Origin of the sequence: Luteococcus sp. H101 (assembly GCF_038433155.1) — a bacterium.
GTDB lineage: Bacteria > Actinomycetota > Actinomycetes > Propionibacteriales > Propionibacteriaceae > Luteococcus.
The window spans coordinates 111,744-168,089 of record NZ_JBCDMW010000013.1 but is presented as its reverse complement, the minus strand read 5'-3'; the positions used below and the strand labels follow the sequence as shown (position 1 = coordinate 168,089).

53 protein-coding genes, 1 tRNA gene and 1 pseudogene (1 of these 55 cut by a window edge) are annotated in these 56,346 nt (G+C 68.1%); 29 read left to right on the top strand and 26 right to left on the bottom strand.

Annotated elements, in window-relative coordinates:
• Positions 1–144 precede the first annotated feature (144 nt).
• Together AAEX60_RS05185 and AAEX60_RS05180 are read left to right on the top strand one after the other, a co-directional pair.
• Positions 145–227, top strand: a tRNA-Leu gene (locus AAEX60_RS05185).
• A gap of 130 nt (positions 228–357) precedes the next feature.
• A complete protein-coding gene (locus AAEX60_RS05180) occupies positions 358–990 on the top strand; it encodes an ANTAR domain-containing response regulator (RefSeq protein ID WP_342101656.1) in 633 nt (210 codons plus the stop codon).
• Positions 991–1,414: 424 nt separating this feature from the next.
• Here the strand turns inward: AAEX60_RS05180 and AAEX60_RS05175 are convergent, their stop codons facing one another.
• Positions 1,415–1,822, bottom strand: a complete 408-nt coding sequence (locus tag AAEX60_RS05175; RefSeq protein ID WP_342101655.1) for a PaaI family thioesterase — start codon at positions 1,820–1,822, stop codon at positions 1,415–1,417.
• A 61-nt stretch (positions 1,823–1,883) separates the two neighbouring features.
• On the opposite strand from AAEX60_RS05175, the gene polA reads away from it, so the two are divergent.
• Complete coding sequence (gene polA, locus AAEX60_RS05170) at positions 1,884–4,595, top strand: DNA polymerase I (protein ID WP_342101654.1); 2,712 nt, start codon at positions 1,884–1,886, stop codon at positions 4,593–4,595.
• Between the two features lies 1 nt (position 4,596).
• Here the strand turns inward: polA and AAEX60_RS05165 are convergent, their stop codons facing one another.
• Positions 4,597–5,409: a class F sortase gene (locus tag AAEX60_RS05165; RefSeq protein ID WP_342101653.1), complete on the bottom strand. Its 813-nt coding sequence runs from the start codon at positions 5,407–5,409 to the stop codon at positions 4,597–4,599.
• 285 nt (positions 5,410–5,694) lie between these two features.
• On the opposite strand from AAEX60_RS05165, the gene rpsA reads away from it, so the two are divergent.
• The 4 genes from rpsA (at position 5,695) to uvrB (ending at position 11,106) form a co-directional block, all read left to right on the top strand.
• Positions 5,695–7,158, top strand: coding sequence for a 30S ribosomal protein S1 (gene rpsA, locus AAEX60_RS05160; RefSeq protein WP_342101652.1), 1,464 nt, complete (start codon positions 5,695–5,697; stop codon positions 7,156–7,158).
• A 217-nt stretch (positions 7,159–7,375) separates the two neighbouring features.
• On the top strand, positions 7,376–8,344 hold the full coding sequence (locus AAEX60_RS05155; RefSeq protein ID WP_342101651.1) for an alpha/beta fold hydrolase: 969 nt from the start codon (positions 7,376–7,378) through the stop codon (positions 8,342–8,344).
• Between the two features lie 10 nt (positions 8,345–8,354).
• On the top strand, positions 8,355–8,978 hold the full coding sequence (coaE, locus tag AAEX60_RS05150) for a dephospho-CoA kinase (protein WP_342101649.1): 624 nt from the start codon (positions 8,355–8,357) through the stop codon (positions 8,976–8,978).
• Between the two features lie 34 nt (positions 8,979–9,012).
• Positions 9,013–11,106: an excinuclease ABC subunit UvrB gene (gene uvrB / locus AAEX60_RS05145; protein ID WP_342101648.1), complete on the top strand. Its 2,094-nt coding sequence runs from the start codon at positions 9,013–9,015 to the stop codon at positions 11,104–11,106.
• A gap of 69 nt (positions 11,107–11,175) precedes the next feature.
• On the opposite strand, the gene AAEX60_RS05140 is transcribed toward uvrB, so the two are convergent.
• The 8 genes from AAEX60_RS05140 to AAEX60_RS05110 form a co-directional block, all read right to left on the bottom strand.
• Complete coding sequence (locus tag AAEX60_RS05140) at positions 11,176–12,153, bottom strand: TerC family protein (protein ID WP_342101646.1); 978 nt, start codon at positions 12,151–12,153, stop codon at positions 11,176–11,178.
• Positions 12,154–12,351: 198 nt separating this feature from the next.
• Positions 12,352–13,602 (bottom strand): ATP-binding protein, encoded by a 1,251-nt coding sequence (locus AAEX60_RS05135; protein ID WP_342101644.1) that lies wholly within the window; start codon positions 13,600–13,602, stop codon positions 12,352–12,354.
• Between the two features lie 51 nt (positions 13,603–13,653).
• Complete coding sequence (locus AAEX60_RS16395; protein ID WP_446721265.1) at positions 13,654–13,773, bottom strand: hypothetical protein; 120 nt, start codon at positions 13,771–13,773, stop codon at positions 13,654–13,656.
• Between the two features lie 120 nt (positions 13,774–13,893).
• Positions 13,894–14,454: a DUF6434 domain-containing protein gene (locus tag AAEX60_RS05130; RefSeq protein WP_342101643.1), complete on the bottom strand. Its 561-nt coding sequence runs from the start codon at positions 14,452–14,454 to the stop codon at positions 13,894–13,896.
• The gene (locus tag AAEX60_RS05125) at positions 14,454–14,891 is read right to left on the bottom strand and encodes a type II toxin-antitoxin system VapC family toxin (protein WP_342101642.1); all 438 of its coding nucleotides are present in this window, start codon (positions 14,889–14,891) and stop codon (positions 14,454–14,456) included. The genes AAEX60_RS05130 and AAEX60_RS05125 overlap by 1 nt, the downstream gene beginning before the upstream one ends.
• Entirely contained in the window at positions 14,888–15,121 is a 234-nt protein-coding gene (locus tag AAEX60_RS05120; RefSeq protein ID WP_342101641.1) for a type II toxin-antitoxin system Phd/YefM family antitoxin, read from the bottom strand. Before AAEX60_RS05120 ends, AAEX60_RS05125 begins: the two co-directional genes overlap by 4 nt.
• Before the next feature lie 36 nt (positions 15,122–15,157).
• Positions 15,158–15,793: an MBL fold metallo-hydrolase gene (locus AAEX60_RS05115; protein WP_342101640.1), complete on the bottom strand. Its 636-nt coding sequence runs from the start codon at positions 15,791–15,793 to the stop codon at positions 15,158–15,160.
• Positions 15,793–16,545: a maleylpyruvate isomerase family mycothiol-dependent enzyme gene (locus AAEX60_RS05110; protein ID WP_342101639.1), complete on the bottom strand. Its 753-nt coding sequence runs from the start codon at positions 16,543–16,545 to the stop codon at positions 15,793–15,795. Before AAEX60_RS05110 ends, AAEX60_RS05115 begins: the two co-directional genes overlap by 1 nt.
• Positions 16,546–16,646: 101 nt before the next feature.
• Here AAEX60_RS05110 and uvrA point away from each other — a divergent pair, with 101 nt between their 5' ends.
• Positions 16,647–19,637 carry an excinuclease ABC subunit UvrA gene (gene uvrA, locus AAEX60_RS05105; protein WP_446721264.1) on the top strand — a complete coding sequence of 997 codons (2,991 nt, stop codon included), beginning with the start codon at positions 16,647–16,649 and terminating at the stop codon, positions 19,635–19,637.
• 82 nt (positions 19,638–19,719) lie between these two features.
• Here uvrA and AAEX60_RS05100 read toward each other — a convergent pair whose 3' ends face one another.
• Together AAEX60_RS05100 and AAEX60_RS05095 are read right to left on the bottom strand one after the other, a co-directional pair.
• Positions 19,720–20,118 (bottom strand): Rieske (2Fe-2S) protein, encoded by a 399-nt coding sequence (locus AAEX60_RS05100; protein WP_342101638.1) that lies wholly within the window; start codon positions 20,116–20,118, stop codon positions 19,720–19,722.
• 34 nt (positions 20,119–20,152) lie between these two features.
• On the bottom strand, positions 20,153–20,554 hold the full coding sequence (locus tag AAEX60_RS05095) for a Rieske (2Fe-2S) protein (protein WP_342101636.1): 402 nt from the start codon (positions 20,552–20,554) through the stop codon (positions 20,153–20,155).
• A gap of 131 nt (positions 20,555–20,685) precedes the next feature.
• Here AAEX60_RS05095 and uvrC point away from each other — a divergent pair, with 131 nt between their 5' ends.
• The 9 genes from uvrC to AAEX60_RS05050 all read left to right on the top strand — a co-directional run bounded on the left by uvrC (position 20,686) and on the right by AAEX60_RS05050 (position 29,752).
• Positions 20,686–22,662, top strand: a complete 1,977-nt coding sequence (uvrC, locus tag AAEX60_RS05090; RefSeq protein ID WP_342101635.1) for an excinuclease ABC subunit UvrC — start codon at positions 20,686–20,688, stop codon at positions 22,660–22,662.
• Positions 22,663–22,670: 8 nt separating this feature from the next.
• The gene (gene rapZ, locus AAEX60_RS05085; RefSeq protein ID WP_342101634.1) at positions 22,671–23,558 is read left to right on the top strand and encodes an RNase adapter RapZ; all 888 of its coding nucleotides are present in this window, start codon (positions 22,671–22,673) and stop codon (positions 23,556–23,558) included.
• Positions 23,555–24,523, top strand: coding sequence for a gluconeogenesis factor YvcK family protein (locus AAEX60_RS05080; RefSeq protein ID WP_342101633.1), 969 nt, complete (start codon positions 23,555–23,557; stop codon positions 24,521–24,523). Before rapZ ends, AAEX60_RS05080 begins: the two co-directional genes overlap by 4 nt.
• Positions 24,524–24,616: 93 nt before the next feature.
• The gene (gene whiA, locus AAEX60_RS05075) at positions 24,617–25,603 is read left to right on the top strand and encodes a DNA-binding protein WhiA (protein ID WP_342101632.1); all 987 of its coding nucleotides are present in this window, start codon (positions 24,617–24,619) and stop codon (positions 25,601–25,603) included.
• A 204-nt stretch (positions 25,604–25,807) separates the two neighbouring features.
• Positions 25,808–26,812, top strand: a complete 1,005-nt coding sequence (gene gap, locus AAEX60_RS05070) for a type I glyceraldehyde-3-phosphate dehydrogenase (protein WP_342101631.1) — start codon at positions 25,808–25,810, stop codon at positions 26,810–26,812.
• A gap of 117 nt (positions 26,813–26,929) precedes the next feature.
• Positions 26,930–28,141, top strand: a complete 1,212-nt coding sequence (locus AAEX60_RS05065) for a phosphoglycerate kinase (RefSeq protein ID WP_342101630.1) — start codon at positions 26,930–26,932, stop codon at positions 28,139–28,141.
• Positions 28,141–28,935: a triose-phosphate isomerase gene (gene tpiA, locus AAEX60_RS05060; protein ID WP_342101629.1), complete on the top strand. Its 795-nt coding sequence runs from the start codon at positions 28,141–28,143 to the stop codon at positions 28,933–28,935. The genes AAEX60_RS05065 and tpiA overlap by 1 nt, the downstream gene beginning before the upstream one ends.
• A 133-nt stretch (positions 28,936–29,068) precedes the next feature.
• Positions 29,069–29,311: a preprotein translocase subunit SecG gene (secG, locus tag AAEX60_RS05055; protein ID WP_342101671.1), complete on the top strand. Its 243-nt coding sequence runs from the start codon at positions 29,069–29,071 to the stop codon at positions 29,309–29,311.
• Positions 29,312–29,395: 84 nt separating this feature from the next.
• Entirely contained in the window at positions 29,396–29,752 is a 357-nt protein-coding gene (locus tag AAEX60_RS05050; RefSeq protein WP_342101628.1) for an RNA polymerase-binding protein RbpA, read from the top strand.
• Positions 29,753–29,782: 30 nt separating this feature from the next.
• Here the strand turns inward: AAEX60_RS05050 and pgl are convergent, their stop codons facing one another.
• Genes pgl through tal form a run of 4 tightly spaced genes read right to left on the bottom strand, consistent with a single transcriptional unit; the run spans position 29,783 to position 34,188 of the window.
• Positions 29,783–30,514 carry a 6-phosphogluconolactonase gene (gene pgl / locus AAEX60_RS05045; RefSeq protein ID WP_342101627.1) on the bottom strand — a complete coding sequence of 244 codons (732 nt, stop codon included), beginning with the start codon at positions 30,512–30,514 and terminating at the stop codon, positions 29,783–29,785.
• Positions 30,511–31,482: a glucose-6-phosphate dehydrogenase assembly protein OpcA gene (locus tag AAEX60_RS05040; RefSeq protein WP_342101626.1), complete on the bottom strand. Its 972-nt coding sequence runs from the start codon at positions 31,480–31,482 to the stop codon at positions 30,511–30,513. The genes pgl and AAEX60_RS05040 overlap by 4 nt, the downstream gene beginning before the upstream one ends.
• Before the next feature lie 12 nt (positions 31,483–31,494).
• The gene (zwf, locus tag AAEX60_RS05035) at positions 31,495–33,027 is read right to left on the bottom strand and encodes a glucose-6-phosphate dehydrogenase (RefSeq protein ID WP_342101625.1); all 1,533 of its coding nucleotides are present in this window, start codon (positions 33,025–33,027) and stop codon (positions 31,495–31,497) included.
• Between the two features lie 48 nt (positions 33,028–33,075).
• Entirely contained in the window at positions 33,076–34,188 is a 1,113-nt protein-coding gene (gene tal, locus AAEX60_RS05030; protein WP_342101624.1) for a transaldolase, read from the bottom strand.
• Positions 34,189–34,489: 301 nt separating this feature from the next.
• Here tal and AAEX60_RS05025 point away from each other — a divergent pair, with 301 nt between their 5' ends.
• Both AAEX60_RS05025 and AAEX60_RS05020 read left to right on the top strand, forming a co-directional pair.
• Positions 34,490–35,392: a heme o synthase gene (locus AAEX60_RS05025; RefSeq protein WP_342101670.1), complete on the top strand. Its 903-nt coding sequence runs from the start codon at positions 34,490–34,492 to the stop codon at positions 35,390–35,392.
• A 278-nt stretch (positions 35,393–35,670) separates the two neighbouring features.
• Positions 35,671–36,417: an SDR family oxidoreductase gene (locus AAEX60_RS05020; RefSeq protein WP_342101623.1), complete on the top strand. Its 747-nt coding sequence runs from the start codon at positions 35,671–35,673 to the stop codon at positions 36,415–36,417.
• On the opposite strand, the gene AAEX60_RS05015 is transcribed toward AAEX60_RS05020, so the two are convergent.
• From AAEX60_RS05015 to thrC, 4 genes are read right to left on the bottom strand one after another with little or no spacing between them, the layout of a single operon-like run.
• A complete protein-coding gene (locus AAEX60_RS05015) occupies positions 36,418–37,347 on the bottom strand; it encodes a COX15/CtaA family protein (protein ID WP_342101622.1) in 930 nt (309 codons plus the stop codon). It abuts the gene before it with no gap.
• Positions 37,335–38,132: an ABC transporter permease gene (locus AAEX60_RS05010; protein ID WP_446721263.1), complete on the bottom strand. Its 798-nt coding sequence runs from the start codon at positions 38,130–38,132 to the stop codon at positions 37,335–37,337. Before AAEX60_RS05010 ends, AAEX60_RS05015 begins: the two co-directional genes overlap by 13 nt.
• On the bottom strand, positions 38,129–38,863 hold the full coding sequence (locus AAEX60_RS05005) for an ABC transporter ATP-binding protein (protein WP_342101621.1): 735 nt from the start codon (positions 38,861–38,863) through the stop codon (positions 38,129–38,131). The genes AAEX60_RS05010 and AAEX60_RS05005 overlap by 4 nt, the downstream gene beginning before the upstream one ends.
• Before the next feature lie 17 nt (positions 38,864–38,880).
• On the bottom strand, positions 38,881–40,320 hold the full coding sequence (gene thrC / locus AAEX60_RS05000; RefSeq protein ID WP_342101620.1) for a threonine synthase: 1,440 nt from the start codon (positions 40,318–40,320) through the stop codon (positions 38,881–38,883).
• 160 nt (positions 40,321–40,480) lie between these two features.
• On the opposite strand from thrC, the gene AAEX60_RS04995 reads away from it, so the two are divergent.
• Entirely contained in the window at positions 40,481–40,807 is a 327-nt protein-coding gene (locus AAEX60_RS04995) for a hypothetical protein (protein ID WP_342101619.1), read from the top strand.
• A 4-nt stretch (positions 40,808–40,811) separates the two neighbouring features.
• Positions 40,812–41,426: a hypothetical protein gene (locus AAEX60_RS04990; RefSeq protein WP_342101618.1), complete on the top strand. Its 615-nt coding sequence runs from the start codon at positions 40,812–40,814 to the stop codon at positions 41,424–41,426.
• Between the two features lie 87 nt (positions 41,427–41,513).
• Here the strand turns inward: AAEX60_RS04990 and AAEX60_RS04985 are convergent, their stop codons facing one another.
• The 4 genes from AAEX60_RS04985 to AAEX60_RS04970 form a co-directional block, all read right to left on the bottom strand.
• A complete protein-coding gene (locus tag AAEX60_RS04985; protein ID WP_342101668.1) occupies positions 41,514–43,970 on the bottom strand; it encodes a sodium-translocating pyrophosphatase in 2,457 nt (818 codons plus the stop codon).
• 324 nt (positions 43,971–44,294) lie between these two features.
• Complete coding sequence (locus AAEX60_RS04980) at positions 44,295–45,152, bottom strand: sugar ABC transporter permease (RefSeq protein WP_342101667.1); 858 nt, start codon at positions 45,150–45,152, stop codon at positions 44,295–44,297.
• Positions 45,153–45,232: 80 nt separating this feature from the next.
• On the bottom strand, positions 45,233–46,843 hold the full coding sequence (locus AAEX60_RS04975; RefSeq protein WP_342101617.1) for an ABC transporter permease subunit: 1,611 nt from the start codon (positions 46,841–46,843) through the stop codon (positions 45,233–45,235).
• A gap of 99 nt (positions 46,844–46,942) precedes the next feature.
• Positions 46,943–48,061 carry a sugar ABC transporter substrate-binding protein gene (locus tag AAEX60_RS04970; protein WP_342101665.1) on the bottom strand — a complete coding sequence of 373 codons (1,119 nt, stop codon included), beginning with the start codon at positions 48,059–48,061 and terminating at the stop codon, positions 46,943–46,945.
• Between the two features lie 416 nt (positions 48,062–48,477).
• Between AAEX60_RS04970 and AAEX60_RS04965 the strand changes: the two genes are divergently transcribed.
• The 8 genes and pseudogenes from AAEX60_RS04965 (at position 48,478) to AAEX60_RS04930 (ending at position 55,429) form a co-directional block, all read left to right on the top strand.
• A complete protein-coding gene (locus tag AAEX60_RS04965; RefSeq protein WP_342101616.1) occupies positions 48,478–49,296 on the top strand; it encodes a helix-turn-helix transcriptional regulator in 819 nt (272 codons plus the stop codon).
• Position 49,297: 1 nt separating this feature from the next.
• On the top strand, positions 49,298–50,746 hold the full coding sequence (gene sufB, locus AAEX60_RS04960) for a Fe-S cluster assembly protein SufB (RefSeq protein ID WP_342101615.1): 1,449 nt from the start codon (positions 49,298–49,300) through the stop codon (positions 50,744–50,746).
• Positions 50,747–50,797: 51 nt separating this feature from the next.
• Positions 50,798–51,973, top strand: a complete 1,176-nt coding sequence (gene sufD, locus AAEX60_RS04955) for a Fe-S cluster assembly protein SufD (protein WP_342101614.1) — start codon at positions 50,798–50,800, stop codon at positions 51,971–51,973.
• Positions 51,970–52,308, top strand: a complete 339-nt coding sequence (locus AAEX60_RS04950; RefSeq protein ID WP_342101613.1) for a non-heme iron oxygenase ferredoxin subunit — start codon at positions 51,970–51,972, stop codon at positions 52,306–52,308. Before sufD ends, AAEX60_RS04950 begins: the two co-directional genes overlap by 4 nt.
• A gap of 1 nt (position 52,309) precedes the next feature.
• A pseudogene (sufC, locus tag AAEX60_RS04945) lies at positions 52,310–53,083 on the top strand (Fe-S cluster assembly ATPase SufC); the annotation flags it as partial.
• A gap of 111 nt (positions 53,084–53,194) precedes the next feature.
• On the top strand, positions 53,195–54,505 hold the full coding sequence (locus AAEX60_RS04940) for a cysteine desulfurase (protein ID WP_342101664.1): 1,311 nt from the start codon (positions 53,195–53,197) through the stop codon (positions 54,503–54,505).
• Positions 54,502–54,975, top strand: a complete 474-nt coding sequence (gene sufU, locus AAEX60_RS04935; RefSeq protein ID WP_342101612.1) for a Fe-S cluster assembly sulfur transfer protein SufU — start codon at positions 54,502–54,504, stop codon at positions 54,973–54,975. The genes AAEX60_RS04940 and sufU overlap by 4 nt, the downstream gene beginning before the upstream one ends.
• Positions 54,976–55,078: 103 nt before the next feature.
• Positions 55,079–55,429 carry a metal-sulfur cluster assembly factor gene (locus AAEX60_RS04930; RefSeq protein ID WP_342101663.1) on the top strand — a complete coding sequence of 117 codons (351 nt, stop codon included), beginning with the start codon at positions 55,079–55,081 and terminating at the stop codon, positions 55,427–55,429.
• Between the two features lie 3 nt (positions 55,430–55,432).
• Here AAEX60_RS04930 and AAEX60_RS04925 read toward each other — a convergent pair whose 3' ends face one another.
• Together AAEX60_RS04925 and AAEX60_RS04920 are read right to left on the bottom strand one after the other, a co-directional pair.
• Positions 55,433–56,182 carry an ATP-binding cassette domain-containing protein gene (locus AAEX60_RS04925; protein ID WP_342101611.1) on the bottom strand — a complete coding sequence of 250 codons (750 nt, stop codon included), beginning with the start codon at positions 56,180–56,182 and terminating at the stop codon, positions 55,433–55,435.
• Positions 56,175–56,346, bottom strand: partial view of an ROK family transcriptional regulator gene (locus AAEX60_RS04920; RefSeq protein WP_342101610.1) — the 3' portion only. It continues 965 nt past the right edge of the window; 172 of the gene's 1,137 nt are visible here — the last part of the coding sequence; its start codon lies beyond the right edge, outside the window — the gene reads right to left on this strand; it ends in the stop codon at positions 56,175–56,177. Before AAEX60_RS04920 ends, AAEX60_RS04925 begins: the two co-directional genes overlap by 8 nt.

Sequence of the window (56,346 nt, the reverse complement as noted above, 5' to 3'; positions counted from 1 at the left end):
CCCCCCCCCCCCCCCCCCCCCCCTACCCCCCCCCCCCCCCCCCCCTCCCCCCTCTCCCCCCCCCCCCCCCCCCCCCCCCCCCCCCCCCCCCCCCAGGCCGGGTGACCGGACGTCACAGAGTGTGGCAGAATTGGTCCGCCCCCAGCCCGGGTGGCGGAATGGCATACGCGGACGGCTCAAACCCGTCTGGTCTCACGACCGTAGGGGTTCGACTCCCCTCCCGGGCACAACTGGTGAATTCCCGTAGTCCTCGCCCACGGTTGAGGCATGTCTGGGAGACTGGGCATTGGGTAGAACCGCGACACGACGTAGTGTGAGCAAGAAACCAACGGTCAGACCATTGGGTTCCCCCGATTTTTGAACAGCACAACGCAAGGACGCACCGTGACCAACGAAGAAGAGAACAACAAGTCCCGTCCCCGCGTCCTGGTCGCCGAGGATGAGGCCCTGATCCGGATGGATCTCGTCGAGCTCCTCGGTGACGAGGGCTATGACGTGGTGGGACAGGCCGGTGATGGCGAGGAGGCCGTCGCGCTGGCCCGGGAACTGCAGCCCGACCTGGTGGTGATGGACGTCAAGATGCCGAAGATGGATGGCATCACCGCCGCCGAGCAGATCGCCGAGGAGCGGATTGCCCCCGTCGTGATGCTGACCGCCTTCAGCCAGCGTGACCTGGTGGAGCGCGCCCGCGAGGCCGGGGCCATGGCCTATGTGGTCAAGCCCTTCGACGCCTCCGACGTGGTGCCCGCCATCGAGATCGCGATCGGCCGTTTCCAGGAGATCCGTGCCGTCGAGGACGAGGTGGCCGATCTGGAGGAGCGGCTGGCCTCCCGCAAGGCCGTCGACCAGGCCAAGGGGATGCTGCAGGAAGGCCTGGGCCTCAGCGAGCCCGAGGCCTTCCGCTGGATCCAGAAGACCGCGATGGACCTGCGGATCAGCATGCGCGAGGTGGCCGAGAAGGTCATCGCCCAGGGCAAGGCCAAGAAGTAAGCACTGGGGGCATGCTGCCCCCAGACCCCCGGCATGGAGTGAGATTCTGCCCGGCAGTTCCACTTGGTGGGCTGCCGGGTTTCTCTTTTCTTGGAGTCGCTTCGCTCCGTCTGGTTTGTTCCGGGCAAGCGCACCGGCTCCTTCGTCGCCTGCTTGCCCGGGCTGCTCACGGCTCGTTCCTCACCGCTCGCAGCACGCTGGGGGCATGGTGCCCCCAGACCCCCGGCATGGAGTGAGATTCTGCCCGGCAGTTCCACTTGGTCGGCTGCCGGGTTTCTCTTTTCTTGGAGTCGCTTCGCTCCGTCTGGTTTGTTCCGGGCAAGCGCACCGGCTCCTTCGTCGCCTGCTTGCCCGGGCTGCTCACGGCTCGTTCCTCACCGCTCGCAGCGGACCCAGCCACGGTGGCCGAGCCTGTCGAGGCCTCTCAGGCCTGGCGCAGCAGACAGGTGATCCGGCCGGTGGCGGTGCGATTGCCCTGGTCATCGCTCAGTTCCACCTGGTAACTGGCCACACTCCGGCCACGGTGGATCGGCGTCGCGACGCCGTGCACCCGGCCCGCTGTGACGCCCCGGTGGTGGGTGATGTTCAGGTCAACCCCCACCGCGACCGCGTCCAGGGTGCGGGCATGCGCGTGCGCGGCCAGGGAGCCAAGGGTCTCCACCAGCGCCGCATTCGCCCCGCCGTGCAGCAGGCCGAAGGGCTGCGTGTTGCCCTCGACCGGCATCCGGGCCGCGACCCGCTCCGGGCCCAGCTCCAACAGCTCCACCCCCAGCTTGTCATCCAGCGGGCTGGTCAGGTCACGGGCCCAATCGGGCAGGTTCTCCCCATGCATGGCCGCCACCCTAGAGCAGCGAGCAGCGATTTTGTCGGTGGCGCCTACTAGAGTCGCTTGCGTGACTGACGACGTGACCGCTCGCCCCAAGCTCCTGCTGATCGATGGCCATTCGGTGGCCTATCGGGCCTTCTTCGCGCTGCCCGTCGAGAACTTCGCCACCAGCACCGGGCAGCACACCAATGCCGTCTACGGCTTCACGTCGATGCTGATCAACCTGCTGCGCGACGAGGCGCCCACCCACGCCGCAGTCGCCTTCGACCTGTCCCGGGTGAGCTTCCGAACCGAGAGCTACCCGGACTACAAGGGCACCCGGTCCGCCTCCCCGGAGGAGTTCAAGGGTCAGGTGGCCCTCATCCAGGAGGTGCTGACCGCCCTCAACATCCCCTTCGTCACCAAGGAGAACTACGAGGCCGACGACGTGATCGCCACGTTGTCCACCCAGGCCACCGCCCAGGGTTTCGAGACCCTCGTGGTCACCGGTGACCGGGACGCCATGCAGCTGGTGGATGAGCAGGTCACCGTGCTGTACCCGAAGAAGGGCGTGAGCGACCTGGCCCGGATGACTCCCTCGGCGGTGGAGGAGAAGTACCTGGTTCCACCGGCCAGTTATCCGGAGCTGGCGGCGCTGGTGGGGGAGACCAGCGACAACCTGCCCGGCGTGCCCGGCGTCGGCCCCAAGACGGCCGCCAAGTGGCTGGGCCAGTACGAAGGGCTGGAGAACCTGATCCGACGCGCGGACCAGGTGCCCGGCAAGGCCGGCCAGAGCTTCCGGGAGCACCTGGCCGACGTCCAGCGCAACCGGGAGCTGAATGCCCTGGTACGTGACCTGGAGCTGCCCGTCGGCCCGGCCGACCTGCAACGTCGGGACTGGAACCGGGAGGCCGTGCACGAGCTGTTCGACCAGCTGGAGTTCCGGGTGCTGCGGGACCGGCTGATCGAGACCTTCCCGGAGGACGAGGCCCCCGCCGAGGGAGGTTTCCAGCTGGCCGGGGAGATCCTGCAGCCCGGTGCGCTGGCCGGCTGGCTGGCCGACCACGGGCACGGCGAGGTCACCGGCATGGACATCGTCGGCCACTGGGGTTCCGGCAGCGGCGACATCACCGCCCTGGCCCTGGCCGCCGCCGACGGAGCCGCCTGCTGGTTCGGCACCGCGGACCTGCTGCCCGCCGACGACGCCGCGCTGGCCGCCTGGTTGGCGGACGGGGCGGTGTGCAAGGCGATCCACGAGGCCAAGGGGCCGATGCTGGCCGCCTGGGCCCGGGGCTGGGAGCTGCGCGGCGTCACTTGCGACACCCTGCTGGCCGCCTACCTGCTCAAGCCCGACCAGCGCACCTACGGCCTGGTCGACCTCACCCTGCGGCACCTCAAGCGGGAGCTGCGGGTCGACGTCGGGCAGGCCGACGAGCCGGCCGACCAGGAGTCCCTGTTCGAGCTGGGCGACGACGACTCCGGCAGCGAGGAGGCGGCGCAGGCCGCCATGGTGCGCGCCCGCGCCGTGATCGACCTGGCGCAGGCTCTCATCGCCGAGCTGGCGGCCCACGGCGGCGCCAGCCTGTTGGCGGAGGTGGAACTGCCACTGCTGGGCACCCTGGCCCGGATGGAGCGGCTGGGGATCGCCGTCGACGTGGACCACCTGGAGCGGCTGCGCAGCGACTTCGACGCCAAAGTGCTGGACGCGGAGCAGGCCGCCTACGAGACCATCGGCAAGAAGATCAACCTGGGTTCCCCCAAGCAGCTGCAGGGCGTGCTCTTCGATGAGCTGGACATGCCCAAGACCCGCAAGACCAAGAGCGGGTGGACCACGGACGCCGAGGCGTTGGAGGGGCTCTACGCCAAGACCGAACACCCCTTCCTGGAGCACCTGCTGGCCCACCGGGATGCCATCCGGCTGCGCCAGACCGTCGACGGCCTGCTGAAGAGCATCGCCGGCGACGGGCGGATCCACACCACCTATGTGCAGACCATCGCCGCCACCGGCCGGCTGAGCTCCACCGAGCCCAACCTGCAGAACATCCCGATCCGCACCGAGGCCGGCCGTCGGATCCGGGAGGTCTTCGTCGTCGGGCCGCAGCACGAGTGCCTGATGACCGCCGACTACTCCCAGATCGAGATGCGGATCATGGCGCACGTGTCCGGCGACGAGCAGCTGATCGAGGCCTTCCGCAGCGGGATGGACTTCCACTCGGTCACCGCCGCCAAGGTCTTCGACGTGCCCGCCGACGCGGTGACCGGGGAACAGCGCGCCAAGATCAAGGCGATGAACTACGGTCTGGCCTATGGGTTGAGCGCCTTCGGGCTGGCCAACCAGCTGGGGATCAGCAACAGCGACGCCAAGGCGTTGATGGAGGACTACTTCGCCAGCTTCGGCGGGGTGCGGGACTACCTGCAGGGCGTGGTGGCGCGGGCCCGCAAGACCGGCTACACCGAGACCCTGCTGGGCCGACGCCGCTACCTGCCCGACCTGAATTCCTCCAACCGGCAGCGACGGGAGATGGCCGAACGCGCCGCCCTGAACGCCCCGATCCAGGGATCGGCCGCCGACATGATCAAGGTGGCCATGCTGGACGTCGAGTCCGCGCTGGCCAGTCAAGGGTTGAAGAGCCGGATCCTGCTCCAGGTGCACGACGAGCTGGTGCTGGAGGTGGCCCAGGGGGAGCGCGAGGCCGTCGAGGCCCTGGTGCGGGACAAGATGGGTCACGCGATGGACCTCGACGTGCCGTTGGATGTCAGCGTCGGCACCGGCCGCAGCTGGCACGACGCCGCTCACTGAGTCAGGCGGCCAGCGGCTCCGCGTAGTAGACCACCCGGGAGTCCCAGAACTTGCGGGCCGCGTCCCAGTCCCAGCAGATCACGATGGCCAGCATCGGCTTGCCGCCGGTGTCGTAGACCGCAGTCGAGTTGGGGTCGTAGTCCTTGACCATCAGCTTGGTGGAGCTGGTGTAGCGGTAGCACAGGGTTTTGCCGGAGGCGTCGGTGAGCCGGATGATGTCGCCCTGCTTGAGCCCGGACTGCAGCGCATTGCCCAGGGCGCCACCCTTGTGGAAGGTGTGCGCGGTGAGCACCACCTTGCCCTTCCCGGAGCCCGGCTTGGGGCCGCCGTTGAACCAGCCAACGCTGAACGGCTGGCTGAAGGGCGGGGTGGCGATGCTGCCGTCGTCGGCCAGCCCCAGGCTGAGCACCGGCGAATCACTGGTGACCTGGCCCATGGTGACCTTGGTGGGCACCATCGGGGACATCTGTGTGGAGCAGCCCGCTGGCGCCGCACCCTTGGTGGCAGCAGAGTCCCCGTTGCTGCTGGCCGACGTCCCTGCCGCCCCGGAGCGGCTGGCGCTGCTCGACGCCGAAGCGCTCGACGTGGCACTGGCCGCGGAGGCGGAAGCGCTGGACGACGGTGAAGCGGGGGCCGGGGCGGTGGATGTGGGGGCGGCGGCGGGCTGACTGGGTTCGGCATCGCCCGGCGTGGCGCTGGTGCTGGCCGGGGCACCGGCATTCTGTCCCGACTCCAGCCCACGCCACCAGAAGACCAGGGCCACCAGCGCGAAGACCAGCGCCAGCACCGCCACCACCGGCCGATTACGTGGCATGGTTGAACCTCCCGTTGAACGCGGCAGGCCCCGAGCCCGGCCGTCCCAGCGAGCCTACCCAGCGTCGATGCACCCGAACGAAGGTCATGCGCAAACCCGGATTGACCCTTCAGCAGCCCGAAAGATAGGCTGTTGGGGCGCTGTGGTCTGCGCATCCTCGGACGGAGCAGGCTGTGCTCGTCGTGTCGTGTTCATTCGTCGGAACCTGGTTCCGGCCCGATCCTGGCCCGACGGAGGGCCACGGAGCATCCACGACACACAATTCCACTTACGGAGTCCTACTACATGACCTCCTCCACTGAGGCCTCTCCTCAGGTTGCCATCGACGATTTCGGTTCTCCCGAGGCCTTCATGGCCGCGATCGATGCCACCATCAAGTACTTCAACGACGGCGACATCGTCACCGGCACCGTCGTCAAGGTCGACCGTGACGAGGTTCTCCTCGACATCGGCTACAAGACCGAAGGCGTCATCCCCTCCAAGGAACTCTCCATCAAGCACGACGTCGACCCCTTCGAGGTGGTCAGCGTCGGTGATGAGATCGAGGCCCTGGTCCAGACCAAGGAGGACAAGGAAGGCCGCCTGATCCTGTCCAAGAAGCGCGCCCAGTACGAGCGCGCCTGGGGCACCATCGAGAAGATCAAGGAAGAGGACGGCGTCGTCACCGGCTCCGTCATCGAGGTCGTCAAGGGCGGCCTGATCGTCGACATCGGCCTGCGTGGCTTCCTGCCCGCCTCCCTGGTGGAGATGCGTCGCGTCCGCGACCTGCAGCCCTACGTCGGCCAGGAGCTCGAGGCCAAGATCATCGAGCTGGACAAGAACCGCAACAACGTGGTCCTGTCCCGCCGCGCCTGGCTGGAGCAGACCCAGAGCGAGGTTCGCCAGAACTTCCTCACCCAGCTGCAGAAGGGCCAGGTCCGCAAGGGCGTCGTGTCCTCCATCGTCAACTTCGGTGCCTTCGTGGACCTGGGTGGCGTCGACGGCCTGGTGCACGTCTCCGAGCTGTCCTGGAAGCACATCGACCACCCGTCCGAGGTCGTCGAGGTCGGCATGCCCGTCACCGTCGAGGTGCTGGACGTCGACATGGACCGCGAGCGCGTCTCCCTGTCGCTGAAGGCCACCCAGGAAGACCCGTGGCAGACCTTCGCCCGGATGCACCAGATCGGCCAGATCGTGCCCGGCAAGGTCACCAAGCTGGTTCCCTTCGGTGCCTTCGTGCGCGTCGAGGAGGGCATCGAGGGCCTGGTGCACGTCTCCGAGCTGGCCGAGCGCCACGTGGAGATCCCGGAGCAGGTCGTCACCGTCAACGACGAGGTCATGGTCAAGATCATCGACATCGACCTCGAGCGTCGCCGGATCAGCCTCTCGCTGAAGCAGGCCAACGAGGGTGTCGACATCGCCGCTGACGACTTCGACCCGTCGCTGTACGGCATGACCGCCAGCTACGACGAGAACGGCAACTACATCTACCCCGAGGGCTTCGATCCGGAGACCAACGAGTGGAAGCCGGGCTTCGAGGAGCAGCAGCGGGCATGGGAGGCGCAGTACGCCGAGGCCCAGGCCCGTTGGATGGCCCTGAAGAAGCAGGCCGAGGAGGCCGAGCAGGCCGACAAGAACGCTGCCGTGGAGTCCAGCTCCGCCGCGTCCTACTCCTCGTCGGCCCAGGCCGACGTCGAGCCGGAGGGTTCGCTGGCCTCCGACGAGGCGCTGCAGGCCCTGCGCGACAAGCTCTCGGGCGGCGCGAACTGACCCGCTGAGCAGCTTCGCTGAGCAACAGCCCAGGGGCTCCGACCACCAGGTCGGGGCCCTTGGCCTTTTCCCGGGCCTGCTGTCCGGCACCACCGCCTCACCCCCGGGGTGATCTTGGCTGGGAGCTGGCTGAAGCCGCCCCGAGCTGAAAGTTGGACGCCCGACCGGGGTTTACGCTCGGACTGTGTATCCCCCGATCTCCCCCCACGATCACGGGATGCTGCAGGTCAGCCATGGGCACCAGGTCTACTGGGAGTCCTCCGGCAATCCCTCCGGCATACCCGTCCTCTATCTCCACGGCGGCCCCGGCGGCGTTCTCCGGGATGGCTATCGACGCAAGTTCAACCCCGACGTCTATCGGATCATCGGCCTGCAGCAGCGCGGCGCCGGGCGCAGCACCCCCCATGCCGCGTCCCCCGAGCACGACCCGCAGACCAACACCACCACCCACCTGCTGGCCGACATCGAGGCCCTGCGCACCCACCTGGGCATCGACCGCTGGCTGGTGTGCGGCGTCTCCTGGGGTTGCACCCTGGCGCTGCACCACGCGCTGGCCCAGCCCGAGCACGTCCTCGGCCTGGTGCTGGTGGCCGTGACCACCACGAGCCCGGCGGAGGTGGCCTGGATCACCGAGGGCGTCCAGACGCTCTACCCGGAGGCCTGGGACCGGCTGGCTGGCCTGCTGGAGGAGCGCACCGACTGGCGGCGCGGCTCGCGCCCGCTGATCGACGCCCTGGCCGAGCAGCTGACCGGCGCCGGCCAGGAACTGCGCGCGGAGCTGGCCGTGGCGTGGATGGCCTGGGAGGACTCCCACATCCAGATCGGCCTGCCCGCCGAACAGCTGCGGCCCGTCGGGCTGTGCGAGCAGCCGATTGCGGAGCAGATTGCGTTGACCAGCCTGGTCAGCCACTACTGGACCCACCACGCCGCGCTGGATCCCGCCTGGGTGCCCGAGGGTGGGCTGCAGGGGCGGCTCGGGGAACTCGCCGGCCTGCCGATCTGCATGATCCACGGCCGACGCGACGTCTCCGGCCCGGTCAGCATCCCGTGGGCGGTCAAGGGCGCGCTGCCCGGGGCCGAGCTGCACATCGTCGAGTCCGAGGGCCACGGTGGTGAGCAGATGATGGAACTGTGGTGCCGGGCCACCGACTCCTGGGCCGCGCGGCAGGACTTCACCCTGGTCTAGGCTCGTCGGCATGATCAGGATTGGGCTCACCGGCGGCATCGCCTCGGGAAAATCGGCCGTGGGTGCCGAACTGACCAGACTGGGTGCGCTGGTGGTGGACTCCGACCAGCTGGCCCGCGACGTGGTGGTGCCAGGCAGCTCCGGCCTGGCCGCCGTCGTGGAGCGCTTCGGCGACGGTGTGCTGCAGCCCGACGGCAGCCTGGACCGGCCCGCCCTGGGCCGGATCATCTTCGGCGACGACCAGGCCCGTCGGGACCTGAACGCCATCATCCATCCCCGGGTGCGGGCCACGGCCCGGGCGATCGAGGACCTGGTGGATGACCCCTACCTGATCGTGGTGCACATGATCCCGCTGCTGGTGGAGACCGGGCAGGCCAACGCCTTCGACTCACTGGTGGTGGTGGATACCGACGAGGACACCCAGCGGGAGCGGCTGATGGCCCGCAACGGCCTCTCGGCCGACGAGGCCCAGGCCCGGATCGACGCCCAGGCCTCCCGCGCCGACCGGCTGCGGGTGGCGGACTTCGTGATCCGCAACGACGCCGGCCTGGCGGAGCTGGCCGAGCGCACCCACGCCGTCTGGCACGAGCTGCTCAAGCTGCGCGGCCAGCAGGGCGACGGCTGCGGCTGCTGATCTTTTGTCGGAGGCTGCTTGTAGCCTTCAGGACATGCGCGCAGTAGACGAGATCCAACGGGTGGTGGCCCCTTTCACCATGCAGGCCGGCTTCGAGCCGTCGGGGGACCAGCCGGCCGCCATCGACGAGCTGGAACGCCGGATCCGGGCCGGTGAGCAGGACGTGGTGCTGCTGGGCGCCACCGGCACCGGCAAGACCGCCACCGTCGGTTGGCTGACCGAACGGCTGCAGCGGCCGGTGCTGGTGATGCAGCCCAACAAGACCCTGGCGGCGCAGTACGCCAACGAGCTGCGTCAGTTCTTCCCGGACAATGCGGTGGAGTACTTCGTCAGCTATTACGACTACTACCAGCCCGAGGCCTATGTGCCGCAGACGGACACCTACATCGAGAAGGACTCGTCGCTGAACGAGGAGGTGGAGCGGCTTCGGCACTCCACCACGGCCTCGCTGCTCACCCGGCGCGACGTGATCGTGGTGGCCACCGTGAGCGCCATCTACGGCCTGGGCACGCCGGAGGAGTACGTGGACCGGATGGTCCGGCTGAAGGTGGGCCAGGAGTACGAGCGGGAGGCGCTGCTGCGGCGGCTGGTGGAGATCCAGTACGCGCGCAATGACCTGGCCGGCACCCGCGGCACCTTCCGGGTGCGGGGGGACACCCTGGAGGTCTTCCCGATGTATGAGGAGAATGCCGTCCGGATCGAGTTCTTCGGCGACGAGATCGAGGCGCTGAGCACCATGCACCCGCTGACGGGGGAGGTGCTGACCACGGACCAGGAGATGTACATTTTCCCGGCGACGCACTATGTGGCCGGCCCGGAGCGGATGGAGCGGGCCATCGTCGGGATCGAGGCCGAGCTGGCTGGCAGGCTGGACGAGCTGCACAAGCAGAACAAGCTGCTGGAGGAGCAGCGGTTGCGGATGCGCACCAACTACGACATCGAGATGATGCGCCAGATTGGCACCTGTTCCGGGATCGAGAACTACTCCCGGCACATGGACGGCCGCCAGGCCGGCGAGCCGGCGCACACCCTGCTGGACTTCTTCCCGTCGGACTTCCTGCTGGTGATCGACGAGTCCCACGTCACAGTGCCGCAGATCGGTGGGATGTACGAGGGCGACGCCAGCCGCAAGCGCACCCTGGTGGAGCACGGTTTCCGGCTGCCGAGCGCGCTGGACAACCGGCCGCTGCGCTTCGAGGAGTTCGTGGAGCGGATCGGGCAGACCGTCTACCTGTCCGCCACCCCCGGCGACTACGAGATGGCGCGCTCCGACGGCTTCGTGGAGCAGATCATCCGGCCCACCGGCCTGGTGGACCCGGAGATCATCGTCAAACCCACCAAGGGGCAGATCGACGACCTGATGGGCGAGATCACGCTGCGGGCCGCCAAGGACGAGCGGATCCTGGTCACCACGCTGACCAAGAAGATGGCCGAGGACCTGACCGACTACCTGATGGAGAACGGGGTGCGCACCCGCTACCTGCACTCCGAGGTGGACACCCTGCGCCGGGTGGAGCTGCTGCGCGAGCTGCGGATGGGGGAGTACGACGTGCTGGTGGGCATCAACCTGCTGCGCGAGGGCCTGGACCTGCCCGAGGTGAGCCTGGTGGCCATCCTGGACGCCGACAAGGAGGGCTTCCTGCGCTCCGACCGGTCCCTGATCCAGACCATCGGCCGCGCGGCCCGCAATGTCGACGGCCAGGTGCACATGTACGCGGACAAGATCACCCCGTCGATGGAACGGGCGATCGACGAGACCAATCGCCGCCGGGCCAAGCAGATTGCCTACAACACCGAGCACGGGATCGACCCGCAGCCGCTGCGCAAGAAGATTGCCGACATCACCGACATGCTGGCCCGCGAGGATGCCGACACCAGGGCCCTGGTGGACAAGGCCCAGCCCAAGGGCCGCAAGCCCAGCTCTCCGGTGCCCGGGGTGGCGGACAAGGCCCGCGGGCTGGACACGTCGACGATGGCGGTCAGCGAGCTGGCGGACCTGGTGCAGGAGCTCACCGACCAGATGCACACGGCCGCCACGGAGCTGCAGTTCGAGTTGGCGGCCCGGCTGCGCGACGAGATCGGGGACCTGAAGAAGGAGCTGCGGGCCATGATCGAGGCCAACAAGTAGCTGGGGCCGACGACAGAGCCCCGCCCACCAGTGGTGGGCGGGGCTCTGCGGTGCAGGGGAGAACGGGGCTCAGTGCATCGCCTCGATCTCCTCCTCGGTCATGCCACGGGTCTTCATCAGGCTGGCCACCGTGGTCAGGATCAGGGTGGCCACGATCACGCCCAGGCTGACCTCGATGTTGATCTCGGCCCAGCTGCCCACCAGGTGGTAGTGGTGCGCGGCGTGCAGCACCAGCTTGATGCCGATGAAGCCGAGGATCACCGACAGGCCGATCGGGAGGTAGACCAGCTTGGTGAGCAGGCCGCCGATCAGGAAGTACAGCTGGCGCAGGCCCATCAGGGCGAAGACATTGGCGGTGAAGACCAGGTAGGGCTCCTGGGTCAGGCCGTAGATGGCCGGGATGGAGTCCAGCGCGAACAGGATGTCGGTGGAGCCCAGCGCCACGATCACCAGGAACATCGGGGTGAACAGCTTCTTGCCGTCGATCTTCACCAGGCTCTTGGTGCCCTGCCATTCGTCGACGAAGGGCAGCGTGCGCTTGACCCAGCGGATCAGCATGTTCTCCGTGGCCTCGTCGTCATGGTCATGCTGGAAGTAGTCCTTCACCAGATCCAGCGCGGTGTAGAGCAGGTAGGCGCCGAAGATGAAGAAGACCCACGCGGCGGCCTCGATCATGGACTTGCCCAGCGCGATGAAGATGCCGCGGAAGACCAGGGCCAGGATGATGCCCACCAGCAACGCATACTGCTGCAGGTGCCGGGGCACCTTCATCTTGGCCATGATGATGATGAAGATGAACAGGTTGTCCAGACTGAGGCTGTACTCGGTCAACCAGCCGGCGAAGAACTCCTTGCCGTACTGCGGGCCGGAGAAGTAGGTCACGCCGATCCCGAACAGGATCGCCAACCCGACGAAGACGCCGACGAAGATGCTGCATTCCTTCATCGACGGCTCGTGCGGCTTGCGGCCGATCACGAAGATGTCCACGAGGAGCACGGCGCTCATCACGCCAATGGTGATCAACCACGTGTAGAGATGAATATTCATCCAGACCCTTTCCAGGTGTGCAGGGATTGCTGGAGGTCTCTTCCGCCACATTCGTGGCCGCAGGCCGGACACCCTGGCGGGGCGTCGTGATGACGACTCTGCTGATTGGGGAGTACTCCCCTCCAGAGACAATTGTCACATGGACGGCGCGGATGCACCCAATCACCGCGGGAAATCGGTGGGGCCAACCCGCTGCTCTCAGGGGCCCAGCAGGGCCAGCGGGACCACCGCCACGCCGTCGGCGCGCCGGTAGCTGTGGGTGCCGGTGGTGACCACAACCAGGTCCACCACATCGCCCGGTAGCTGGTCCCGGAGCCAGTGCAAGTGTCTGACATCGGAATCCGTGGCGTCTGCGCTGAGCTTGACCTCGATCCCGAGGACCTGCCCCTCGTCGCCCTCCACCACGAGATCCACTTCATGGTCTCCATTCCTGGTCCGCAGGTGTCCGACGCGTGCTTGTGAGCGTTGAGCCATGACCCGGATGGAGAGCGTCACCAAGGCCTCGAAGAGTGGCCCGAACAAGTGAGCTCCCTTGGGGGACAGCAGGGTTCGAGCCGGGACATTGAGCAGTCGTGCAGCCAGAGCCGGGTCGGCCAGATGGTGTTTCGGGGCCTGTTGCAGCCGGGCCATTGGACTCCGACTGTGACTCCAGCCAGGTAGCGGATCCAGCAGCCAGAGCTGGGTCAGATGGTCTCGGTAGGCGATGGTGGTGGATTTGGCTGGCTGAGACCCGTCGCCAGCCGTGGTCAGGTCAAGCATCTTGCTGTAGGCCGTTGTCGTCGCTGTGGCAGCCGCGTAGGCGTTCAACCAGCGACGCAGAGTCTCGGGGCGTCTCACGGTCAAGCCGAGGTCGGGCAGGTCCCGGTCAATCACACGGAGGAGGTAGGCATCCAGGTGTGCGGGTCGCAACCGCGGCGGCTGATTCATGATGCCGGGAAAGCCGCTGTCCGTGATCGCATGCGCGTAGTCCGTCAAGTTGACGGATGTCGTGCCGAGGATGTCCTCGGCCTTGCCTGCCAGCAGGTCATCGAACGAGATGCTGGGCGTGGTATTCGCCCGCTCGTGGAATGCCATGGGCCGCATCCGGAGAGACAGGATACGGCCGGCCCCGCTGTGAGTCCCAGCAGCATCCCGTGGTGTCGCGCTTCCAGTCAGCAGGAAACGGCCCGGAGGGGCCCCATGATCCACAGCCCGTCGAATGCGGTCCCAGACCTCCGGAGCCCGCTGCCACTCATCCAGGAGAATCGTGCCCGGAGGTGTCGCCTGGAAGGTTGGATCTCCTGCCAAGCGTTGCCGGTGGCTGTCCTGATCCAGAAAATAGGCCGTGGTGCACCGACGTTCTGCGGTGGCCGTCTTGCCGACTCCCTTGGGGCCGTCCAGGGCCAGGGCAGGGGCCATGGCGAGCAGGTCATCCAGCTCATCATCGACGGTTCGGCGACGGTATCCCATGCCGTCTACGCTACCTTTAGCAGAAGAGTTACGCTACCTTTAGCAGAAGAGTTACGCTACCTTTAGCACGGCCTTGTGGGCTGGTTGCAGAGCCCACCAGCCGCGCTGGCGCCACTCGTCGAGGTGGGGTCGTTCCGCCCCAGCGTGGTGGGCTTCCCGTGACCGGGCCAGACCACCGTGTCGTCGTCGAAGACGTCGAAGAGTTGGCTGGTCACGCCGTCCAGCAGGCTGGTGAAGTCCTCGGGGCTGCCGGTCTTGCCGACGCCGCCGGGGGAGAGCAGCGGGCGACGATCAGATGCGGTCGCGCTCGTCGACGGGGAGAGAACGGTATGTCTGCCACGCAGCGAGCAACTCATCTGGTGAACCGCCTGGACGGTCGGCGTGCCAGGCTCGAGTGAAGCGGTTGTACTCGAACTGCTCGCCGATCGACGTGCCACCCTGGTCGCGGGTGCCGCGGTAGTGCTCAAGCGCATCATTCAGAGTCTGGTTGCCGTCGGTTGCGGCAAAGAACTCCCGCATGGCGGCGTCGAAGTGGAAACCTTCACCCACCTGAGCGACGAACCAAGCGCGGACGAGCTGGCTGCATCGCTGGCCGCGAGGGATGATCGTGTCACCGGTGAGCGGGCCCGAGAGCTGCGCTGCGACGAGAACTCGAGGTGAGGCTGGTTCGTCGAAGGGGAGGCCGTCGAGTGCGGCGGCAATCCGCTGCGTGAGCAGTGCTTTGCTCCCGGTTGCGCGGATCCCCAGCGTGTGGGCGAAATCGATGAGCTCATCCTTGAGCCAGTACCACCGCAGGAACTCGTCTCCCGTGAGGTCTTGGGTGAGCGAGGGGCGAGGGTCGTGTGCGTCCATCACTCTTGCTCCGTCGACGTGGCCGCGCCGGCACGCCGAACCGGGCGAAGATCCAGCCCCCCGATGTGGGCAAAGTCATCGGGGTTCGCGGTGTGCAGCGGGATGTCTTGCGAGATCGCCACCGCGGCAATGAGAGCGTCATACCCACGCGCGGCCGGCTTGCGCCCCGAGGCGCGCAGGGATGCCGCCACTGCGCCAAAGGCACGTGCAGCAGCGGCGTCGAAGGGGAGGGGATCGAACGATGCCTCCGCCAGTTGCAGCACCTGCTGCCGACGTGCTCGTTCTGACGGGTCGGTGGAGACAAGCGGACCGACGGACAGCTCCGCGAGAGTGATCGTGCTGATGATCGGCACCTCAGGGAGGTCATCGGGAGAAACGCGGGCGAGGTCGATCACGAGATTCGTGTCGAGGAGGCCAGTGCCCTCTGTCGCGGTCACAGCGACCAGTCCAGCATGTCGTCGACGTCGTGCCGGAACTGCTCACTGTCAATCGGGGGGAGTGTCGCCCACCGCTTCAGCAGTTGGTCCCGGTGCAGTGGAGTGCGGCGCAGGGGTACGACCTCAGCCACGGGCTCGCCGTCCTTGGTGACCACGACGCTCTCACCCTGCTGCACTCGCCTCAGCAGGGCGGCACTGTTGTTGCGCAGATCGCGAACGGGGACACTCATGTACGGATCGTATCACCCGTGATACGGGTTGGCCTGTCACCAGCCGCGCTGGCGCCACTCGTCGAGGTGGGGCCGTTCCGCCCCCAGCGTGGTGGGCTCCCCGTGACCCGGCCAGACCACCGTGTCGTCGTCGAAGATGTCGAAGAGCTGGCTGGTCACGCCGTCCAGCAGGCTGGTGAAGTCCTCGGGGCTGCCGGTCTTGCCGACGCCGCCGGGGAACAGGGAATCGCCGGTGAACAGCTGCACCGGGGACGCGTCGGGACGGACCACGACGGTGATCGAGCCGGGGGTGTGGCCCACCAGCCCGATGATTCCGAAGCGGTGCTGGCCCAGGGCCAGCTGGTCGCCGGTCCACAGTGGTTCGCAGGGCACGCCGGTGGCGGCGGTGATCGCCTCCGCGTCGGGACGTCCGCAGACGGTCTGTGCGCCCGTGGCGCCGGCCAGCTCGGCCAGGGCGCCGATGTGGTCGTGGTGACGGTGGGTGGTGAGGATGGTCTCCACGGTCACGTCGGCCACCAGCTCCCGCAGCACGTCGGGCTCGGCGGCGGCGTCCACCAGGAGGGCGCGGCCCTCGGCGTCACTCACCAGGTAGGCATTGTTGGACATCGGACCCACCGCCACGTGGCGCAGGGTGAGGCCGGGAGCCAGGTGGACGGTCTTGATCTCGGGCATCACAACTCCGGAAGGGTCAGGCCGTCGGCGCCCCCGAGCGAGTCGGCGGGGCCGCGGCTGGTGAGCCAGCCGAGCAGGCTGGCGTCGGTGCCATGCACCAGATGGGCTTCGTGGCCGGCCGGTGGCGGTGCCCCGATGGTGGCCTGGAAGCCGGAATCGCTCATCAGGTGCAATGCCGGGAAGTCCGGCCGTTCGCCGATCCGTTGGCAGTTCCACTCCAGCAGCCAGCGGGCGATGTCGGCGTCCACGTGGGCGGCGGTGAATCCGTGGTCCAGGTCGATCCGGTGCAGCACCACCTCGTTCAGCCGGGCCACCATCAGGTGCGGGGCCGGCATCCGGAAGCAGGGGCCCAGCTCCACCACGTCGACCCGGCCGGATTCGGTCAGCCGGGTGAAGGCCTGGTTGAGCTGACCGGCCGAGGTGTCCAGGTCAATCTGCAGCTCCAGCGGCGCGCGGCGGGAGCCCACTTCCAGGTCCCGTCGCCGTTGGCGGGGGCTGGGGTAGAGCGGAGTGGGACGGTTGCCCAGTAGGCCCTCCACCACCTGCCGCATGGCGTCGGCATTGCGGGCCAGGTGGGTGGCAACGTGTGCCCGGGTCCAGCCGGGCAGCCGGCTGGGCTGCTGCCAGTCCTCGTCGGGGATGGAGATGGTGTCCCCCAGCAGCGCCTGGGTGGCCTCCAGCTTGCGTCGACGCAGGGTGGCCGTCGTCGCGCTGACCGGCAGCGGCAGCGGCGCCGGAGGCTCGGAAGTCATGGCACCAACCTAACCAACCGGGCAGGGCAAAGCCACCAGTGTGGACCCCGCCGGAACGTGCTGCGAAAAAACTGTCGGTGGCGCGTTCTACTCTGGACGACGTGAATGACCGACTGATCGTCCGAGGTGCCCGCGAGCACAACCTGCGCAATGTCTCGCTGGACCTGCCGCGTGATGCGCTGATTGTGTTCACCGGCCTGTCCGGCTCCGGCAAGTCCTCGCTGGCCTTCGACACCATCTTCGCCGAGGGGCAGCGGCGCTATGTGGAGTCGCTGAGCGCCTATGCCCGGATGTTCCTGGGGCAGATGGACAAGCCGGACGTCGACTTCATCGAGGGGCTGTCCCCGGCGGTGTCGATCGACCAGAAGTCCACCAGCCGCAATCCACGCTCGACGGTGGGCACCATCACGGAGGTCTACGACTACCTGCGCCTGATGTTTGCCCGGATCGGGCACCCGCACTGCCCGCAGTGTGGCGGGCCGATCAGCCGCCAGACACCGCAGCAGATCGTCGACCGGCTGATGGCCCTGGAGGAGGGCACCCGCTTCCAGGTGCTGGCCCCGGTGGTGCGCGGCCGCAAGGGGGAGCACGTCGACCTCTTCCGGCAGCTCTCGGCCGACGGCTACAGCCGCGTGCGGGTGGACGGCCAGGTGCACCAGCTGACCGACCCGCCGACGCTGGACAAGCAACGCAAGCACGACATCGACGTGGTGGTGGACCGGGTGGCGGTCAAGGAGTCCGCCAAGCGACGGATCACCGACTCCATCGAGACCGCGCTGCGGCTGGCCCAGGGTGTGGTGGGGGTGGACTTCGTCGACCTGGACGCCAAGGACCCCAAGCGGGAACGGCGCTATTCGGAGAGGATGGCCTGCCCCAATGAGCACGACATCTCGATCGAGGAGCTGGAGCCCCGGCAGTTCTCCTTCAACGGTCCGTGGGGTGCCTGCCCGGCCTGCACCGGCCTGGGCACCACGCACGAGGTGGATCCGGACCTGGTGGTGCCGGACCGGGGCAAGTCCCTGGCCGACGGGGCGATTGCGCCCTGGGCCAATGCGCACGTCGCGGCGCACTACGAGCACGTCTTCGACTCGCTGGCCAAGCAGCACGGCTTCAGTGTCCGGACCCCGTGGCAGGACCTGCCCGCCGCCGCCCAGGCGGTGCTCCTGCAGGGCGCCGGGGATCCGGTCTACGTCTCCTACCGCAACCGCTTCGGCCGCACCCGCACCTTCACCCAGAACTACGAGGGCGTGCTGCGCTATGTCCGGCGTCGCTTCGACGAGGCGGAGACCGACTCGGCCCGGGACCGTTGGGGCGGCTACCTGCGGGAGGTGCCCTGCCCGACCTGCGGCGGGGCGCGTCTCAAGCCCACCTCGCTGGCGGTCACCGTCGGCGGCAAGAACATCGCGGAACTGTCCGACCTGTCCATCCGGGAGGTTTCGGACTTCCTGGCCGGCCTGGAGATGACCCCGCGGGAGTCGCAGATTGCGGAGCGGCTGGTCAAGGAGATCAACGAGCGGCTGCGCTTCCTGCTGGACGTGGGCCTGGAATACCTCACCCTGTCCCGCTCTGCTGGCACCCTGTCCGGCGGCGAGGCACAGCGGATCCGGCTGGCCACCCAGATCGGCTCCGGCCTGGTGGGCGTGCTCTACGTCCTCGACGAGCCATCGATCGGCCTGCACCAGCGGGACAACCAGCGCCTGATCGAGACCCTGAAACGGCTGCGGGACCTGGGCAACACGCTGATCGTCGTGGAGCACGACGAGGACACCATCCGGGTGGCGGACTGGACCGTCGACGTGGGCCCCGGTGCCGGGGAGCACGGCGGGCACGTGGTGGTCTCCGGGCCGGTCAGCCAGTTGCTGGCCAGCGAACAGTCCATCACCGGCGCCTACCTGTCGGGCCGACGCTCCATCCCCCTGCCCGCCACCCGTCGGCCCGCCACCGGGCGGGCGGTGACGGTGCACGGTGCACGCCAGAACAACCTGCGGGAGGTGGACGTCGCCTTCCCGTTGGGGCAGTTCGTCGCGGTCACCGGGGTGTCGGGCTCCGGCAAGTCCTCGCTGGTCAACGGCATCCTCTACACGGCGCTGGCGCAGCGGCTCTACAAGGCCAAGGCGGTGCCGGGCAAGCACCGATCGATCAGCGGGATGGAGCACATCGACAAGATCATCCACGTCGACCAGTCGCCGATCGGGCGGACCCCGCGCTCCAACCCGGCCACCTACACCGGCGTCTTCGACAAGGTGCGGGCCCTGTTCGCGTCCACCCCGGAGGCCAAGGTGCGCGGCTACCAGCCGGGCCGGTTCAGCTTCAACATCAAGGGCGGCCGGTGCGAGCACTGCATGGGCGACGGCACCATCAAGATCGAGATGAACTTCCTGCCCGACGTCTACGTCCCGTGCGAGGTCTGCCACGGAGCGCGGTACAACCGGGAGACCCTGGAGGTGCACTACAAGGGCAAGACCATCGCCGAGGTGCTGGACATGCCGATCGAGGATGCCGCGGAGTTCTTCGGGGCCATCAGCGGCATCTCCCGCCACCTCAAGACCCTGGTGGAGGTGGGGCTGGGCTATGTCCGGCTGGGTCAGCCGGCCACCACCCTGTCTGGCGGCGAGGCGCAGCGGGTGAAGCTGGCCACCGAACTGCAACGTCGCTCCACCGGCCGCACCATGTACGTGCTGGACGAGCCCACCACCGGCCTGCACTTCGAAGACATCCGCAAGCTGCTGGGAGTGCTGGACAAGCTGGTTGACCAGGGCAATTCCGTGGTGGTGATCGAGCACAACCTGGACGTGATCAAGACCGCGGACCACGTGATTGACATGGGCCCGGAGGGCGGCTCCGGCGGCGGTCTGGTGGTGGCCGAGGGCACCCCGGAACAGGTCGCGGCCTGCGCCGAGAGCTACACCGGGCAGTTCCTGGCGCCGATCCTGAAGGGGCGCGAGGTCCCGGTGGGGGAGGTCACCGAGGCGCTGGTGGAAGCACCCGTCGCCACGAAGGCGGCGGCCAGGAAGACCACGGCCAAGAAGACGACCGCGAAGAAGGCCACGGCCAAGAAGACGACCGCGAAGAAGTCGGCGGCCAAGCGCTGACTGTGCTGGCCGGGACTCGACGGCCGCCCGTCACCAGGTCCAGGACCCCTCGACTGGCGGCCGCGTCTTGCGGGTCGTCGGCTCAGGCGCTGACGTTGACGGTGTCGCCCGCCAGCGTGGCGGTGGCCTTGCCCAGGCCCGCGGTGGCGGGGCCGCTCAGCCGTGAGCCATCGGCGGCGGAGAAGCGGGAGTTGTGGCAGGTGCACACGATCTCCGCCTTCTCCACCTGGCTGACCTTGCAGCCGGCGTGCGGGCAGAGCCGGGTGAAGGCCTTGTACTGCCCCGCGGTGGGCTGGCTGACGACGAAGTTGGAGTCCTCGATGATCTTGGCGCCGCCCACCGGCACGTCGGCGGCCTTGACCGATGTCGGGCCGGCCTTGACCTCTTCTGGCTTCGAGCAGCCGACCAGCGCACCCGCCCCGGTGGCGGCACCGGCCGCCAGGCCGGCGGTCTTCAGGACATCACGGCGGGAAGGGCTCATCATCTACTCCTAGTGCTTGGGCGTTGCCCCAAACCTACCCGTCGCTGACGGTGATCGTGTCTCCCTTCACCGTCGCGGTGGCCGCGGTCAGTCCCCGGTCCGCCGGGCCGCTCAACCGGGCCCCATCCGCGGCGGAGAACCGGGCGCCGTGGCAGGTGCAGATGATCTCGGCCTTCTCCACCTTGCTGACATCGCAGGCGGCGTGCGGGCAGGTACGGCTGAAGGCCTTGTACTGGCCGGCGGCGGGCTGGCTCACCACATACCGCGAACCCTCGATGATGGTCGCGCCGCCCACCGGCACATCGGCCGCCTTGACCTCGGCCGGGCCGGCCGCCACCTCCTCCGGGCTGGAACAGCTGGTCAGGGCAGTCGCGCCGGTGGCGGCGCCGGCCGCCAGACCCGCGGTCTTCAGCACGTCACGTCGGGTGGGCTTCATTGCTTCTCCTCACTCCTGGGGGCAGTGGGGACCAACCTAACCGACGCGCTCCCGGGCGTCGGCTCCCGGGGTCGCTCGGTCCGGGACGCCGCGGGCGCTTCCTGTCAGAGCCCCCTCCTAGACTGGCCCGCATGGCCGACCCGTCCACCTATCGCCCCAAGCCGGGGACCATCCCCACCGATCCCGGGGTCTACCGGTTCAGCGACGCGCACGGCCAGGTGATCTACGTCGGCAAGGCCAAGAACCTGCGGCAGCGGCTCAACTCCTACTTCGCGGACCCGGCCAACCTGCACTTCCGCACCCAGACCATGGTGCGCACCGCCGCCAAGGTGGAGTGGACAGTGGTGCAGAACGAGTTGGAGAGCCTGCAGCTGGAATACACCTGGATCCAGCAGTACGACCCGCGCTTCAACGTGAAGTACCGCGACGACAAGTCCTATCCCTGGCTCTGCCTGACCTGGTCCGACGAGTACCCGCGGGTCTTCGTCGGCCGGGGCAGCAAACGCAAGGGCTACCGCTACTTCGGGCCCTTCGGTCAGGCGTGGGCCATCCGGGAGACCGTCGACGCCCTGCTGCACGTCTTCCCGATGCGCTCCTGCAGCAATGGGGTCTTCAACAATGCCAAGGCGGCCGGCCGTCCCTGCCTGCTGGGCTACATCGGCAAGTGCTCCGCCCCGTGCGTCGGCAGGATCAGCCCCGAGGACCACCGGGAGCTGGTGGAGGACTTCGCCAGCTTCATGGCCGGACGCACCGGGCAGCTCACCCGCAAGCTGGAACGGCAGATGCTCGAGGCCTCTCGGGAGCTGGAGTTCGAGAAGGCGGCGGTGCTGCGGGACTCCCTGGCCGCGCTGAAGCAGGCCACCGAGCGGAATGCCATCGTGTTGGCCGACGGCACGGACGTCGACGTGATTGCCCTGGCTGAGGACCCGCTGGAGGTGGCGGTACAGATCTTCAATGTCCGGGCCGGCCGGGTGCGTGGCGAACGCGGCTGGGTGGCGGACCGGGCCGACGATGCCGGCACCGAGGAACTGGTGGAGCAATTCCTGCTGCAGATCTATGCCGACGCGGCGGCGGCCGACACCGAGCTGGCCAGCCACATCCCCAAGGAGATCCTGGTGCCGGTGATGCCCGCCTCGGGCGACGTGATGGCCCAGCTGCTGCGGGAACAGCGCATGGCCAATGTGAACCTGCACGTGCCGCAGCGCGGGGACAAGAAGGTCCTGCTGGACACCGTCGCCCGCAATGCCCAACAGGCGCTGCAACAACACAAAATGAAGCGGGCCAGCGACCTGTCCACCCGCAACCGTGCCCTGGAGCAGCTGCAGGAGACCCTGGAGCTGCCCACGGCCCCGCTGCGGATCGAGTGCTATGACATCTCCCACCTGCAGGGCACCGAGGTGGTGGGCTCGATGGTGGTCTTCGAGGACGGGCTGCCGCGCAAGAGCGAGTACCGGCGCTTCATCATCAAGTCCTTCGACGGCTCCGATGACCTGCGGGCCATGCGGGAGGTCCTGACCCGCCGGTTCAAGCGACTGCTGGATGACCGGGCCAGCATGAGCGCCGAGGCGGAGGGCGGCCCGGTGCTGGTGGACGCCACCACCGGTGCTCCACGCAAGTTCGCCTATGCCCCGCAGCTGGTGGTGGTGGACGGTGGCGCGCCCCAGGTGGCCGTCGCCGCCGAGGTGCTGCAGGAGCTGGGGCTGGCCGACGAGATCGCGCTGTGTGGGCTGGCCAAGCGGTTGGAGGAGGTGTGGATCCCGGACGACGAGTACCCCCTGATCCTGCCCCGCAGCTCGGAGGGGCTCTACCTGCTGCAGCGCCTGCGCGATGAAGCCCACCGTTTCGCCATCACCCATCACCGCGGCCGGCGCAGTCACGCCATGGTGGAGTCGGTGCTGGACGAGGTGCCGGGGCTGGGGGAGACCCGACGCAAGGCCCTGCTGAAGCACTTCGGCAGTCTGCGGAAACTACGGGCGGCCGGTGCGGAGGAGATCGCGCTGGTGCCCGGCTTCGGCCCCAAGCTGGCGCAGAATGTCGTCGACGCGCTGGGCGGCCAGCAGACGGGCGAGGCGATCAACATGACCACGGGTGAGGTGACTCCGCAATAATGGGCCCCGTGAGCACACCGAGCAGCGCCCAGACCGACGTCGTCAACCCCCGCCTGGTGATCATCACCGGGCTGTCCGGGGCGGGACGGCGCACCGCCGCGCATGCCATGGAGGACCTCGGTTGGTATGTGGTGGACAACCTGCCGCCGGCGCTGCTGTTCAACCTGGTGGACCTGGCCCGGCGCAACCGGATCGAGAAGCTGGCCGTGGTGCTGGACGTGCGCAGCCGCACCCAGTTCGACCAGCTGGGCACCATCTTCGCCCAGCTGGCGGAGCAGGGGATCGAGACCGAGATCCTCTACCTGGAGGCCGACGATGCGGCCATCGTGAAACGGCAGGAGTCCACCCGTCGGCCCCTGCCGCTGCAGGGCGACGGCCGGCTGATGGACGGGATCACCAAGGAACGCGCCATGCTGTCCACCCTGCGGGCCTCGGCGGACCTGGTGGTGGACACCACCAACATCAACGTGCACCAGCTGGGTGCCCGGGTGGCGCACGCCTATGGTGGCGACGACGGTGACCGGATCCGGGTGGCAGTGATGAGCTTCGGCTTCAAGAACGGCCTCCCGCTGGATGCGGACCTGGTGCTCGACGTGCGTTTCCTGCCCAACCCCCACTGGGTACCGGAGCTGCGGCCCCAGACCGGCCTGTCCGAGGCGGTCAGTGGCTATGTGCTGGCCCAGGACGGCGCCCTGGACTTCCTGGGCAAGCTGGAGGGCCTGTTCGAGACCATGGCCCCGGGCTACATCCGGGAGGGCAAGCGGCAGGTGACGGTGGCCATCGGCTGCACCGGCGGCAAGCACCGCTCCACCGCCATGAGCGAGGAGTTCGGCCGACGGCTGCGGGAGCGCGGGATCACCGTGACGGTGATGCACCGAGATCTGGGCAAGGAATGACCGCGGCACGGCGCCCGATCCGGGGGGAGACCCAGTACGGCCCCGCGGTGACCGCCCTGGGCGGCGGGCATGGCCTGTCCGCCAGTCTGAGCGCCCTGCGCCGGGTGACGGATCGACTGACCGCCGTCGTCACCGTCGCCGACGACGGGGGGTCCTCGGGCCGGCTGCGTGGCGAGTTCGACTGCCTGCCGCCCGGGGACCTGCGGATGGCGCTGGCCGCGCTGTGCGGCGACGACCACTCCGGCCGGCAGTGGGCCGACGTGCTGCAGTCCCGCTTCGGCGGCGGGGGCCCGCTGGGTGGGCATGCCGTCGGGAACCTGCTGATCCTGGGCCTGTGGCAGCACCTGGAGGATCCGGTGGCGGGCCTGGACCAGGTGGGGGAGTTGCTGCGCACCCGGGGCCGGGTGCTGCCGATGTCGCTCACCCCGCTGACCATCGCCGCGGACGTGATCGGGCTGGACCCCACCCGCCCGGACGAGACCTGCACCCTGTCCGGTCAGGCCACCGTCGCGAAGACCCGGGCCGAGGTGCAGAAGATCCGGCTGGAGCCGCAGGACGCGGCCGCCTGCCCCGACGCGCTGGAGGCGATCGCGGAGAGCGACTACGTGGTGCTGGGGCCCGGCTCCTGGTTCACCTCGGTGCTGCCGCACCTGCTGGTGCCGGAGCTGGCCCGGGCCATCGCCGAGTCTCCGGGTAAGCGGATCCTGACCCTGAACATCGCCTCGGCCGACGAGACCGACGGGTTCAGCGCCTCCCGGCACATCGAGCTGCTGGCCGAGCATGCGCCGAGTCTGCGGCTGGACGTGGTGATCGCGGACCAGAGCTTCGCCGACGAGCACCTGGACACCTATGTCCGCTCCCTCGGTGGGGAGTTGGTGGTGGCCGACGTGGCCATGCGGGACGGCTCCGCGCGGCACGACCCGCTGCGGCTGGCGTCGGTCTATGCGGATGTGATGGGCTGCTGAGGATCTGCCGCGGGGATGCCCGCGCGGCGCGAGGCGTGGTTGAATCTCTGTCTTGCCGGGCATTCCTGCCGGGCTGGGGAAGGAGGCCGCTGGATGGCCATGACACAGCAGGTGAAGGCGGAGCTGGCCAGCATCCGGGTGAGCAAGCCGTGCTGCCGTCGCGCCGAGGTGGCCAGCATGCTGCGCTTTGCCGGCGGTATCCACATCGTCAGCGGCCGGATCGTGGTGGAGGCCGAGTTTGACACCGGCGCCGCCGCCCGACGGCTGCGCACCGCCATCCAGGACCTCTACGGGTTCACCGCCGACATGATCCTGGTCAACGGCACCGGCATCCGGCGGGGCACCCGCTACCTGCTGCGGCTGGTGGCCGACGGGGAGTCCCTGGCCCGGCAGAGCGGCCTGACCGATTCCCACGGCCGGCCCGTGCGCGGGCTGCCCGCCATCGTGGTGGGCGGCGGCACCTGTTGCCAGGTGGCCGCCTGGCGGGGCGCCTTCCTGGCCCACGGCTCGCTGACCGAACCCGGCCGCTCGATGGCATTGGAGGTCACCTGCCCGGGCTCCGAGGCGGCCCTGGCGCTGGTGGGGGCGGCCCGTCGGCTGCAGATCGCCGCCAAGGCGCGGGAAGTGCGCACCGTGGACCGGGTGGTGATCCGCGACGGCGACGCGATTGCTGCGATGCTGACCCGGCTCGGCGCGCACGAGTCCCTGCTGGCCTGGGAGGAGCGTCGGATGCGACGCGAGGTGCGTGCCTCGGCCAATCGGCTGGCCAATTTCGACGACGCGAACCTGCGCCGCTCGGCCCGGGCGGCGGTGGCCGCGGGGGCCCGGGTGGAGCGCGCCCTGGAGATCCTGGGTGACGATGTGCCGGACCACCTGAAGGCGGCCGGGCTGTTGCGCTTGGAGCACAAGAACGCGTCGCTGGAGGAGCTGGGTCAGCTGCACACCCCGCCGCTCACCAAGGACGCCGTGGCGGGACGAATTCGTCGCCTGTTGGCCACCGCGGACAAGCTTGCAGCTGAACGCGGAATCCCTTCCACGGAGGCCAATTTGAGCCCTGAACTGCTGGACGGAGCCGATTAATCCGCTGCGGCTAGGGGTGCAGCATCCTACCGAGTGGTAATCACGACGTCGAGATGTGGTTCATTCCGCGTTCACCTGCGGTGATACCACCATGATGTGCGGTCTGCTCGCACGGCGTCGTGATCTATTCGTTAGACTCGGCAACGTCCGTACACGTCTCTGGACCACGTGCAGAGGCACTGAATATCTCGAAGGAGATAACGCATGACCGTCAAGGTTGGAATCAACGGCTTCGGCCGCATCGGCCGCAACTACTTCCGCGCTCTGATCGAGCAGGGCGCCGACATCGAGGTCGTTGCCGTCAACGACCTGACCGACAACAAGACCCTCGCCCACCTGCTGAAGTACGACTCGCTGATGGGCCGTTTCTCCGGTGAGGTCAGCTACGACGACGAGTACATCACCGTTGACGGCAAGAAGATCAAGGCCCTGGCCGAGCGCGATCCCAAGAACCTGCCCTGGGGCGACCTGGGCGTCGACGTCGTGATCGAGTCCACCGGCTTCTTCACCGACGCCGAGAAGGCCAAGGCCCACCTGGAGGGTGGCGCCAAGAAGGTCATCATCTCCGCCCCCGGCAAGAACGTCGACGGCACCTTCGTGATGGGCGTCAACGACAAGGACTACACCAACGAGATGAACATCATCTCGAACGCGTCCTGCACCACCAACTGCCTGGCCCCGCTGGCCAAGGTGCTGAACGACAAGTTCGGCATCGAGCGCGGCATCATGACCACCATCCACAGCTACACCGGTGACCAGCGCATCCTGGACGCCCCGCACAGCGACCTGCGTCGCGCCCGGGCCGCCGCGCTGAACATGATCCCCACCAAGACCGGCGCCGCCCAGGCCGTTGCCCTGGTCATCCCGGAGCTCAAGGGCAAGTTCGACGGCCTGGCCGTCCGCGTCCCCACCCCCACCGGCTCGCTGACCGACCTGACCTTCGAGGCCTCCAAGGAGTGCACCGTCGAGGAGATCCAGGCCGCCGTCAAGGAGGCTGCCGAGGGTGAGCTCAAGGGCATCCTGAAGTACACCGAGGACCCGATCGTCTCCACCGACATCGTCGGCGACCCGCACACCAGCATCTTCGATGCCACCCAGACCAAGGTCATCGGCAAGCTGGTCAAGGTCCTGTCCTGGTACGACAACGAGTGGGGCTACTCCAACTCGCTGGTCAGCCTGACCAACCTGGTCGGCTCCAAGCTGGCCTGATCGAAGTCCCGATCAAGATGTGACGGGGTGGGGCGCTCCGGCGTCCCACCCCGTTCGCACACCTGCACGACCCGGGGCGATGCCGCCCCACCCATTCCACGAAACGGAAGGATTGACGTGAAGTCGATCAAGGATCTCGGCGATCTCAAGGGCAAGCGGGTAGTCATCCGCTGCGATTTCAACGTGCCGCTGGACGGCGACACCATCACCGACGACGGCCGGATCAAGGCCGCCCTGCCCACCCTGACCGAACTGCGCGAGGCCGGGGCCCGCGTGGTGGTGCTGGCCCACCTGGGCCGCCCGAAGGGTGAGGTCAACCCCAAGTACTCCCTGGCTCCCGTCGCCAAGCGGCTCGGCGAGCTGCTCGGCACCGAGGTGAAGCTGGCCGGCGACGTAGTCGGCCCGTCGGCCCAGGAGACCGTGGCCGCCCTCGGCGACGGTGACGTGGCCCTGATGGAGAATGTCCGCTACGAGAAGGGCGAGGAGAGCAAGGACGAGGCCGAGCGCGTCGCCCTGGCCGAGAAGTACGCCGCCCTGGGTGACTTCTACGTCTCCGACGGCTTCGGCGTCGTGCACCGCAAGCAGGCGAGCGTCTACGACATCGCCAAGCTGCTGCCGTCGGCCGGTGGCCTGCTGGTCAAGAAGGAGGGCGACGTCTTCTCCAAGGTGCTGTCCGACCCGGACCGTCCCTTCGTCGTGGTGCTGGGCGGCGCCAAGGTGGCCGACAAGCTGGCCGTGATCGACAACCTGCTCAAGATCGCCGACACCGTGATCGTCGGTGGCGGCATGGCCTACACCTTCCTCAAGGCCGCCGGCTACGAGGTGGGCAAGTCGCTGATGGACGAGGCCTCGATCGAGGCCTGCAAGGGCTATGTCGAGCAGGCCAAGGCCGCCGGCAAGACCCTGCTGCTGCCGGTTGACGTGCGCGTGGCCAGCGGCATGGACTTCGACGCCAAGACCGTCGACGGCCCCGTCGAGGTCGTGAAGGTGGACGCCATCCCGGCCGACAAGATGGGCCTGGACATCGGCCCCGAGACCGAGAAGCTGTTCGGCGACGCCATCAAGGCCGCCAAGACCGTGGTCTGGAACGGCCCGATGGGCGTCTTCGAGATCAAGGAACTCAGCGAGGGCACCGCCGCGGTGGCCAAGGCGCTGACCGAGGTGGACGGCCTGAGCGTCGTCGGTGGTGGCGATTCCGCCGCCGCCGTGCGCGAGCTGGGCCACGCCGACGAGGAGTTCGGCCACATCTCCACCGGTGGCGGCGCCTCGCTGGAATACCTGGAGGGCAAGGAGCTCCCGGGTCTGACTGTTCTGGAAGGAAACAACTGATGGCACGCAAGCCGATCATGGCGGGCAACTGGAAGATGAACCTCGACCACGTCGAGGCCACCGGCCTGGTGCAGAAGCTCGCCTGGACGCTCAAGGACAAGGGCTACGACGAGGCCAAGTCCGAGGCCGTCGTGCTGGTTCCGTTCACCGACATCCGCACGGTGCAGACCCTGGTGGAGGGCGACCGGCTGCCGATTGCCTTCGGTGCCCAGGACGTCTCCACCCAGGACAAGGGTGCCTACACCGGTGAGGTCTCGGCCGCGATGCTGGCCAAGCTGAACTGCTCCTACGTGGTGGTGGGCCACTCCGAGCGTCGCCAGTACCACGCCGAGGACGACGCGACGGTCAATGCCAAGGCCAAGAAGGTGATCGAGCACGGCATGACCCCGATCATCTGCGTCGGCGAGGGGCTGGACATCCGCAAGGCCGGCAACCAGGTCTCCTACACCCTGGACCAGGTCAAGGGCGCCCTGGCGGGCATCAGCGCGGCCCAGGTGGCCAACCTGGTGATCGCCTACGAGCCCGTCTGGGCGATCGGCACCGGTGAGGTGGCCACCCCGGAGGATGCGCAGGAGGTCTGCGGGGCCATCCGTGAGGAGATCGGCAAGCTCTACGACGCCCCGACCGCGGAGGCCGTGCGGATCCAGTACGGCGGCTCGGTCAAGGCCAAGAATGTCGGCGAGCTGATGGCCAAGCCGGACGTCGACGGCGCCCTGGTGGGCGGCGCGAGCCTGGACCCGGAGGAGTTCGCCGGGATCGTGCGCTTCTACGAGCTGCCCGCCGTCTCCGCCTGATCGGGGAGCCGGTAGCAGCCGCTGCACCCGAACGGGGCGTCACCGCTGGTGACGCCCCGTTCGTCATGCCGGACGGAATGTGGATTTCCGTGAACGGTGGGTTACGCTTGCCCACGTGAATCTGGTACCGCTGATGTCCTGGCCCATCATGACGCTCTCCATCATCGTGGTGGTGTTGAGCGTGATCCTCGGCCTGTTCATCCTGCTCCACAAGGGGCGCGGCGGTGGCATGTCGGACCTCTTCGGCGGCGGCATGTCGACCTCGATGGGGGGAACCTCCGTCGCGGAGCGCAACCTGGACCGGCTGACGATCATCGTCGGCCTGCTCTGGTTGGCCACCATCATCGGCCTGTTGGCGCTCTACCGATTCGGCTGAGCACCCCTGCCGTCGTACCGACGCACCCGTGACGCGCATCGCGCGCCGTGGCAGTAACAAGCACGTGGAATGAGGAGAACGACTGTGGCAGGTGGCAGCGCCATCCGGGGAAGCCGCGTAGGAGCAGGGCCGATGGGGGAGGCGGAGCGCGGCGACGCGGCTCCGCGCCTGTACGTCTCCTACTTCTGCTCCAATGGGCATGAGACCCGCCCCGCCTTCGCCGCCGAGGCGGCGATTCCCGAGACCTGGGACTGCCCGCGGTGCGGGCTCCCGGCGAACATGGACAGCGAGAACCCGCCGCCCCCGCCGAAGATCCAGCCCTACAAGACCCACCTGGCCTATGTGAAGGAGCGCCGCTCCGAGTCCGAGGCCAAGGCGATCCTGGCCGAGGCCTTGGCTGGCCTGCGGGAACGCCGCAAGAACGGCGACATCATCTACTGAGCGGACCCGTCCGCCCAGCCCGTCCGCGGTTCAGAACTCGCAGCGATACTGCGGGATCTGGGCCGCGGACTGCTGGTCCAGGAACCACAGCGTCTCCACCGTACCGGCCACCTGGGCGCCGGGCGCGCTGCCGTCGCCGGTCAGCGCCTCCGCCACCGGGGCGGCCTTGTTGGCGCCGCTCACCCACAGCCACACCCGACGCGAGCGGTTGATGGCATTCAGGGTCAGGGTGATCCGTTCCGACGGCGGGTGCGGGAAGTCGGTCACGCCCACCACCAGGGAGCTGGTCTGGTCCGAACGCAGCGTGCCCGGGATGAGCGACGCCACGTGCCCGTCCTCGCCCATGCCCAGCAGGCAGATGTCGAAGACCGTCTCGCCCAGCTCGCGGGCATAGGCGAAGGCGGACTCGTCCGGGTCCGCCTTGCCGTCGCTGGCGGGCATGGGGTGGGTCTGCGCGCTGGACAGCTGCAGGGTGCGCGCCAGGATGGACAGGGCGCCCACGGCGTGCCGCTCGGGGTCCGTGGTGGGCACGAACCGCTCGTCGCCCCACCACAGGTGCAGCGCCGCCGGGTTCAGCCCACTGTCGGGCACCAGTTCCGCGAAGCGCTGGTAGATCCGGTTGGCGGTCCGGCCGCCGGTCAGGCACAGATGTACCGTCTCCTGCTTGGACTGCAGGTCCACCAGGGTGTCCAGCAGCATCTGGGCGGCATCGGCCACCAGCTCGTCGGTGTCCTGGTGCCGGAGCACCCGGGGAGCGGTCATGACTTCTTCTCCTTGGCGGGGGACGCCTTCCTGGCGGGCTGTTTGGCCGGCGGCGCCAGCTTCTGCCGTTCGTCCTCCCGGGCGAGCAGCATCTGGGTGGCCTGCTCGAAGATGGCGTCGGGATCCATCCGCCGCAGCTCCTCGGTGATCAGCTCGTTGATCTCGCGTCGCTTCAGCGCCACCTCCCGCGCGGGCTGGCCGGGCACCAGATAGGTGGCGGTGGGGGCGTCGGCGGGCCGCAGGATCGCGATGTCCCCGGCCGCCGTGGTCAGCCGCACCCCGGTGATACCGGGGCCCTTGGTGATCTCGCGCTTCACCTCCACGCCCAGCCGGGCCTGCAGCCAGGCCGCCATCAGCTCGGCCGGGGCATTGTCCTTGGCGGCCTCGACGGTGGCGTGTCGGACCCGGCCCGGGTACTGGTCCACCGCCGCCGCCAGCAGCGCCCGCCACGGGGTGAGCCGGGTCCAGGTCAGGTCGGTGTCGCCGGGGGAGTGGTAGCGGGCCCGCACCGCGACCGCCGCCACCGGGTCCTTGGCGCCGGCGGCGTCGGTGATCCGACGGGTGGCCAGCGCCCCCACCTGGTCCTCCGACGGGTGCTCCGGCGACTCCTTGGGCCACCAGACCACCACCTTGGAATCCGGCAGCAGCAGCGGCAGCACCACCGATCCACTGTGCTCGGACACCTCTCCGGACATCCGCAGCGTGATGATGTCGCCGGGGATGGTCTCGCCCATCCGGATCTCCGCGTCCAGCCGGGAATCAGTGCCCTCGCCGTGAACCACCACGAGGATCCGCGACGGGTGCTCCGCCCCGGCCTGCAGACAGGCCTGCAGCACCAGCTTGTAGTGCTTCTCCTGGGTGACCACCACCAGGGTGAAGGCCATCGCGGTGTTGCCGGTCTTGCGGTGCCCGTCGCGCAGCGCCTTGGCGATCTGGGCGGTGGAGGTCTTTTCCAGTTCGATGATCATGTCGCTCGCCTTTCAGGGACGTCGCCAGGTGAAGCCGTCACGGGCCAGCATCTCCACGCCGCTGGCGGGGCCCCAGGTGCCGGCGGCATAGCCGTCGGGCTTGCCCTGGTCGGCCCAGAAGTCCAGCACCGGGTCCAGGATCTTCCAGCCCAGCTCCACCTCCTCGTGCTGCGGGAACAGTGGCGGGTCGCCCAGCAGCACGTCCAGAATCAACCGTTCGTAGGCCTCCGGGGAGCTCTCGGTGAAGGAGCCGCCGTAGCCGAAGTCCATGCTCACCTCGCGGATCTCCATGGCGGTGCCCGGCACCTTGGCGCCAAAGCGCATGGTGACACCCTCGTCGGGCTGGATCCGCATCACCAGGGCATTGGTGCCCATCTCGGTGGTGTCGGTGTCGGCGAAGGGCAGGTGCGGGGCGCGCTTGAAGTTCAGGGCGATCTCGGTCACCCGGCGCGGCATCCGCTTGGCGGTGCGCAGGTAGAAGGGGACGCCGGCCCAGCGGCGGTTGTCGACGTCCACCCGGATGGCGGCATAGGTCTCGGTGGTCGAGTCCTTGGTGATGCCGTCCTCCTCCAGGTAGCCCTTGACCTGCTCACCGCCCTGCCAGCCGCCCAGGTACTGGCCGCGGGCGGTGTGCGCCGCCAGGTCCGACGGGGTGGACGCCGCCGCCAACACCTTGCGCTTCTCCGCCCGCAGTTTCGCGGCCTCGAAGTTGTTGGGCTCCTCCATGGCGGTCAGCGCCATCAGCTGCAGCAGGTGGTTCTGGATCACGTCCCGGGCGGCGCCGATCCCGTCGTAGTAGCCGGCCCGGCTGCCGATCCCGATGTCCTCGGCCATGGTGATCTGTACATGGCTGACGTAGTTGTTGTTCCAGATCGGCTCGAACATCTGGTTGGCGAAGCGCACCGCCAGCATGTTCTGCACGGTCTCCTTGCCCAGGTAGTGGTCAATCCGGAAGACCGACTCCGGCGGGAAGACGCTGCCCACCACCCGGTTCAGCTCCTGCGCGCTCTCCAGGTCATGACCGAACGGCTTCTCGATGATCACCCGGCTCCACCGGCCATTGTTCTGACTGGCCAGGCCGTGCCGCCGCAGCTTGCTCACCACGCCGTCGAAGCTGCCCGGTGGGATGGACAGGTAGAAGGCATTGTTGCCGGCCGTGCCCTGGCTCTCCTCCAGGTCCGCCAGCGTCTCCTGCAGCGCGGCGAAGCCCTCGTCGTCGCGGAAATTGCCCTGGACGAAGCGGATCCCGCGGCGCAGCTGGGTCCACACCTCCTCCTTGAAGGGAGTGCGGGCATTGCTCTTGATGGCCTCCAACACCACCTGGGCGAAGGCGTCATCGTCCCATTCCCGACGGCCATAACCCACCAGGGCGAAGCCGGGGGGCAGCAGGCCGCGGTTGGCCAGGTCATAGACGGCGGGCAGCAACTTCTTGCCGGCCAGGTCACCGGTGACGCCGAAGATCACCAGGGCGCAGGGGCCGGCGATCCGGGGAAGCCGCCGGTCGCGGGGGTCGCGCAGCGGGTTGGGGCGGGTCTGGTCGCTCACGGGGGCTCCTTGCCGGCAATGGTGGGTCAGGGGGGCGGGAGGTCAGGTTCAGGGCTTCGACCCCTGCAGCGCAGAACCTACGCTACCGACGAGCTCCGCCCAGGAGGCGTTGAACTTCGAGACACCCTCGGTCTCCAGCTGGGCCACGACGTCGTCCAGGTCGACCCCCACCTCGGTCAGCTTGCCCATCACGTCGATCGCGTCGTCGATCTGGTCGCTGATGGTGTCCCCGGTGATCTCCCCGTGGTCCGCGACGGCGTCCAGGGTCTTCTCCGGCATGGTGTTGACGCAGCCGTCGGCCACCAGCTGGGTGACGTACATGGTGTCCTCATAGTCCGGGTTCTTCACCCCGGTGGAGGCCCACAGCGGGCGCTGCGGGTGGGCGCCGCGGGCCTTGAGGACGCCCCAGCGCGGGCTGGTCATCACCTCCAACCAGGCGGCATAGGCAATCCGGGCATTGGCCAGGGCGGCCTGGCCACGCAGGGCCAGGGCCTCGTCGGTGCCGATCTCGGTCAGCCGCTTGTCCACCTCGGTGTCGACGCGGGAGACGAAGAAGCTGGCCACCGAGTGGATCTCGTCGATGTCCCGGCCGGCCGCCAGGGCATCCTCCAGACCGCCCAGCCAGGCGTCGAGCACGGCGCGGTAGCGCTCGATGGAGAAGATCAGGGTGACGTTCACGCTGATCCCGGCGGCGATGGTGCGTCGGATGGCGGCCAGCCCGGGCTCGGTGGCCGGGATCTTGACCAGCAGGTTGGGCCGGTCCACCAGGGCATGCAGCTGCTGCGCCTGCTCCACGGTGGCGTCCGGGTCCATCGCCAGGCCGGGCTCCACCTCGATCGAGACCCGGCCGTCCACGCCGTCGGTCTCCTCATGGATCTGGGTGAACAGGTCGCAGGCGTCGCGCACGTCGGTGGTGGTCAGGGCGCGGATCACGTCGTCGACGTCGGTGGTGCCGGCCGCGACCAGCTGGGAGACCTGGCCCGAATAGGCCTGGCCGTCGGACAGGGCGACGGCGAAGATGGTGGGATTGGTGGTCACCCCCGTGACCGACTTCTCGGCGATCAGGCTGGCGAGGTTTCCGCTGGTCAGGCGCTCCCGGGAGAGGTCGTCGAGCCAGATGGAGACCCCGGCGTCGGCAAGCTGGTTGAGACGGTCGTTCACGATTCCTCCTGGGCAGGATGGTGCTGTGATCACGGCTGAATGATTCCTGGCTCCACCGTATCGGGGCGATGCACCAAGCTGCGGCACGACGGAATCGGAAAAGTGATTGACAGTGCGTACAATCGACGGAGTTTCCCCTGCCGAGCGGGGGGCGGGCAGCCGGCGCCGGCCGCGCCCGGGGGAGGATTGAGTGACCACGCACAGCACTGCCGAGAACGCCGCGCGCACCACCGGGGGCGTCGTCGGACGAGGCAGCGACGCTGGACGCGGCGCCGATGCCGCCCAGGCCGCGGACACCGAGCTGCATCTGGGCAGGGCCAGCGCGCTGGACGTGGTCAAGGCCTATGTGGCGCTCACCAAGCCGCGGATCATCGAGCTGCTGCTCACCACCACCCTGCCGGTGATGTTCCTGGCTGCCGGGGGAGTGCCGCCGCTGGCCGTCGCCGCCTGGACCATGCTCGGCGGTCTGTTGAGCGCCGGCAGCGCCAACTCCTTCAACTGCATCCTGGATGCCGACATCGACGAGAAGATGCGCCGCACGCGCCGCCGTCCGATGCCTCGTCACCAGGTGCCCACCCGCAGCGCCTACGTCTTCGCGATCTCCTTGGCGGTGCTGTCCACCCTGATCCTGGGTCTTGGCGCCAACTGGCTCTCCGCCGGCTTGGCGCTGGCCGCCAATGCCTTCTACGTCTTCGTCTACACCCTGTGGCTGAAGCGCTCCACCAGCCAGAACATCGTCTGGGGTGGGATCGCCGGCTGTTTCCCGCCGCTGATCGGCTGGACCGCCATCACCGGCCGGGTGGACTGGGCGCCGCTGATCCTCTTCCTGGTGGTCTTCTTCTGGACCCCGCCGCACACTTGGGCGCTGGCCTTCCGCTACCGCGAGGACTACGCCGCGGCCGAGGTGCCGATGCTTCCCGTCGTGATGGACGCCGTTGGCGTCTGCCGTCGGATCCTGGCCTACTCGGTGGCCACCGTCGCCACCACCCTGACCCTGTGGCCGGTGGCGCACACCGGCTGGCTCTACCCGCTGGTCGCTGCCGTCTCGGGTGCCGTCTTCCTGTGGGAGGCCTGGCAGCTGCTGCAGCGCGCCAAGGCCGGCAAGCGGGATTCCGAGCTCAAGGCGATGCGCCTGTTCCACTGGTCCAACAGCTACCTGGCCATCCTCTTCCTGGCCATCGCGATCGATCCGCTGATCTTCTGACACGCACGGGGGTTCCGCCCCCGTGGACCCCCACCGCGGGGGACTGCGTCCCCCCAACCCCCCAAAGAAACCTGCCGGGTCGTGCGGGTGCCCGGTCGTCAGGTCTGCCGGTTCGTTCCTCACCGCTCGTAGCGACCTTGGTGGGCGAGCCCCGGTGGTCACCGGGGGGACATGCTGCGGCGCGGAGTGGGATGACCGGGCGCCTGCGCGCCACGGGCGAGCGGGGCGGCCCCGATAATCGGTTGTCCGTGGGCCCTCCCCTGCGCTTGGCTGGGGGCATGAAGCGAGTGCTGATCACCGGAGTGGGCCGCCGACAAGCGATCGGGGCGGCGATTGCCCGTCGCCTGGCATCCGACGGGTGGAGCCTCGCCCTGGGCTACCACGCCGACTATGACCGGCGGGTGATGCACCAGGATTGCGACGTCGAGCTGCTCGCCCAGGAACTGCGGGCGTCGGGCACCAGCGTCGTGCTGGTCCCGGGGGACCTCTCGGACCCGGACGTTCCTGCGGCCGTCGTGCAACGGGTCCGGACGGAACTGGGTGTGCTGGATGCCCTGGTGATGAGCCACTGCGAGAGCGTCGACTCGGACTACTTCAGCACCACCGTGGAGAGTTTCGACCGACACTATGCCGTCAACGTCCGGGCGCCGTGGCTGCTCACCCGGGCCTTCGCGGAACAGACCGGGCCCGACGGGGGAGCGGTGCTGGCCCTGACCAGTGACCACGTCGCCTTCAACCTGCCCTATGGCGTCACCAAGGGCGCCCTGGACCGGCTGGTGATCGCCGGCGCCACCGAACTGGCCGAGCGCCGGATCCGGTGCAATGTGATCAACCCCGGGCCGATCGACACCGGCTGGATGGACGACGCCACCCGCCAGACGCTCAGCGGTCGGACGCCGGGCGGCCGGCTCGGTGGTCCGGAGACCACGGCCCACCTGGTGGCCTTCCTGCTGTCCGAGCAGGGCAGCTGGATCAATGGCCAGCGCCTGTTCAGCGACGGGGGCTTCAACCCCACGCGGGTGTGATCAGGCGGGCAACCCGCGGCGGGTGCCGTAGTAGACCCAGCTGACCGCGGTGGTCACCAGACCGATACCGATCATGTGGCAGATCACCAGGCCCAGCGGCAGCCCGTTGAAGTACTGGGCATAGCCGATGGCGCCCTGCAAGAGCTCCGCTGCCAGCAGCCACTTCACCAGGCTGCGCAGCCGGATGTTCCCCTGCTGGACGGCCATTGCCAACAGGGCCAGGGTCAGCGCCACCACCACCCAGATGGTCCAGGCATGCGCCTTCGCCACCGTTTCGATGTCCAGGTTGTTGCGGGCCGCGCCGTGGTCGCCCGAATGCGGGCCGGCGCCGGTCACGACGGTGCCGAGCCACAGGCCGAACGTCATCAGCCAGAACAGCACCACCACCAGCGTGCGTTGCCGGGGCGTGACCGCCACCGGGGTGCCGTCGCTGGTCTGCTGCACCAGCTTCACGCACCAGGCGATCAGCATCACCGAGAGCAACAGGTGCAGTGCCACCACCCACGGGTTCAGGTGGGTCAACACGGTGATGCCGCCAATCACCCCTTGGAAGGGGATTCCGGCGAAGATCAACCAGGCCAGGGTGATTTCCCGCTGGGGAGCCCGGCTCCGGATGGCGGTGACCACCGTGGCGATCGCGATGGCCATCAGTACGAAGGTCAGCGTCCGGTTGCCGAACTCGATGTAGGAGTGCCAGCCCAGCGCCGGGTGGGCCGTGTAGGAGTCGTCGCTGCACTTGGGCCAGGTGTCGCAGCCCAGCCCGGAGGCGGTCAACCGCACCACGGCGCCGGAGACGATGATCCCGCAATTGGCCACCAGGTTGGCAATGCTCCAGTTGCGCAGCGCCCGACGGCTGCCGAAGAACCGGCCCTGCCAACCCGTCGGGGCGGGGGCGTTGGCGGCGGTGGGTGAAGGGGTCACGACGTCCATCGGAATGCCTTTCGGGCCAGCAGGTGGGCCAGGGCGGCCCAGATCAACAGGACAACCAGTGCAGACCAGGTGACGCCGCCGGTGGTCCAGTGCCGCAGCACCTCACCCAGTGCACCCGTCGGCGTGGCCGCGATCACGGGCCGCAGCGCGGCGGGGAAGGAGCTCACCGGCCACATGATGCCGCCGGCCAGCAACCCAACCAGGTAGATGATGTTGGCTAGGGCCAGGGTGGCCTCGGCCCGCAGCAGCCCGGCCATGGCCAGCGCCAGGTTGGCGAAGACGAACATCGCCAGCGGGACGGCCAGCAACAGCACCGGCCACTGCATCGCCGACGGCGTGATCCGCCAGCCCAGGGCCTGGCCGATGGCACCCAGCAGCAGGAACTGCCCGGTGGCGATCATGGTGATCCCCAGCGCCTTGCCGGCCAACAACCCACCGTGGCCCAGCGGCGTGGCCGAGAGCCGTTCCAGTACGCCGTAGCGGCGCTCGAAGGCCGTCGCGATGGCCAGCGACGTGAAGCAGGAACTCCACACGGCGAGGGCCAGCACATTGGGCGCAATGGTGTTCTCGGTGATGCCGTAGCGGCCCCCGGCGAAGTGCCCGAAGAAGAGCAGACCCAGTGGGATCAGCAGCGCCACCATCAGCTGTTCCCCATTGCGCAGGATCAGCCGTGCCTCGGTCAGGGCGTGGTTCAGGATCATCCGGCCCCGGGCCGCGGCCGCGGCTTGCGGGGTGAAGTCCAGCGGGGTGTCGACGGCGGGAATCCGGCGGGCGGTGGGGCTCATCGTTCTCCTCCCACCCGGGCGGTGGTGTTGGCCAGGAAGACGTCCTCCAGGCTGTCCTCGCGGGTGAGTTCGGCGACGGTGCCGCTGACCACCACCCGGCCGCGGTCCACCATCCACACCTGGTCCGCCAGCCCCGCGGCCTCGTCCATGGCGTGGGTGGTGAGCAGCACGGCGACGCCGTCGTCGCGCAGCTTCTGGATCACGCTCCAGGTGTGGCGCCGCACGTGCGGGTCCATCCCCGCGGTGGGCTCGTCCAGGAAGACCAGCTCGGGCCGCCCGACCAGGGCGCCGGCGAGGTTGACGCTCTGCTGCTGCCCGCCGGACAGCCGACGGTAGGGGGTCCGGGCGAAGTCACCGATGCCCAGCAGGTCGATCAGCTCGTCGACGGGCTGCGGATTGGCGTACAGCCCGGCCAGGTAGCGCAGCAGCTCGTCGGCCTTGATTCCGCTCCAGGCGCCGGTGGACTGGGGCATCAGGCCAATCCGGCTGGCGGCCTCGGTGCTGCCAGGGATCTCACCGAGTACCCGGATCTGACCGGAATCCGGCCGCACCAACCCGGTGCAGCAGCGGATCATGGTGGTCTTGCCGGCGCCATTGGGGCCCAGGACCGCGGTGATCTGCCCGGGCAGCGCGCTGAGCGTCAGGCCATCGAGGGCGGTCTTGTGTCCAAAGGTCACCACCACGTCGCTGAGGTCCAGAGCGGGCTCGCTCGGGTGGAGGGTTGAAGTCACCGCGACAGTCTAGACGGTCAGGACGTGGCCACTCGTTGAGCGATCAATTCCTTGAGCGCGTCGACGTCCTTGGGCAGGTCGACGACGTGCCGGGGCAACTCGTCCAGGTGGGCGAAGGCGGCCGGCACCTCGGGCTCGCGGCCCAGCGCCTCCCGGATGGTCTCGGCGAACTTCACCGGCAGCGCGGTCTCCAGCACGATCATCGGTGCCTCGCTCCCCGAGCCCGTGCCCTGCGCCACCTTCACCCCGTCGGCGGTGTGTGGGTCGATCATCACGCCATGGTCCGCCCAGACCTGGCGGATGGTGGCCACCCGGTCGGCGTGCGTGGAGGAGCCGGAGGCGAAGCCGTAGCGCTCCCGCAGGCTCTGGAACTCCTCGGTCCCCGACAGGTCGAAGTAGCCCTGGCTGGTGAGCTGCTGGCCGAACAGCTCGGCCACGCGCTGGCCGTCGCGGCCCAGCAGGTCGAAGACGAATCGCTCGAAATTGCTGGCCTTGGAGATGTCCATGCTGGGGCTGGAGGTCTCCAGCGTCTCCGCGGAACTGCGCACTCGGTAGACGCCGGTGCGGAAGAACTCGTCCAGCACGTTGTTCTCATTGGTGGCCAGCAGCAGCGTGTCGATGGGCAGCCCCATCTGGCGGGCGACGTGACCCGCACAGATGTTGCCGAAGTTGCCGCTGGGCACGCAGAAGCTGACCCGCTGGTCATCCTCGGTGGTGACCTGGAGCCAGGCCGCCACGTAGTAGACCACCTGCGCCACCAGCCGCGCCCAGTTGATCGAGTTGACCGCGCCGATGGAGTGCTCCGCCTTGAAGGCCAGGTCATTGCTGACCGCCTTGACCAGGTCCTGGCAGTCGTCGAAGAGACCCTCGACGGCGATGTTGACGATCCGCGGGTCATTGATGCTGAACATCTGGGCCTGCTGGAAGGGGGTCATCCGGCCGGCCGGGGTCAGCATGAAGACCCGGACGTGCTCCCGCCCGCGCATCGCGTACTCGGCGGCCGATCCGGTGTCGCCGCTGGTGGCGCCCAGGATGTTCATCTGGCGGCCGCGGCGCGCCAGCTCGTATTCGAAGAGCTGGCCCAACAGCTGCATCGCCATGTCCTTGAAGGCGGCGGTGGGGCCGTTGGAGAGGTGGCACAGCCACAGCCCGTCGCCCAGCTCCTGCACCGGAGCCACCTCGGGGGTGCCGAAGACGTCCTCATTCCAGGCCCGCTGGCAGATGCCGCGCAGGTCCTCGGCGGGGATGTCGTCGATGAACTCGCCCAGGATGATGGTTCCCAGCCCGGCATAGCCCTCGTCGTCCCAGACCCGACGTAGTTCGGCCAGTCGCCCGCCGATCTGCGGGTACTCGACGGGCAGGTAGAGCCCGCCGTCGGGGGCCAGCCCCTCCAGCACGATGTCGCAGAAGGGGGCTCCCGGGTCGCCGGGCAGGGAACGGGTGGAGATGTAGCGCACGGCCCAACCCTAACCAAACGGACATGGCCGGTGTCGGGCATCCCAGTGCGTGGTGCCCGTTCCGAAACGAGCGGGACGGCTGTGCTGCCCCGACGGGATTCACGAATTGTTCATGTAATCCATGGGTTGACACGAACATGTTTGGGGCAGGCTGGTGGTCATGAAGAACACGCTGACAATTCCCGTGGTCCTCGTCACCCTGACACTGCTGTTCACCGTCCTCCCGGACCGTCCCGTGACCCTGCTCTCGGTGGGGGTTGCCCTCATCGCAGCAGCCGCCTTCGAGGTGGGGGCGTGGTTGGCCCCGCCGTGGAAGGGCCCGGTCAAGTCCCTGCAGTTGGTGGGTGGCGGCCTGGCCAGTGCCGCGGCCATGCTGCTGTTCACCCAGAACCCCGGAATGGCGGCGCTGATCGGGATCGTCGCCGCCCTGATGATCGGTGCGCTGGCCGCAGGCTCGGCGCGCGGCAAGGCCGAGGCGGCAGAATAGCCGGGTGACCGCATCCGATCCCCAGGGCCACCGGCAGGACGACTGGCTGACCGCCATCGGCCGGGCCCAGGAGGCCCTGGCCGCGGCGGAGCGGCGCCTGGCCGAGAGCGTCCGACGGGCCAGGGATGAGGGTCGCACCTGGCAGCAGATCGCCGACGTGCTGGGGGTCACCCGCCAGGCCGCCTTCAAACGCTTCGGCCACCCCACCGATCCCCAGACCGGGGAACCACTGCACCCGCACCCCGCGCTGGACGTCGCCGGGCTGACCGCCGAGGCCTTCCGGCTCTTCCTGGACGGAGAGCTGGAGCAGGTGCGCTCCCGGATGACGCAGGTGTGTGCCCGGGAGTTGTCCAAACGGCGGATTGCCGCCGTGCACGACGAGGTGCTGGCCGCCTACGGCGAGCGGGCAGAGGTGGCCGCGGTCAGCGTCCACATCCCGACGGGGGAGCGGCTGTCCGACGGCGCGGTGGAGCTGGTAGGCGGGCGGCCCTCGGCCGTCGGCCGGGTGTTGCTGCGCTTCGAGGCCGCCGAGCTCGTGGGTCACGCGGTGATCAACCGGGCTGGCCGGATTGCCGGAATGACCGTCCGGCCCGTGGAGCTGGAGACCTGGCCGCTGTAGAAGTTGGACAAGCGTACTGACCGCATCGGGCACCGCCTTCGGTGCCGGATGCGGTCAGTTGTGAGGTCAAGCCATAGCGAGGTGCCCTCAGGCCTCGACTGCCACCCGCTTCTCCTCGTCCAGAGCTGCCTGGACATCGGCCATGCTGCGGTTGATCCGCATTCCGTAGAAGGAGCGGTGGACGAACCAGACACTGACCAGGAAGAAGACCGCCGCCAGGGCGTGGGTGATGGTCTTGTTGCTGATGGAGACGGCCAGGTCCACCGCAAGCAGCCCGAACAGGGTGGTGAACTTGATGATCGGGTTCAGCGCCACCGACGAGGTGTCCTTGAACGGGTCCCCGACGGTGTCACCCACCACGGAGGCGTCGTGCAGCTCGGTGCCCTTGGCATCCAGGTCCACCTCCACGATCTTCTTGGCGTTGTCCCAGGCGCCGCCGGCATTGGCCATGAAGATGGCCTGGTAGAGCCCGAACAGCGCGATGGAGATCAGGTAACCGATGAAGAAGTAGGGGTCGGCGAAGGCGAAGGACAGAGTGGCGAAGAAGACGCCCAGGAAGATGTTGAACATCCCCTTCTGCGCGTACTGGGTGCAGATCTGCACCACCCGCTTGGAGTCCTCGGTGCTGGCCTTGGTGATGCCGTCCAGTTGCATGGTCTCCTTGATGAACTCCACCGCCCGGTAGGCGCCGGTGGTCACGGCCTGCATGGAGGCGCCGCTGAACCAGAAGATCACCGCGCCGCCCATTACCAGGCCCAGCAGGAAGGGGGCGTGCAGCAGGCTGAGCGAGGCCACCGCCTGCTGGTTCTCCATCCCTTGGGTCAGGCCCATGATGATCGAGAAGATCATGGTGGTGGCACCCACCACCGCGGTGCCGATCAGCACCGGCTTGGCGGTGGCCTTGAAGGTGTTGCCCGCGCCGTCGTTCAGCTCCAGCCAGTGCTTGGCCTTCTCCCAGTCGACGTCGAAGCCGAAGTCCCGCTTCAGCTCCTCGGCGGCGCCGGGGAGCTGCTCGATGGTGGACAGCTCGAAGACCGACTGGGCATTGTCGGTGACCGGGCCGTAGGAGTCGACGGCGATGGTCACCGGCCCCATTCCCAGGAAGCCGAAGGCCACCAGGCCGAAGGCGAAGACCGCCGGCGCCACCATCAGGGTCCCCAGCCCCAGGGTGGAGATGCCGTAGGCGATGCCCATCAGGCCGATGATCGCGCTGCCGATCCAGTAGGCGGAGAAGTTGCCCGCCACCAGGCCCGACAGGATGTCGAGGCTGGCGCCGCCCTCCTTGGCGGAGACCACCACTTCCTGGACGTGCCGGGAATTGGTGGAGGTGAAGGCCTTGACCAGTTCCGGGATCAGGGCGCCGGCCAGTGTGCCGCAGGAGATGATCGTGGCCAGCTTCCACCACAGTGAGCCGTCGCCCAGATCATGGATCATGGCGAAGCTGGTCAGGTAGGTGAGGGCAATGGAGACGGCGCTGGTCAGCCAGACCAGGGTGGACAGCGGCTTCTCGAAGTCCATGTCATCCGCGTCGGCGTACTTCGCCCGGGTGAGGCTCTGGTTGACCAGGTACGACAGGAAGGAGGCGGCCACCATCACCACTCGGATGAAGAAGATCCACACCAGCAGGGTGACCTGGGTGGTCTGGTACTCGGCCCCCGCGGTGTGCTGGTTGATGGCCAGCAGGATGAAGGTGATCAGCGCGACGCCGGTCACACCGTAGGTCTCGAAACCGTCGGCCGACGGGCCCACCGAGTCACCGGCATTGTCACCGACGCAGTCGGCGATCACGCCGGGGTTGCGGGCGTCGTCCTCCTTGATCTTGAACACGATCTTCATCAGGTCGGCGCCGATGTCGGCGATCTTGGTGAAGATGCCGCCGGCGATCCGCAGGCACGCGGCACCCAGGGACTCGCCGATGGCGAAGCCGATGAAGCAGGAGCCGGCCAGGTTGCCCGGCAGGAAGAGCATGATGAACAGCATCATGAACAGCTCGACGCTGATCAGCACCATGCCCACGCTCATCCCGGAGCGCATCGGGATGTCGAAGGTGGGGAAGGGCTTGCCCGCCAGCGACGCGTGGGCCGAACGGGAGTTGGCGAAGGTGTTGACCCGGATCCCGAACCAGGCGATCCCGAAGGAGCCGGCCATTCCGATCAGGCTGAACAGCAGCACCACCAGCACCCGCCACAGCGGCATGTGCATCAGGAACAGGAAGTAGACGAAGATCACCGTCGCGATGAAGGCCCACAGCAGCATCAGGAAACGCGCCTGCTGCGCCAGGTAGGCCTTGCAGGTGGTGTAGATCAGCTCGCTGATCTCCTGCATGGAGCGGTGCACCGGCATCTTGCGCAGGGAGCTGAAGGTGGCGATCCCGAAGGCGATGCCGGCGGCGCAGACCAGCAGGCCGATCATCAGCAGGATTCGGCCGGACATCCCGAAGAACTCCGCTCGGGACAGGTCGGGCAACTGGAGGTTGGCCTCACCACCCGCATGGCCTTCCGTGCTGCCACCACCTCCCGAGCAGCCGGCCAGGGCCAGCAGCAGCGCGGTTCCGGCGCCGAGCGCCCACCGGCTGCCGCGACGGCCTCCGGGGGCGCTGGGGGCGTGAGGGTGTTCTTGGTCCCATCCATTGCTGGACACGGTCTACCTCTTCATCGAAGTTTCTGCAGTCACCCATGTGGCTGGGGCGTCGACTTGTGGCGCCACTAGGTCAAACCCTATGACTGGCCACCGACGATTGGGGGCTGGAGGGCCGGCTTTCGGCTGTGGGAAAGGCGACACCAAAAGGGCTTGCATCCTCGGCTCTGGACGGCACGCGAAAGGCCACGCCCCGCGACTGTGGGACGTGGCCTCTTCGGGGCTGGTGGGCTACTTCACCGAACCGGCGGTGAGCCCGGAGACGATGTACTTCTGCAGCCACAGGAACAGGATCATCACCGGGATGGCGGCCAGCACGGCGCCGGCCGAGAAGACCGGCCAGTAGGTGTTGTTCTCCGTGGAGACGTACTGGTAAAGCCCGATTGCGAGCGTGGACTTGGAGGAGTCATTGCCCAGGATCACCGACGCGATCACGAACTCGGTGAAGGTGCCGTTGAAGCTCAGCAGCCCCACCACCGCCAGGATCGGCGCCACCAGGCGCAGGATGATGGTGAAGAAGATCCGGGCGTGGCCGGCGCCGTCCACCCGGGCGGCCTCGTCCAGCGAGGCCGGCACCGTGTTAAAGAAGCCGTACATCAGGTAGGTGTTGGTGCCCAGGGCGCCGCCCAGGTAGACCAGGATCAGCGCCAGCCGGGAGCCCACACCCAGCGACGGGAAGACGTCGCCCAGATTGGTCAGCAGCAGGAAGATGGCCACGACCGTGAGCAGGGCCGGGAACATCTGCACCAGCAGCAGCGCCATCAGGCCGGGGCGACGCCCCTTGAAGCGCATCCGGCTGAAGGCATAGGCGGCGCAGGCGCCGATCAGCACCGTACCGATCGCCGAGACCGCGGCGATCATGATGGTGTTCAGGTACCACTTCAGGTAGGGGCGGGACTCGTCGGCCAGCAGCTTGGAGTAGTTCTCCGAGCTGATGGCGGTGAACAGCTTGTTGGAGCCGGTCAGGGTGCCGGCCGGGTTCAGCGAGGCGGACAGCACGTAGACCAGCGGGAAGGCGGAGAAGACGACGGCGACCAGACCGACGAGGTGTCGCCAGCCGATCTGCTTCATCCACTTGCCGAAGCCCATCTTTGGTTGCGGGGGCAGCTCGATGGCCGAGCCGTCGTGGGCGGTCAGGGTGCGCTCTGGCATGGCAGCGGAGGTGGACATCAGTTCAGGTTCTCCAGGGTCTTGGTCTGGCGGAAGCCCAGGTAGGAGATGCCGCCGATGATGAAGAAGATGATGATGGCGAAGGCGCTGGCCAGGCCATAGTCATGGTGGCCACCACCAAAGCCGGCCACCTTGAAGACCATCGAGATCAGCAGGTCGGTGGCGCCGACGCTGAGCGAGGTGCCCTCGAACTGCGGGCCGCCATTGGTGAGCAGGTAGATCAGCACGAAGTTGTTGAAGTTGAAGGCAAAGGAGCTGATCAGCAGCGGTGCCAGCGGCACCATCAGCAGCGGGAGCTTGATCTGCCGGAAGGTCTGCCAGGTGCTGGCGCCGTCCATCCGGGCCGCCTCCAGCACGTCGTCGGGGATGGACTGCAGGGCGCCGGTGGCCACCAGGAACATGTACGGGAAGCCCAGCCACAGGTTCACCAGCAGCACCGCCACCTTGGCCCAGATGGGATCGGTGAGCCACGGGATCCGCGCGCCCTGCAGCAGCACCTCATTGATGAAGCCGAACTCCTGGTTGAACAGGCCCGCCCAGACCAGCGCCGAGAGGAAGCCGGGGAAGGCGTAGGGAAGGATCATCAGGACCCGGTAGATCTTCTGGCCGCGCATCCGGGGCTCGTTGAACATGATGGCCAGGAAGAGCCCCAGAGCGAAGGTGGTCGCGACGCTGAGGAAGGCGAAGGCGAAGGTCCAGGCGGTCACCTTCAGGAAGGGGCCGCGGATGTCCTGATTGGTGAAGGCCCGCTGGAAGTTCTCGAAGCCGACGCCCACCTTCCAGCCCGGTTCGATCCGCTTGCCGTCGTCGGTGACGAAGGAGCCCTTGCCGGAGTCGTGGTACACACTGCCCTTGGCGTCGGTGAAGGTGTCCTTGGCCTTGTCATAGGTGAGGGTGGACTTGTACTCGTAGGCGGCCGAGCCGGTGGTGGTCCGGATGAAGCCCGAGTTGGGGTCCTCGTCGAGTTTCACCTTGAGGGCGGCGATCTCCTTGGTGCGCTGGGTGATCTCGGCAAAGCTGAGCACCTGGTAGCCCGGCACCGACTTGATCCCGCCGATGCTGGTGAGCTCGGCGCCCTCCACCTCCTTGAGGACCTCCTGGTCCGGGGCGGCCTCCACCTTCTTGGTGGCCGGGTCCACGACGACCAGCTGCAGCTTGCCGTCCTTGAGGGCGACGGCCGACTTGTAGGCCTTGGATCCGGGCACCCGGGTGGTGTTGTTGGCCTGGATGGCGACGATGGCGTCGTCCTTCGACGAGTTGTGCCCGTCGCCGTAGTTGGTGAAGGCGATGTAGACCGTGTACAGGATCACGCCGACGCTGAAGATGGTCAGGAAGACAAGCCCGGGGAAGAGGTACTTGGCTGGCAGGAAGCGGTTGGGCGGCAGGTAGATGCCGTTCACCAGGACCAGCAGCAGCACGATGGCGGCCAGGATCCACCAGGCGCCGGAGGCAACGGCGGTGATGGCGCCCAGTACCAGGAAGGCGTCCAGCGCGCCCAGTGCGGCGATCTTGATCACCCACGGCAGGGGGCCGGTGGAATAGGCGGACTGCGCGCGGGTGACCGCCTGCTCACGCGCCGCCCCGGACAGGGAGTTCTTTGGTGTGCTCATGGCCCTTCGGTCTTCGTCGTGGCGGGAACAGGCAAGGCCCCGGAAGTTTGCCTCCCGGGGCCGATGCGCTGCTACTGCCTGGTGTTCACCGGCAACGGATCACTTGGTGATCTTGCCGTTCAGGGTGGTGACCATGGTCTCCCAGGTCTTGGCCGGATCCTTGGCCTTCTGGCCGATGATCTGGGCCTGAGCGGTGCCCCAGTCGGTCCAGACACCGTTCATGGCCGGGATGTTGGGCATCGGCACGCCCTTGGCGCTGACCGCACCGAAGGCGGAGACATCCGCATCGGCCTTGGCGGCCTCGTAGGCGGCCTTGTTGGCTGGGGCACGCAGGCCGACCTTGTAGAGCTCGGTCTGCACCTCCTCGGAGCCGACGTACTCCACCAGGAACTTGTTGACCGCCACCGAGTTCTGGGTCTTGGCGGACATCACGAAGCCCTGCACGGTCACGAAGGCCTGGGCATCCTGGTCTCCGGCCTTGGGGATGGGATCGATGGCGTACTTGATCCCGGCCTTCTTCGCGTCGGCAAGGTTCCACGGACCGGTCAGCAGATAGGGGGTCTTCCCGGCGAAGAACTGGGCCTTGGAGATGTCTTGGGTGACGTTGAGGTTCAGGATTCCGGCCTTGCCCTGCGCGGCCAGCCAGGCCGCGAACTTGGCGCCCTTCTCCCCACCCATCGCCAGCTTGGAGGCGTCGAAGCCCTTGTCGCCCAGCTCGAAGACCGGTGCGCCGAAGGAGGTCTGGAAGGGGTACAGGTGGAAGGCATCGGCCGTCTTCGGGTCCAGACCCACCAGGAAGGGGTACTTGGCCTTGCCGGCGGCGACGACCTTCTTGCCCGCCTCGATCATGGCGTCGAAGGTGTCCGGGGTCTTCTCCGGGGCCAGCGCGGTGTTGCGCAGGATGCCGATGGACTCGGTGGAGTAGGGCACGCCGTAGACCTGGCCCTCATAGGTGAAGGCCTGCACGGCGACATCCTCGAAGGCGCTGGTGTCGCCCAGCTCGACGGGGGAGATGACGCCGTTCTGCACCAGCCGGCCAGTGGCGTCGTGCGGCATGATCGAGGCGTCGGGCCCCTTGCCCGTCGGCACTTGGGTGACGAAGTCGTCGGCCAGCTTGGCGAAGTCCTTGACCACGAACTTGATGGTCACGCCGGTGTCATTCTTGAACTTCTCGGCGACGGGCTTGAGCACCGGCTCCCGGTTGGAGTCGGTCCACACGGTGATGGTCCCGGCTCCGGCGGCGGGGGCGTTGGAGCCGCTGGCGCCGGCCGACGGGCTGGCTCCGCCGCCAGACTCCGACTTGCTGCCGCACGCGGACAGGGCGCTGGCGCCCACGGCGAGGCCGGCCAGGCCGATGAAGCCACGACGGCCGAGGGAGTAGCTCATGGTGTTGCCTTTCTGTCGCACCCGCGATTCCGGGCACCCATTGCCCGGCTCCGCGTCTGCAGTTCGTCAACATCGCGGGCAACCTCGCCCGTGATCGGTGTCCATCATCCCACCGTTGGTTGAAAGGGCAAGGCTTCGTGTTGGGAGTCCGGCTGTTGATCGGCTGAACCAACCGGGTGGCAGGTCACCGGACGAACTTAGGCGAGGCTTTGTTGAAAGGCGCCCGCCAATTAGGTAAGCATGGCGTTGTGAAATCTGACGAGACTACCGCGCGCCCCGCGTCGCCGGGGCTCGTCGACGCCGATGAGGACGCCTCCACCCGGGAACGGGTCGCGCGTTCCATCTTGGAACACGGCGCCAGCACCGCGGCGGAACTGGGGGAGCGGCTCAATCTCACCCCGGCCGCCATCCGTCGCCACCTGGCAGTGCTCACCGAACAGGGCCACATCGAACCCCGGGAACAGCGGGTCTACGGCGCCCGCGGCCGTGGCCGCCCCGCCAAGGTCTTCTCCCTGACCGATTCCGGGCGGTCCACCTTCTACCAGGCCTACGACGAGCTGGCCATCGCCGCCCTGCGGCAGTTGGTCAACGCCGTCGGCCCGGCCGCGATCAGCGCCCTGGCCTCCCAGCGGGTGGCCGACGTGGAGGAGGCCTTCCACCGGATCCGCACCGAACAGCCGGAGGCCACCGCCGCCGAGGTGCTGGCCCAGGCCCTGAACACCGATGGCTACGTCGCCAGCGTCAAGCCCGCCACCCTGGGTGACCAGCTCTGCCAGCACCACTGCCCGGTGGCGCACGTCGCCGAGCAGTTCCCGCAGCTGTGCGAGGCCGAGACCCAGTTGTTCAGCAAGCTGCTGGGCAGCCACGTGCAGCGGCTGGCCACCATCGCCCACGGCGACGGCGTCTGCACCACGCACATCCCGGTGCTGCAGGAAGGGGGGACCACCCCCCTTCAACCTCCCGCTGCGCTCGCGAGCACCGGCCCTCGCAGGCTCGACCCTGCGCTCGCGGAAGGAATTTCCGCCCAAGACCACACCTCTCCCGCAATCGATCGAAAGGCCCACTGACATGACTCAGGTAGACAACAAGCCGCTGGTGCCGGGCACCGGCGCCAGTCAGGACGAGCACCTGGACGCGCTGGGCAACTACCGCTTCGGCTGGCATGACTCCGACGCCGCCGGCTCGGCCGCCCAGCGCGGCCTGAACGAGGCCGTCGTGCGCAACATCTCCGAGCTGAAGAATGAGCCGGAGTGGATGCTGGACCTGCGGCTCAAGGGGCTCAAGCTCTTCGGCCGCAAGCCGATGCCCTCCTGGGGGGCTGACCTGGACGGCATCGACTTCGACAACATCAAGTACTTCGTCCGCTCCACGGAGAAGCAGGCCCAGACCTGGGAGGACCTGCCCGAGGAGATCAAGAACACCTACGACAAGCTGGGCATCCCGGAGGCCGAGAAGGCGCGGCTGGTGGCCGGCGTCGCCGCGCAGTACGAGTCCGAGGTGGTCTACCACAAGATCAACGAGGAGCTGGAGCGTCAGGGCGTCGTCTTCCTGGACACCGACACTGCTCTCAAGGAGTACCCGGAGCTCTTCCAGGAGTACTTCGCCACCGTCATCCCCGTCGGGGACAACAAGTTCAGCGCCCTGAACTCGGCCGTGTGGTCCGGCGGCTCCTTCATCTACGTGCCCAAGGGCGTCCACGTGGAGATCCCGCTGCAGGCCTACTTCCGGATCAACACCGAGAACATGGGCCAGTTCGAGCGCACCCTGATCATCGCCGACGAGGGCTCCTACGTGCACTACGTCGAGGGCTGCACCGCGCCGATCTACTCCTCGGACTCGCTGCACTCCGCCGTGGTGGAGATCGTGGTGAAGAAGAACGCCCGGGTGCGCTACACCACCATCCAGAACTGGTCCAACAATGTGTACAACCTGGTGACCAAGCGGGCCTCCTGTGAGGAGGGCGCCACCATGGAGTGGATCGACGGCAACATCGGCTCCAAGGTCACCATGAAGTACCCCGCGGTCTACCTGATGGGCGAGCACGCCAAGGGCGAGACCCTGTCGATCGCCTTCGCGGGCGAGGGCCAGCACCAGGACGCCGGCTCCAAGATGGTGCACTGCGCCCCCAACACCTCCAGCTCCATCATCTCCAAGTCGGTGGCCCGCGGCGGCGGCCGCAGCTCCTACCGCGGCCTGGTGGAGGTGCAGGAAGGCGCCCACCACTCCGCCTCCAGCGTGAAGTGCGACGCGCTGCTGGTGGACCAGATCAGCCGCTCCGACACCTACCCCTACGTCGACGTGCGGACCGACGACGTCTCCATGGCGCACGAGGCGACGGTCTCCAAGGTTTCCGACGACCAGCTCTTCTACCTGATGCAGCGCGGTCTGGAGGAGGACGAGGCGATGGCGATGATCGTGCGCGGCTTCGTCGAGCCGATCGCCCGCGAGCTGCCGATGGAGTACGCCCTGGAGCTGAACCGGCTGATCGAGCTGCAGATGGAGGGTGCGGTCGGCTGACCCGTCCCGCCACCACCCACTTGCATTTGACCCACAGAAAGAAGCACACAGTTGTCCACTGACACCGCACCGGCTGTCGCGGGCGCAATCGAGACGGTTGCCTCGCACCTGCACCCCACCCCCTCGTGGGACCTGACCGACCATCCCGAGCCCACCGGCCGGGAGGAGATCTGGCGGTTCACCCCGCTGAAGAAGTTCAGCACCCTGCTGGGTGACACCCCCAGCGACGCCTGCCTGGCCTGGGACGAGCAGTACCCGGCTGGCGTGACCAGCCGCGTGATCAGCACCGACGAGGCCAAGCAGCTGGCCGCCGAGGCCCCGCTGGACCGGGTGGCTGCGCTGGCCGCCCACCACGCCGGTGGCTGCCAGCTGATCGAGGTGCCGGCCGAGGCCGAGCTGGCTGAGCCGGTCCGGGTCACCCTGACCGGTGACGGCCAGCACGTCTGGGGACACCTGGCAATCCGCGTCGGCAACTTCGCCAAGGCCACCATCGTGCTGCGCTACGAGGGCACCGCCCAGTACGCGGAGAAGGTCGACGTGATCGTCGGCGACGGCGCACAGGTGACCCTGGTCACGCTGCAGGACTGGGCCGAGGGCGCCGTGCACGGCGGTCAGCGCTCCGTCCAGGTGGGCCGCGATGCGCACGTCAAGCTGGTCACCGCCTCTCTGGGCGGCTCCGCCATCCGGCTTCAGGAGGACGTGCGCTATGCCGGCCCCGGCGGCGAGCTGGAGCAGTACGGCCTGTACTTCGTGGACCAGGGCGAGCACGTGCAGCACCGGATCTTCGTGGACCACAATGCGCCCCAGACCAAGTCCAATGTGGACTACCGCGGCTGCCTGCAGGGCGACGGTGCGCACTCGGTCTGGATCGGCGACGTGCTGATCCGCAAGGTGGCCGAGGGCATCGAGACCTACGAGAACAACAAGAACCTGCTGCTCACCGAGGGCGCCAAGGCCGACAGTGTGCCCAACCTGGAGATCGAGACCGGCGAGATCGCCGGTGCCGGGCACAGCTCCACCACCGGGCGGTTCGACGACAACCATCTCTTCTACCTGATGAGCCGCGGCATCCCAGAGCCCGAGGCCCGTCGCCTCGTGGTGCACGGCTTCTTTGTGGACATCGTCCGCCGGGTGGGCGTGCCCGCCGTGGAGGAGCGGCTGATGGAGGCCGTCGAGCAGGAACTGGCCTTCGTCTCCGCCGAGGCGCAGGCCGAGGCCGCGCAGTGAGCTACCGCGACGCCTGCGCGCTGGCCGACCTGGGCGAGCAGCCCCTGGCCGTCACCGTGGGGGGCACGGACGTGGCGCTGGTGCGCTCCGGCGAGGAGATCTTCGCGATCTTCGACGAGTGCTCCCACGCCAAGATCAAGCTCAGCGAGGGCGAGGTGGAGGGCGACAGCATCGAGTGCTGGCGGCACAATGTCGGCTTCAGCCTGCGCACCGGCCAGCCCCTGCACCTGCCGGCCACCGAACCGGTGCCGGTCTACCCGACCAAGATCACCGACGGACGCGTGCTCGTCGACCTGGACAACCCGATCAAGATCACTGAAACTCTGGAGAACTGAGATGTCGAAGCTGGAAATCATCGACCTGCACGTGGACGTGGAGACCGAGACCGGTCCCAAGCCGATCCTCAAGGGCGTCAACCTGACCATCAACGATGGTGAGGTGCACGCCATCATGGGCCCCAACGGCTCCGGCAAGTCCACCCTGGCCTACTCCATCGCGGGCCACCCGAAGTACACCATCACCTCCGGCAAGGTGCTGCTGGATGGTCAGGACCTGACCGAGATGACCGTCGACGAGCGTGCCCGCGCCGGCCTCTTCCTGGCCATGCAGTACCCCGTCGAGGTGCCCGGGGTGAGCGTCGCCAACTTCCTGCGCACCGCCAAGACGGCACTGGACGGCCAGGCCCCCAAGGTGCGCACCTGGGTCAAGGACGTCAACGCCGCGCTGGAGAAGATGCAGCTGGACAAGGAGTTCGCCGCCCGTTCGGTGAACGAGGGCTTCTCCGGTGGCGAGAAGAAGCGGCACGAGATTGCCCAGCTGGAGCTGCTCAACCCGAAGGTCGCCATCCTGGACGAGACCGACTCCGGCCTGGACATCGACGCCCTGCGCGTCGTCAGTGAGGGCGTCAACCGGTTCAGCGAGCAGGGCGACCGCGGCGTGCTGCTGATCACCCACTACTCACGGATCCTGCGCTACGTGAACCCCACCCACGTGCACGTCTTCGTCGACGGCCGGGTGGCCGCCGAGGGTGGCAAGGAGCTGGCCGAGGAGCTGGAGGCCAGCGGCTACGAGCAGTACATCAAGGCCTATGCCCCCGCTGAGGCCAACTCCGGGGCTTACGGGCACCGCACAACCCAGGGCGCCGCTGACGCACCCGCGTCAGCGGCGCACACAGGTGGCAGCAATCCAATTGGCAGCAATTACTGTCAGGCAAGGAGCACCATGACTGAACAGACCCATCCCGGTCTGGACGTGGACGCCATCCGGGCCGACTTCCCGATCCTCTCCCGCACGGCGGGGGAGTACCCGCTGGTCTACCTGGACAGCGCCAACACCTCGCAGAAGCCGCGTCAGGTGGTCGACGCCATCGCCGAGCACTATCTGCAGCACAACGCCAATGTCGCCCGCGCCATGCACCTCTTGGGCGGTGAGGCCACCGCCGCCTTCGAGGGCGCGCGGGAGACCATCGCCCGCTTCATCGGCGCCGACAGTGCTTCCGAGGTGGTCTTCACCAAGAACGCGTCGGAGGCGCTGAACCTGGCCGCCAACTCGCTGGGGGCCACGCTCAAGCCGGGCGACGAGGTGGTGGTCTCCGTGATGGAGCACCACTCCAACATCGTGCCCTGGCAGCTGGTCTGCGAGCGCACCGGCGCCACGCTGCGCTGGTTCGACATCACCGACGAAGGTCGGCTTGATCTTGAGGCTGCCGAGCGCGACGGACTGATCAATGAGAAGACCAGGATCGTCTCGGTCACCTGGATCAGCAATGTGCTGGGCACCGTCAACCCGATCGGCAAGATCAGCGAGCTGGCCCACGCCGTCGGCGCCACCATGGTGGTCGACGGCTCGCAGGGTGTCCCGCAACGGCCCACGGACGTCACCGAGCTGGGTTGTGACCTGCTGGCCTTCACCGGCCACAAGATCTGCGGCCCCACCGGCGTCGGCATCCTGTGGGGACGCGCCGAGCTGCTGGACCGGATGCCGCCATTCCTGGGTGGCGGCGAGATGATCGAGGTGGTCAAGATGACCGGCTCCACCTTCGCGCCGCCGCCGCACCGCTTCGAGGCCGGCACCCCGCCGATCGTCCAGGCCGTCGGTCTGGCCGCCGCCCTGGACTACGTCTCCGGGATCGGGATGGACAAGATCGCGGCCCATGAGCACCAGATCACCGCGCTGATGCTGGAGCGCTTGCAGCGGATCGACGGCCTGTGGATCCTCGGACCCACCGAGGCCGTCGAGCGCGGGGGAGCGGTCAGCTTCACCCTGGACGGGGTGCATCCGCACGACATCATGCAGATGCTGGACTCCCGCGGCGTCGCCATCCGCGGCGGCCACCACTGTGCCCGTCCGCTGCACGAGCGGCTCGGCGTGCAGTCCTCGGTGCGGGCGTCCGGCTACCTGTACACCACGCCCGACGAGGTGGAGCAGTTGGCCGAGACGCTGGAATGGACCAAGGACTTCTTTGGTTCCAAGTTTGCGGGCACTGGCCAGAGCCGGATCCGTCGTCGCCGGGCAGCCAAGGAGAGCAAGTGAGCGTTGAACAGATGTACCAGGAGATCATCCTGGACCACTACCGGGAGAAGCTGAACTCCGGCCTGCGTGAGCCCTACCAGGCCGAGGTGCACCACGTGAACCCGTCCTGCGGCGACGAGCTCACCCTGCGGGTGCAGCTGGACGGCGACAGAATTGCCGACATCAGCTACCACGCCGAGGGCTGTTCCATCTCCCAGGCCTCCAGCAGCGTGATGAGCGAGCTGCTGATCGACCGCGACGTGGCCGATTCGCTGGCCCTGCACGACGAATTCCTGGCGATGATGCAGAGCCAGGGCAAGGCCGAGCCCGACGAGGACCGGCTGGAGGACGGCGTCGCCTTCGTCGGCGTCTCCCAGTTCCCCGCCCGGGTCAAGTGCGCGATGCTCGGCTGGTCTGCCGCCCGCGACGCCATCCTGCGCGCCCAGGCCGGCGCCGAGAACCCTTCCCCGACCACCACTGAGGAGCACTGAGGTGTCCAATCCCAATCACCCGCTGAACGCGGATGCCGCGGCCGACCGGGCCGAGGCCGATCAGGCTGCGGCCGACCGGGCCGCCGTCCGGCGCCCCAGCGACCTGGTCAAGGACGAGCTGCCGGGAGGCGAGGCCAGCAAGCCCGTCGCCAGCATCGAGGACGTCGAGGAGGCCATGCGCGACGTGGTCGACCCCGAGCTGATGGTCAACGTGGTTGACCTCGGGCTCGTCTACGGCGTGCACGTCGACGAAGGCAACAACGCCACCATCGACATGACCCTGACCAGCCCCACCTGTCCGCTCACCGACCGGATCGAGTACGACACCCAGGCCGCGCTGGAGGGCCTGGTGGAGACCGCCACCATCAACTGGGTCTGGCTGCCGCCGTGGTCCCTGGAGATGATCACCGACGACGGCCGCGAGCAGCTGCGCAGCATCGGGTTCAACGTCTAGTGGTCAGGCCGGCTTGGGCAGGTGGGTGGCGCCGGTGATGGCCGCCAGCACCTGTTCATAGCTGGCCTGGTCGGCCCGGAAGCTGCCGTTGTTGCGGCCGTGGCGCAGCACCTCGATCCGGTCGGCCACCGCCCGGATGTCCGTGAGGTTGTGGCTGATCAGGATCACGCCGAGCCCCTGACTGCGCAGTTCGTCCACGTAACCCAACACCTCGGCTGTCTGCCCCACGGAGAGGGAGGCGGTGGGTTCGTCCAGCACCACCAGCGAGGGATTGCTGACCAGGGTGCGGGCGATGGCCACGCACTGGCGTTGACCAGCGGAGAGCTGGCGCAGGGCGACCCGGGTGTCCGGGATGCGCGCGTTGACCGTGCCCAGATGATGACGGGCCTGGGCCCGCATCCGGGCATGGTCCAGCAGCCCCAGCCGGGTGCGCAGCTCCTGCCCCAGGAAGACATTGCCGACGACGTCCAGGTTGTCCACCAGCGATGACTCCTGGAAGACCGAGGCGATCCCCAGCAGCGTTGCGGCGCGGGGCGAGGCAATGGACACCGGCCGTCCGTCCAACAGGATCTGGCCGGAGGTGGGCTGCTGCACGCCGCCGATGATCCGCGCGATGGTGGACTTGCCCGCGGCATTGTCGCCCACCAGGGCGACGACCTCCCCGCGGTGCACCGTCAGGTCCACGTCGACGGCGGCCTGCACCCCACCGAAGGTCATCCCGACCCCGCGCAACTCCAGCAGAGGCTCACTCACGGCCGGCTCCTTCCTGGGCCAGCGCCGCGGCCCCCATCGCCTCGGCCCCGCGCCCCAGCTCGGGGGACACCAACAATTCGTCGGCCTCGCCCAGCAAGGGGCGGGAGCGCAGCGCCTCCCGCACCGGATCGAGCAGCAGGTCACCCACCTCGGCCAACTCGCCA

Bases quoted from the DNA above. Each gene is read 5' to 3' on its own strand.
- AAEX60_RS05175 (WP_342101655.1), bottom strand. From the start codon at position 1,822: ATGCATGGGGAGAACCTGCCCGATTGGGCCCGTGACCTGACCAGCCCG.
- AAEX60_RS05165 (WP_342101653.1), bottom strand. From the start codon at position 5,409: ATGCCACGTAATCGGCCGGTGGTGGCGGTGCTGGCGCTGGTCTTCGCG.
- rpsA (WP_342101652.1), top strand. From the start codon at position 5,695: ATGACCTCCTCCACTGAGGCCTCTCCTCAGGTTGCCATCGACGATTTC.
- AAEX60_RS05155 (WP_342101651.1), top strand. From the start codon at position 7,376: ATGCTGCAGGTCAGCCATGGGCACCAGGTCTACTGGGAGTCCTCCGGC.
- coaE (WP_342101649.1), top strand. From the start codon at position 8,355: ATGATCAGGATTGGGCTCACCGGCGGCATCGCCTCGGGAAAATCGGCC.
- uvrB (WP_342101648.1), top strand. From the start codon at position 9,013: ATGCGCGCAGTAGACGAGATCCAACGGGTGGTGGCCCCTTTCACCATG.
- AAEX60_RS05140 (WP_342101646.1), bottom strand. From the start codon at position 12,153: ATGAATATTCATCTCTACACGTGGTTGATCACCATTGGCGTGATGAGC.
- AAEX60_RS05135 (WP_342101644.1), bottom strand. From the start codon at position 13,602: ATGGGATACCGTCGCCGAACCGTCGATGATGAGCTGGATGACCTGCTC.
- AAEX60_RS05130 (WP_342101643.1), bottom strand. From the start codon at position 14,454: ATGGACGCACACGACCCTCGCCCCTCGCTCACCCAAGACCTCACGGGA.
- AAEX60_RS05120 (WP_342101641.1), bottom strand. From the start codon at position 15,121: ATGAGTGTCCCCGTTCGCGATCTGCGCAACAACAGTGCCGCCCTGCTG.
- AAEX60_RS05115 (WP_342101640.1), bottom strand. From the start codon at position 15,793: ATGCCCGAGATCAAGACCGTCCACCTGGCTCCCGGCCTCACCCTGCGC.
- AAEX60_RS05110 (WP_342101639.1), bottom strand. From the start codon at position 16,545: ATGACTTCCGAGCCTCCGGCGCCGCTGCCGCTGCCGGTCAGCGCGACG.
- AAEX60_RS05100 (WP_342101638.1), bottom strand. From the start codon at position 20,118: ATGAGCCCTTCCCGCCGTGATGTCCTGAAGACCGCCGGCCTGGCGGCC.
- AAEX60_RS05095 (WP_342101636.1), bottom strand. From the start codon at position 20,554: ATGAAGCCCACCCGACGTGACGTGCTGAAGACCGCGGGTCTGGCGGCC.
- uvrC (WP_342101635.1), top strand. From the start codon at position 20,686: ATGGCCGACCCGTCCACCTATCGCCCCAAGCCGGGGACCATCCCCACC.
- AAEX60_RS05080 (WP_342101633.1), top strand. From the start codon at position 23,555: ATGACCGCGGCACGGCGCCCGATCCGGGGGGAGACCCAGTACGGCCCC.
- whiA (WP_342101632.1), top strand. From the start codon at position 24,617: ATGGCCATGACACAGCAGGTGAAGGCGGAGCTGGCCAGCATCCGGGTG.
- gap (WP_342101631.1), top strand. From the start codon at position 25,808: ATGACCGTCAAGGTTGGAATCAACGGCTTCGGCCGCATCGGCCGCAAC.
- tpiA (WP_342101629.1), top strand. From the start codon at position 28,141: ATGGCACGCAAGCCGATCATGGCGGGCAACTGGAAGATGAACCTCGAC.
- secG (WP_342101671.1), top strand. From the start codon at position 29,069: ATGTCCTGGCCCATCATGACGCTCTCCATCATCGTGGTGGTGTTGAGC.
- pgl (WP_342101627.1), bottom strand. From the start codon at position 30,514: ATGACCGCTCCCCGGGTGCTCCGGCACCAGGACACCGACGAGCTGGTG.
- AAEX60_RS05040 (WP_342101626.1), bottom strand. From the start codon at position 31,482: ATGATCATCGAACTGGAAAAGACCTCCACCGCCCAGATCGCCAAGGCG.
- AAEX60_RS05020 (WP_342101623.1), top strand. From the start codon at position 35,671: ATGAAGCGAGTGCTGATCACCGGAGTGGGCCGCCGACAAGCGATCGGG.
- AAEX60_RS05015 (WP_342101622.1), bottom strand. From the start codon at position 37,347: ATGGACGTCGTGACCCCTTCACCCACCGCCGCCAACGCCCCCGCCCCG.
- AAEX60_RS05010 (WP_446721263.1), bottom strand. From the start codon at position 38,132: ATGAGCCCCACCGCCCGCCGGATTCCCGCCGTCGACACCCCGCTGGAC.
- AAEX60_RS04995 (WP_342101619.1), top strand. From the start codon at position 40,481: ATGAAGAACACGCTGACAATTCCCGTGGTCCTCGTCACCCTGACACTG.
- AAEX60_RS04980 (WP_342101667.1), bottom strand. From the start codon at position 45,152: ATGGGCTTCGGCAAGTGGATGAAGCAGATCGGCTGGCGACACCTCGTC.
- AAEX60_RS04975 (WP_342101617.1), bottom strand. From the start codon at position 46,843: ATGAGCACACCAAAGAACTCCCTGTCCGGGGCGGCGCGTGAGCAGGCG.
- sufB (WP_342101615.1), top strand. From the start codon at position 49,298: ATGACTCAGGTAGACAACAAGCCGCTGGTGCCGGGCACCGGCGCCAGT.
- AAEX60_RS04940 (WP_342101664.1), top strand. From the start codon at position 53,195: ATGACTGAACAGACCCATCCCGGTCTGGACGTGGACGCCATCCGGGCC.